We start from the raw sequence: 56001 nt of genomic DNA on the forward strand, positions 1-56001 counted from the left end.
CGACGCCGGCCGCCACACCGGCAAGAAACGCCGTCGCGTTGCCGTCGGGTCCGGCGATATTCATGCGCATCGAACTCGTCAAGGCGATCACCAGCGCCGTCACGACGCAACTGATGAAGGCGGTGGGTACGCCAAGCTCGGCGTAACGGGCGAGATCCGCGCTGAAGATCAGGGTGCCCAGGCTCATTGCGTAGCAGAGCATGACCAAGGTCGACACCATGCCGGCCGACAGGTCTCCGACCAGGCCCGTGATGCGTGGCGCGGAGCGGGCAACAGGCGAGGAACCTGTGGTAGCTGGCTTCACGGTGCCTCCCGGTGAGGGCGGATGGAATCTCGCCCGGTAGCCGTTTGCTTCACGCTGGACGTACACTGTATTTTAGGCGGGAAGGACTTGAACACGGAGTACGTTGCGCCAGTCGCAGCGCGGCACCAGGCGGTGCGCCGATTCGTATGATTGTTCGTGCCACGCGGCCCGGTTCGGGCATACGGTTCGACGACCCGCACCGCAATGAGTTGCGACGCAGCATGCGTGTTCGCACACGCACCGGATTGGGCGGCGGTGATGGATATCGATCAGTGGCTGCATGCATTGGGGCTTGAGCAATACGCACCCGCATTTGCCGGGAACGACATCGATCTCGCGATGCTGGCACAGCTCGACGACGCGGACCTGAAAGAGCTCGGCGTCCTCTCGCTCGGCCACCGCAAGCGCCTGCTGGCGGCGATTGCCGAGCAGCGCGGCGCTGCATTGTGCACAGCGCCGCCCGCCGTGAATGCACCCGCCAGCGAGCGCCGGCAAGTCACCATCCTCTTCGCCGATCTGTGTGGTTTCACTGCGCTGTCGCAGACGCTCGATCCTGAAGAATTGCGCGAGTTGACAGGTCGTTACACCGCGCTGGTCGATGGGATCGTCCTCGGTTACGGCGGCACGATCGACAAGCACATCGGCGATGCCGTGATGGCTATCTTCGGTGCACCGCGCGCACACGATACTGATCCGCTGCGCGCGGCGCGTGCCGCGCTGGAGATTCATGAGGCACTTAACGGACTGGGAGAGCAGGGCGCGCCTCCGTTGAGGGCGCATGTGGGCATCGCCAGCGGCGAGGTGGTCGCGGGGCCGCTCGAGCGCGCGGATGTTCAGGACTACACGGTGCTCGGCGACTCCGTGAACCTCGCCGCCCGGCTGGTTGCCGCCGCCGGCCCCGGCGAAACGCTGCTCTCCGATAGCGTGCATCGCGCGCTGGGCGATGGCGTGATGAGCGACGCCGTCGGCGCAATGCGCTTCAAGGGCATCGATTCGCCGGTGCAGGTGTGGCGTCTGCGGGGTCTCGCCTTTGAACCCGTCATGGCGAGCCGCAGCGTGTTTGTCGGCCGCAAGGCTGAACTCGAGCAGTTCAAGGGCGTCGCCCGCACATGTCTCGAGCAGCGAGCCGGCCACGTTGTTTATGTCCGCGGTGAGGCGGGCATCGGCAAGACGCGGCTCGTCGACGAAATGCGCCGTTTCGTCGAAACGCTGGGCTTTGGCGGCCACCGCGGCCTCGTGCTGGATTTCGGCGTGGGCAAAGGCCAAGACCCCATTCGCACCATCGTCGGCAGTCTGCTGGGCCTGCCGCCCGCAGCCGGCTCCGACGAGCGGCGCGCGGCAGCCGAGCGGTTTGCCGCGGCCAGTGCCGTCGGCCCCGATCAGTTGATGTTCCTCCACGACCTCCTCGATCTTGCGCAAACCGGCGAGTGGCGCACGCTGTACAACGCGATGGACAACACCGCCCGGACGCGCGGCAAGCGCACGGTTGCCGCGGCGATCGTGCAGGATGCCTGCCGGCACGGGCCGACCATGATTGTCGTGGAAGACCTTCACTGGGCGGATCCGCAGGTGCTCGGTTACCTGGCCACCTTCGCCGTAGCGATCGCGAACGGCCCGGGCCTGCTGGTGATGACTTCGCGCGTGGACGGCGACCCGCTCGACGCGGCATGGCGGGCAGGTTGCCGCGGCACGCCCTTCGCCACGATCGACCTTGGCCCATTGCGCCGCGACGAGGCTCTGAATCTTGCCGGCAGCTTTATCGATGCGACCGAACGTATTGCGCGTGCCTGCATCGAGCGAGCCGGCGGCAATCCGCTGTTCCTCGAACAGCTCCTGCATAACGCCGAAGAAGGGAGTGAGGAGGCGGTCCCCGCGACGATCCAGAGCCTCGTGCTGGCGCGCATGGACCGGTTGACCGCGCGCGACCGCGAGGCCTTCCAGGCTGCCGCGGTCATCGGGCAGCGCTTTGGCCTCCCCTTGCTGCGGCGGCTGATCGATGCACCGGAGTATGTCTGTCACGGGCTTGTCGCCAACGCACTCGTCTTACCGGAGGGCGAGGATTTTCTGTTTGCTCACGCGCTCATCCAGGAGAGCGCGTACTCGACACTGCTGCGGGCACGCCGGCGCGAGTTGCATCGCCTCGCCGCCGACTGGTTTGCGGCGACGGACCCCGTACTGCGCGCCCAGCATCTCGACCGCGCCGAGGACGAGCGTGCACCGCGGGCCTACCTCGACGCTGCGATCGCACAACGCGCGGCCTACTTTGCCGACGCGGCATTGCGGCTCGTCGAGCGAGGTCTGCAAATCGCGCAAACAGACAGGGATCGCCACGCGCTGATCTGTTTCAGGGGCGAACTCCAGCGAGATCTCGGCGACATCGCCGCATCGATCGCGACGTACCGTGCGGCGGTGGCTGCCGCTCCAGACGAAGCGAGTCTCTGCCAGTCCCAGCTTGGGCTCGCCGAAGGTCTGCGGGTGAGCGAAGGCCTCGCCGAAGCCCTCGCACTGCTCGATGCGGCCCAGCAAGTAGCGCAACGCCTGGATCAGGTACCTGAACTCGCGCGCCTGCATCACCTGCGCGGCAACATCTTCTTTCCGCTCGGCAGGATCGACGATTGTCGTACCGAACATGAGCGCGGGCTCGCCTATGCCCAGCGCCTCGGCGCGCCGGAAGCGGAGGCGCGCGCGCTTGGCGGCCTTGCGGATGCGGCCTACGCGCAAGGGCGCATGCGCACTGCTTTCGAGCACTTCAGCCGGTGCGTTACGCTAAGCCGCGAACACGGCTTCGGCCGCATCGAGGTCGCGAATCGTTCGATGGCGGGCTTTAGCAGGATCTATCTTAACGAGGCACGTCCGGCGCACGAGGACGTCAGCGGCGCTGCACGCACTGCTGCGCTGGTCGGGCAGCCACGTGCACAGATGCTGTGCGAAACGCTGGGTGTCTTTGCAAGCTACGAATTGGGCGACATGCAGGCTACGCTCGCCCATCTCGAGCGCGAGACGCTGATCATCCGTCAACTGGGCGCTCGCCGCTTCGAGGCACAAAATATGGAAATGCGGGCACGCGTGCTGCTCGCGACCGACCATCGGCGTGAGGCCACGGCGTTGTTGCGTGAAGCGCTGGCGCTGTGCCGCGAGGTGGGCACGCAGTTCAGCGCGCCCAAGGCGGTGGGCGCACTGAGCCGTGCCGTCGAGGACGACGGCGAACGCACGCGTCTGCTCGCCGAAGGTGCCGACATGTTGGAGCGCGGCGCGGTGGGTCACAATCATCTGTGGTTCTATCGTGACGCCATCGAAGCGATGCTGTCCGCCGGCGATGCGGCTGGCGCACTGCGCTATGTCGCTGCCCTCGAAAGCTATACACGCGCCGAGCCGCTGCCGTGGGCGGACCTGTTTGTGGCGCGCGGCCGTGTCCTCGTTCGTGCGCAGCAAAACTACGCTGGTGAAGAAACACAGCGCGAACTCGAGCGTGTGCGTGCAGCGCTCGTGGAAGCCGGCTTCAACAGCTATCTGCCTGCTGTGGACGCTGCGCTCGCCGCGTAGCGGCGCGCGCAACTAATCAGAGCTTGCCGGACCACGCTCAAAAGGTTGCCGAGAAGGGCTGCTGAACCTTGCCTGGGTTAGTTGCCGTTTGCTCCATCGGCAATAGCGTGGTCTCCTACAAGGATTTAACAGCGCAAAGAAACAGGGCGTTCCGCAGCCGCTGTCGCGAGAGCCACGCATTGCTGTGCAAGGACATCGGTTGGATCGACAAGACTCACGCGTGCGCCAGTCGTGCCCACGAAACTCGTCTGTGGCAATAAAAGCGGCAACTCGGTACATCCGAGGACGATGACCTCGACGCCCTCCGCTATGAGCCCGTCAATGGCAGCGGCAATGTCGTCGAGGCATTGCCCGGTAGTGAATCCGGCTTTTACCCCTTCCTTGCCGTAGATCGCATCCATCACGCGGGCCTGCAATTCCGCGTTCGGAACGATTTGCCGCAAACCCTGCGATTCGAGGGCCTTTTCATAGACGCCGCTTGCGATCGTGCCGGAGGTGGCCAGCACGCCAACGGAGCGCAGAAGCGGAAACGTTTCGCGCAGATGGCGGACCGTCACCGTCAGCATGTTGACGATCGGTATTCCCAGATACGGTTGAATGCGTTCGACAAATGCGTGAGCGGTGTTACACGGAATCGCGATGAGGTCCGCGTCGCCCGACTCGAGCTTCTTGCAGGTCGCGTAAAGCGAAATAGTCGGGTCGGGCCCGTCACCGATCAGGTTTTCTGTGCGGTCTGGAATCTGCGGATTCTGTTCGATCAGAAGCCTGATATGGTCCTGATCCCGATTCGCCGGCGTATTGCGTACGATCTTCTGCATGAAGTCCACCGTCGCTGCAGGCCCAACTCCACCGACCACGCCCACTTTGAAAATGGATTCGGGCAAACCGTATTCACCCGCGATCACATACTGCGCATACGCAAGATTCGAATCGATCAGCGGTACTCGAAATGAGCCCATTTCCTCCGCCACGAGCGCAATCTCCGTCAGACCCGGCACGATGATTTGTGCGCCTTGCGCGATGAGGTCCTCGCACGCCTCGCGCAGAAGCGCGACGGGCCGGCCAGACAGATTTCCGCTCTTGATGCCGTTCGCGCCGTAGACGGCTTCGGTGATGAGGTCGACACTGTCGCGCGGGCGGGGATGAATGACTTCAAATTCCGGCTCCGCGAAATACTTCTCGAATAACCCCTTTCGATGGGTGTAGTCCGAGGTCAGCACGCCGATTCGCCGTGCAGCCGGAAATTTTCTTCGGACGTGGCTGCGGACGGCTTCCACCATATCGACGATCTGCAAAGGCGAGTTAGCCTTCAATTCGTCGATAAACGTGTGGCTGAGAAAGCAGGGGAGTACGACAGTCGTCACACCCCTCTTCTCGAAACCGCTAATCATGTCGAAAATGTACAGTTTCCGTTGAGTCGTCGCCTCGCTTCCTATGGCCGCGCTTCGGAAGGGATGCTGCTCGAAAATGACATCGACGTGTTCGGCATCGCTCGAGGCGGGCGTCGATTTGACGAGCTTGAAAAAGACATCCGCGCTCGCCAGTGGACCCAGGCCGCCCACCACACCGAATTTTTTCCCGCTCAGCACGTTTGCGCTGATCATTTTGCTTCGCCTTGCAGTTGGCCCAGAACAACGTTGTTCTCTGCGTCGTTCTGCCGGGCAACCCGCTTGGCCTCCCACTTCGCAATCACGGCCGTCGCGATGCTGTTACCGATCACGTTCGTGGCGGTTCGCCCCATATCGAGAATCTGATCGATGGCGAGGATCAACACCACGCCGGACGGCGGCAGATGAAACATCGGGGCAACGGCCGCAACCACCACCACGGAACCTCTTGCGACACCGGCCATTCCCTTGCTGCTCAACATAAGCACCAGCAACATCATGATTTGAGCGCTGAGCGGCATGTCGATGCCGAAGGCTTGCGCGATAAAGATCGCGGCAAACGCCTGGTACATCATCGATCCGTCGAGGTTGAACGCGTAGCCGAGTGGCAAGGTGAAGCCGACGACCTTCTTGTCGATACCGAACTGTTCAAGCTTCTCGGTCAGACGCGGATAAGCAGCTTCACTGCTTGCAGTAGAGAAGGCGAGCATCGCGGGTTCCCGGACCGCTTTCAACAACTTCCAGATCGATTTGCCCAGAAAAACATGACCAACGAGGATGAGCACAGCCCACAGCAGGACGAGACCGAGATAGAAGCTTCCGACGAGCTTGCCGTAGGTGGTCAACACGTCCAGGCCGTGCACCGTAATCGCGGAGGCAAGCGCGCCGAAGACACCAATCGGAGCGAGCCGCATCACATAGTCGGTCAGCTTCAGCATCGCGGGGACGAGTGCATCGATGCCGGCGATCAACGGCGTGACGCGCGGGTCCGTTTTGATGGCACTCAGCACCACACCAAACAGCACGGAAAAGACGAGGATTTGAAGAATGTCATTCCGAGCCATCGCATCGATGATGCTGGAAGGGAACGCGTGCGTGACGAAGTCCTTGAAGTTCAGCCCCGCGGTGTTGAGGCCGGTGGCGACATCGGAACTGGTCTGCGTCATATGCAAGCCGGCGCCGGGCTGCAGCGCGTTCGCCAGGACGAGGCCAAGCGCGAGCGAGAAGAGCGACGCGCACACGAACCATCCCACCGACCTGAAGCCAATTCTGCGCACGTCGCTCGTCCCTTCCATTCCGGCGAGTCCGGACACCAACGTAGCGAAGACGAGCGGCGCGATAATCATCTTCACGAGGCGCAAGAAGATGTCGGTAATGATTGAGAAGTAGCCGGAGATTGTCTTGGCTTCCGCAGCATCGGCTACGGTCCGATGGCACACGTAACCGACAATCACGCCGAGCACCATGCCGACCACAATATAGAACGTTAGGCGGTTTTTCATTTCCATCAGTCCGAGAAGGCGCACAACGGTCTGACGCGACCACCGTACGCTGGCAGGAGGCAAAAACGCCGCTAGAGGAGCGACGTTTCTGTGTATGGACGGATGATAGAGATGATCAAAAAAGACTCAATGCGGGTCCTGCATGGGGATATGCGAGACTCGCATAACGCGGGATTACCCTTAATCGACAGCCTGCGATTCGGCGCGAAGGTGGCGCCAGAGCGTGTCCAGAAACTCACTGCGATTCGAGGCATCCCGGTAGACGCGAAGTTCAACCTCGAGATGCCACGTATCCCGGCCGGCAGGGACGAGTTCGCCCGCCTCGAGCTCGGCGCCGATCGAGCTTTTTGGCAGCCAGGCAACGCCTTCGCCTTCCAGGACCAGTTTCTTGAGGACCTCGGCCATGTCGGATTCGTAGTGAGGCCGCAAAGCTGGGGTTGCGTCGACCCGGCCGAGGAGGAGTGCGAGGCAGCGGCCGAAATAGCTGGTTTCCGTGTACGTAATCAACGGCAAGGGACGCGCGGCCGTGCCCGGCAACCGGAATATCGGCGCGCCACGCGGATTCGGCCTGCAGACTGGCATCAGTACATCGACACCTACGGTGAGATGCTCGTACCTGATCGGGTCGAGGTGGAGAGGCAGTTCCGGGTGATGATAGGCAAACATCAATTCACAGTTGCCGTTCACGAGCATCAGGATGGAGTCGTGGACATTGGTGGGTATTACCCGGGCACGTACCTCGCCGAAACGGGCAGTGAGCGCTTTTAACCAGGCAGGCAGGAAACTTAGCGCGATCGTGTGGCCTGCTGCAATCTGCAAGCCTTTGCCCGCCATACGTTGGTCGATGCGAATGATGGCTCGCGTATCGAATAGCTTCCCAAGAATATCTACCGCTGCCTCGCGAAACAGTTGTCCGGCAGGCGTCAGCGTGGGAGGGAAGCTGCTTCGGTCGATGAGGTCCGCGCCCACCCACTGCTCAAGCGACTGAATGCGTCTGCTGAAGCCCGACTGGGTGACATTCCGAAATTCCGCCGCCCGCGAGAAGCTCTGATACTGGGAGAGCGCAATGAAGTCCTCAATCCACTTGATTTCCATGTCGGGTCCGATGTGTGCGGCGAGTGCGAGTGCTGTCAGTGTGCTTGATCATCGATCTTGCCTCACAGCATGCGCGAGCGGTTCGTTTCTATCTTGCCTGCGATCAGGCTTACCGTTGCGCGCCGAATGGAAAAACTCTTCGCTTGATCCCGAAACCGGCTGGCCACATCCGCAGTGCGTTCAATGACCGCCTCCGCGGCACGGGCCGGTACACCCGTCAGGTTGGCAAGCTGCAATAGATGCTTACGCGCCGGCTCACGGCTCTCGCCGCACACGTCCATTTGATGCTCGCCACCCGGCCCTTCGTTGAAGGTCAAGTCGTAAGCCGGTGAGAATTGCCACTGCCCCTGCGCAGACAGGCGGAACGAAAAGTTTTTTGTGTGGTCGTCCCGATTGTTGAACACCACATTAAACACACAGCGTTCAAAGGCCCGCAACACTTCACGCTCGTCCCGCGTAATGAAGCGAGTCAATTTCAGAAGCGAACCATAGTCAATCGATGGATATCGGAAGTTGGCGTTCAGCGCGCCGGCAGCGGTGTGCATTGGCACGCGCTGAGCGCCAGACCGGTCGAAACGCTCGATGCCGAATGCTGAAAGACGGGGGCCGAGGTCAAAGTACCTTGTTGCCGGCACCGGAATTTCACACGCTTGCGCAAGCACGGCATACAGCGCCTCGACTGCGCACACTTCCTTGTGGTCGTACTGGGCAGGAAATTTGACCAGCCAGGGCGTGCCGGCACTCTGCTCCGAATTCGACATGCGGCCACTGTGCGGGTCGAAGTTGACCAGCACTTTAGGGCGGGCGCCGTGAGGTGAACCGCCCATCAGGACGAGTTCACGCAGCAACTCGGTACTGCCGTCCGTCATCACTTCGCGGACCTCCCGGGCAAGCTCGATCAGTTGCACATCTGAAGGTTGAAGATCGTCTCCCTGAGTCGGCTCAAAAACAAGAGCACCCATTGCCTTCTCGCCAATGAACGCAAGACGGTCGAGCGGGGACATCCGCGCAGGCTCCCAACCCCGCTGCCGAAAGAGACGGTCCATTAGTAGCATGCCCCAGCCGTCGGGCAGGGCATCAGAAACGAGCCCTGGCAAGCGGAACTGGTAGTCCGGGAAACTATCGTAGGCCTGCTGACGCAATGCCAGATGCAAGGGCGAAAGCTCGAGACCGCGTTGCAGCGCTTCGGAAGAGTACTCGAATATCAGGTTTGTTCCGTCGTCCCCGAGCTTGCCCAGTTCGAAGCGCTCGCTCCAGCCGGCGTAGACGACGCTCAGTTTTTTCATCGTCACCTCCGGGAAGCTCGTTCGCGCGTGGCGCTCGCCTGCTCCATCGCGCGAATGGAGTTCGGTTTGTATTCGAATAGAGGCGACAGCGAGCCGGTCAGCCCAAGCGCCATAGCTACCCGGAGAAGACTCTCAAGCGTTGCCTTCCCGGTACGCTCGAGGTTACGTACCACGCGTTCCGACACCCCTGCACGGGAGGCCAGTTCACTCTGCTGCAGATTCTGGGCGAGGCGCTGCGCGCGTAGCCGGTGACCCAGCTCAAGCGCAATTTCATCTGCGGTAGCGAGATCAAAGAGCAACATTTCGCCGGTTATCCTTTAAATTCACCGATAAACGGTGATATTTTACCGGTTGATGTTCAGTGCGGCAAGGCAAGTCGCAGTTAACAGGCAAATTTTTGCCGTTTACGTTGAATTTTCGCGGTTAACCGACCAAAAAGTGATGATTATTAGAAATCGACGTTGAAGTCACTCACGATCACGCAGTTGCACCACCTCCCTGCATGGCCGACGATCGCAGCCGCTCCGCATCCTTCCCCGGCGGTCTTCCGAACAGCCGGCTGTACTCACGGCTGAATTGGGAGGCGCTGTCATAACCAACGCTCATCCCCACGCTGGCAATGTCCTTCGACGTGGTCAGCAGTTGTGTGCGGGCTTCCTGAAGCCTGATCTGCTTCTGATACTGCAGCGGGCTCATGGCGGTGACGGCGCGAAAGTGCCGATGGAATGAGGACACGCTCATCGCCGCCAGCTCCGCGAGCTCTTCGGTGTGAAGCATCTCCGCATAATGCATGCGGATCCAGCGAATCGCGCGCCCGACGTGCGACAGACGGCTGTCGGCAAGGCCGACCTGCCGCAGCAGCGCACCCTGGCTTCCTGTGAGTATCCGCCACAAGATTTCGCGCTCGATCATCGGCGCGAGAACGGGCACGTCTTCCGGATGCTCAAGCAACCGCAGCAGCCGCACAAATGGATCAAGCAGTTCGGGCGTCGCTTCGCCGACAGCCGCGCCGAACGGGTTCATCGCCACAGGTGCGTCCGATGCGGTGTCGAGCAACAATGAAGCGATAGTCGCGGGTTTCAACTTCAGGCCCACTGCCAGAAACGGCTTTTTCACGCTCGCTTCGATCACGTGTCCGGACATTGGGAGATCGACGGTCACGACCAGACATTGTCCCGCGTGATATTCGAGGAACTGGTCGCCGAGGGTCGCGCGCTTTGCGCCCTGGGCGACCAGAGCGAAGACTGGCTCGTAGATGCGATGAACCGAGTGCGTTTGGGCGGTCGACACCGACACGATGACCCCGGGCAGGCTTGTTGCCGTCACGTCGTCGACAGCATGGCGGCCAATCAGGGTGCGAAGTTCAGCGAGCGTATCCATAACTCAAACGTATCCTAGTGAGCGATGAAAGCGCAAGCGGATCTGCCCGAATCGATCCAATCTGAGAGGATTGTGCAAGAGCTTGCGCGTTTCGGTCTACCGTGCCGCACCCGTGCGATGGTCTCATTGGAGCTAGCCAGTCGGCTCATTTTCCAGGAGAAACTTTATGTCGCTCGATTCATACGTCACACTCGGATCCTCTGGGCTGCGCGTGAGTCCCTTTTGTCTTGGGACGATGACCTTCGGTGAAGACTGGGGTTGGGGCACGAGCTCCGCCGAATCCGAAGCCATACTTTCGGAGTACCTGGAGCGCGGTGGGAATTTCATCGATACGGCCAACATCTATACGCTAGGCCATTCGGAAAAAATCATCGGAGACTTCTTTGCGGCGCGCAAGGACCGTCGTCATCGCAGCGTCATTGCGACGAAGTTTGTCGGCAACCTGCACGTTGGCGATCCGAACGGCGGAGGCGCCGGACGCAAAGCGATGGTCGAACAATGCGAAGCGTCGTTGCGCCGCCTGCAGACGGATTACATCGACCTCTACTGGATTCACAACTGGGACAGGACCACACCGATCGACGAGACGATGCGCGCACTCGACGATCTGGTCGCCTCCGGAAAGATTCGCTACATCGGAATCTCCGACACACCGGCCTGGAAGGTCGCGCAAGCGCAGACCATGGCGCAGTTTCGCGGCTGGAACCGGATCATTGCGATGCAAGTCGAGTATTCGCTGCTGGAGAGGACAGCCGAAGGCGAACTGATACCGATGGCCGAAGAACTCGGCATAGGTGTCATGCCATGGAGTCCGTTGAAGAACGGCTGGTTGTCGGGCAAATACACGCGCGAAAACACTCAAGCTGTGAAGTCGGAACGCTCGGCGCTTGTCGGTGTGCCGGGTGACAAGGAGTTTCCGGTGATCGACATGCTTGTGACGGTCGCAGCCGAACTTCAGGTGAGCCCCGCCGCGGTCGCGCTCGCATGGGTTCACCAACGGCGCGGCGTGACCTCGACGATCGTCGGCGCACGACGTATCGATCAACTGCGGACCAACTTGACTGCGCTGGACCTCGAGCTCAGCGCTGCGCAGATCGCGATGCTCGACGAAGTGTCGAAGCCCGCGCTCAACTTCCCCGCAGATATCAATGCTCATCTTTCGCCGAGTTTTATCTTCGCCGGCGCCACGGTCGACGGACAGCCGACGCAAGCGTTGCCCCTGGTCACCGCAAGCAGCGTTCGGTACTGATGCGAACGGAAGACCGAGGATCGTAACCGGAAGACGGAGAGGGCCCGCACTGAGGCGATCGTGACGCTGCGCAACAATCGGATCAAGTCGGGCCAAAGCGGGGAATGATCCGCTAGTTGCGCAGCGTTCTCAAACCGGCACGAACCTCTTCGGCAAATAATTGCGGCTGTTCCCATGCCGCAAAGTGTCCGCCTTTATCGAGCCTGTTGTAATAGATGAGGTTGTGATACGCCCGCTCCGTCCAGCTTCGCGGGGCCTGATAGTTCTCGCGGGGAAAGACGCTCACGGCTGCCGGCACGGATACATCGGCGGCGGCGAGGAAGTTGAAGTGGGACTCCCAATAGAAGCGCGCCGCGGAAATCCCCGTGTTCGTCAGCCAGTAGAGCGTGATGTCGTCGAGGAGATCGTTCCGTGTCAGATCGCCTGCGGATTCTCCATTGACGGGTCGCCCGAACACGGCCGAAGTCAGCGCCGCCGCCGGCTGAACATACCCGTCGCCGTGATCGAGCAGCCAGCTTGCCAGTCCAACCGGCGAGTCCGCCAGTCCGTAGAGCGTTTGCGGGCGTGTTCCCATCTCCAATGCGTAGGCACGCCGTTTCTTGGCCGCGCTGCTTAGCTGCTCGTAAGCGTGCTTTTCATCGTCCGAGAGACCGGATGGCGGCGGATCGCCGGCGGCGAGCGCCTTTGCAATCTCGGGCGGAACGGTCGCAGGGAAGTTGACGTGGATGCCCAGCAATTCCGGCGGCGCCTGCTTACCCATCACATTCGCGACGACGCCACCCAGATCGCCGCCTTGCGCCGCGAATTTCTCGTATCCAAGGCGCTTCATGAGTACGACCCAGGCACGGGCGGTGCGCTCAGGACCCCAGCTGGTCGTGGTGGGTTTTCCGGAAAATCCGTAGCCCGGCAAAGACGGAATGACCAGATGAAAAGCATCCGACGCGCTTGCGCCGTATGCCGTGGGATTGGTCAGCGGATCGATAACCTTCAACATCTCGATGACCGAGCCGGGCCACCCGTGCGTGACGATGAGCGGCATCGCATTTTCATGTTTCGAGCGAACGTGGATGAAATGAATGTCCAGTTCGTCGATCTCGGTCACGAAATTCGGCAGCGAATTCAGCTTCGCCTCGCACTTGCGCCAATCGTAATCGGTCGCCCAATGGCGCGCGAATTCCTGAATCATCGCGAGCGGCACGCCTTGCGAGTCATCCGTAACGGTTTCGCGGTCAGGCCACCTTGTGGCTTTGATGCGCCTGCGCAAGTCGATCAGTTGCGATTCCGGCACATGCACGCGAAGTGGACGAATAGCGGTCTTGTCGCCGCCGGCCGGCTTGGCAATTTCAGTAATCGCTTGATTCGTTTCTGCAAAAGCGAGCTGACTCAGCGAGCCCGCGGCAACGGCCGCCGCTGCCACACTAACAAAACGACGGCGAGACGGCGATTGGGGAAGGATGGTGTCTGACATGGCATTTCCGATGGGCGACAAAGCGAGGTTCCCGATCAATGGCAGCGTGGTCCTACGAGCGATTGAACGCGATACGCCCACGCCGAGCGTGCTCAGTGTGGGCGTTGTGGATCGTACGAAGGATCTTGAACCAAGAGGATTACTTACCGTATTGGAAGCATAGTCCAATCGATGGAGCTCAGATAATCAGCTGCCGCGATACAAGCTGCTGAGCTGCGCGAGCTGACCATCCTGCTGGGCTTGCACCAGTTCGTGGCGGACCTCTGCGCGGGTCTTCTGCGTTGCGCCAGTTTGGCTCGGGTTCCATTGCTGCACTTGCGGGGCGGCCGATTGAGCACCGGTTGTTGCAGGAGCTTCGGACGCGTGAGCGAAGCCAGCGGTAGCGAATGCAGCGAATGCCAAAGCGATCATTGAGGTTTTCATATCATTCTCCGTGAACCAATCAATTAAAAGGAAGGCGCCGCGATGTCAGGAGCAAGGGCAGCAATTCGATCAGTCATCTGCGATTTGCTTGTGTCTTGCATCCGGCGTTGATGCATTAGAACGTCCCGACGTATCTGACTTGTGTCGAGAAACCGGGGCAATTGCAATGTTCTGTATCACCTGGAGGCCCAGATACATTGCGATACGAATCACGGGTTTTCCGCCAGCAGGGCCAGATGCGAATGCGTCGACGCGCTAGGCGTTATCCGGCTCCGCGAACATGGTCATGTGGCGCAGGATCCATTCGAGCATCTCCTGCGGGGCGGCCGCGAGCGGCCTGCCGGATTTGACGAGCAGCCGCGCCTTGATACCGCGGAACAGGGGATGGTCGATCGGCACGACGGTCAATTCGCCCGCCGCAATCTCCCGATACGCGGCGAATTCGCCAACGAGCGTCACGAAGTCTTCTGACGCGACGAAGCGCTTGAGCGCGCTTAGCGAATTCGTGGTGAGCGTCGCACGAATCTCGATGTTCTCGGCGAACGCCAACATCTTTGCCGCGTGGCCGATTCCGAAGGTGGCCGGCATCAACGCAAGCGGGTAGGCGAGCACGTCTTCGATGCTTGCCGGGCCGCCTCTCACGGCCAGCGGATGCTCCGGGCGAACCAGCAGAACGACAGGTTGCGCTGAACTTGCGCGATATTCGATGCGCGAATGCGGCGGCGGATTATAGGCAAGACCGATATGCGCGCGGCTTTCGGCCACTTCATTCAGCACATCGTCGACCGCCAGGATCTCCACGCCGATGTCCAGCTTGGGATAGCGCGCACAAAACGGGGTGAGCACTTCGTCGACCAGCGCATCGACATAGCCTTCGCTGATGGCCAGTTGAACATGGCCTTGCTGGAGGCCCTGCAAAGCATGAAGCTGGTCTTCCAGTTTCTCCTGCTGTGACCGGTACCCTCTCCAGAACTCGAGCAGATGCGCCGCCGACTCAGTGGGCTTGACGCCGCGGGCCTGGCGCTCGAACAGCATCACGCCGAGTTCGTCTTCCAGCAGCTTGATCTGCCGCGTAATAACGGAGGGGGACGTGTTGAGGCTATCCGCGGCGCCACGGATCGTGCCGTGCGCCAGCACTTCATGGAAATACCGGAGGCGTTGCTGGTTGATTTCTCGCATGTCGGCTGTCCTTTCATGGCTGTCGTTGCCCTGTGAGCAACGATACGTGAACTTAGTTGCTGTTGCTGGTTCGGCTGGGCGTCGCCACTATTCATCCGGAAGGCGAGCCGAACAGAACGGTGAACAGGGAGACAGGCATGGCAGCAATTCAAACCACCATCGACGGGGACGATGTTTCCGCGCTCTATGACAGGCTGAACTGGCGGCTATTGCCGTTTCTTCTGATCTGTTATCTGTTCGCTTATCTGGATCGAGTCAACGTCGGTTTTGCCAAGCTGCAGATGCAAAGCGATCTTGGCTTTTCCGATGCCGCTTACGGTGTGGGCGCCGGGATCTTCTTTCTGGGCTACGTGCTGTTCGAGTTGCCGAGCAACCTCATGCTGCCGAGAGTCGGCGCACGGAAAACCTTTTGCCGCATCCTGGTGTTGTGGGGCATCACATCGGCTTGCATGCTGTTCGTGCGCAACGTGCATATGTTCTACGGAATGCGCTTTCTGCTCGGTATCTTCGAAGCGGGTTTCGCGCCGGGCATGATCTTTTACCTGTCGCGTTGGTACGGTCCCTCGCGTATGGCTCGGGCCATCGCGATCGTTTTTCTCGCTGGGCCAATCGGCGGTATTGTCGGCGGCCCCGTCTCGGCCTGGCTGATGACTACCTTCGCCGGTACAGCGGGTCTCGCCGGCTGGCAGTGGATGTTTCTCGCCGAAGGCTTGCCGTGCATTGTGCTGGGCGGGCTGACGCTGTTTGTTCTGTCGGATCGGCCCGCGCAGGCCAACTGGCTGAGCGATGACGAGAAGCGCCTGCTCGAGGCCGAACTCGTGGCGACACCGGCTGGGGATCACTCGTTCAAGGCTGTGTTGCGCAACCCCAAGGTCTACCTGCTGGCGTGCGCGTACTTCTGCATCATTGCGTCGATCTATGCCATGAGCTTCTGGCTGCCGACCATCGTGAAGTCGCAAGGCGTCAACGATACGATCCGGCTCGGCTGGTACTCGGCGATTCCGTACGTTGGAGCCGCTTTCGGCATGTATTTCATCGGGCGCAGATCGGACACACGTGGCGAACGGCGCTATCACAGCTCGGTGCCGGCGCTGCTCGCCGCGGTCTTGCTGTCCCTGTCGGTTTTGATGGACGGTAACCTCGTCGCGACGCTCGTCCTGTTGACGCTTACCACGACGATGTTGTGGATGGCGTACACGGTGTTTTGGGCCATCCCCTCTGAATACATCAAGGGCGATGCGGCAGCGGGCGGTATTGCCTTGATCAATACGATCGGTTTGTCCGGTGGATTCTGGGGGCCTGCCATCATCGGCTGGGCGAAGACGGCAACCGGCAACCTGCATCTTGGACTCCTGATAATTGCCGGCCTGGCGCTATGCGGCTCTGCGCTGCTCGTCGCGAACAGATTACCGTCAGAATAGCGATCTGGGCACGCCCAGATCCGGATAAGGACGCTCTTCCATAGACACCCGCAGGCGTCGTCGAGGAGCAGCAGTCAACCCAATGCGCCGCGTTCCTGCGGGACACGGCGAAGCAGAGGACTTCAAATGCTTTTACACCTGTCGACATGGGCCGAAGTGGGGCAATACCTGGAGCGAAGCCGTTCGATCGTCGTTCCTATCGGTTCGAACGAGCAGCACGGCCCCACCGGTCTTCTGGGCACCGACTGGTTGTGCCCGGAAATCATTGCGCATGAAGCCGAGAAGAGCGCGGACATCCTGATTGCGCCGACCTTCAATATCGGCATGGCGCAACATCACCTGGGCTTTCCGGGAACCATCTCGTTGCGGCCATCAACTTTCATTGCGGCCATTGGCGACTGGACGCGCTCGCTTGCAGTTCACGGCTTCGAGAAAATCCTGTTTCTGAACGGTCACGGCGGCAACATCGCGTCGATTGAAGCTGCTTTCTCCGAGATTTATGCCGAAGCGAGTTTCGCGCGGCGCCGCTTGGGGTTCGCACTGAAGCTATGCAACTGGTGGGATCTCGAAGGCGTCGGCGAGTTGGCGCGCGAGCAGTTTCCCGAAGGGCATGGCGTGCACGCGACGCCCTCCGAGATTGCCATCACTCAGTGGGCGCTTCCCGAGACGATCAAAACAGCTCGCTACGCCCCGCAGATCGCACCGTCCGGGCCGATTCGCGAGGCACTCGATTTCCGCGCGCGCTATCCCGATGGACGGATGGGCTCGGATCCAGCTCAGGCATCTCAGGAGAAGGGCGGCGCGCTGGTTAAGCTGGCCGCCCAGAGCCTGATTCGCGCGGTGGATGCGTTCAGCAGCGAGGTCGTGCCGGGCGGACGTGACTGATTGATCAGCCCAGGCACATTGCGATGCGAATCACGGGTTTTCCGCGAGCAAGGCCTTGATCTTCGCTTCAGTCTGTTCGTAGTCGCCTTCGCCGAAATGCGTGTAGGCAATGTGCCCTTTCTTGTCGACTAGATAGAACGCGGGCCAATACTGGTTGTCGTAGGCGCGCCATGTTGCGTAGTTATTGTCCTGCGCGACCGGGAACGTAATGCCGAAGCGCTTGATCGCCGATTTGACGTTGTCCGTGCTGCGCTCGAATGGATACTCGGGTGTGTGGACGCCGACCACCGCCAGGCCCTGGTCCTTGTATTTCTGATTCCAGGTCTTGACGTAGGGCAGCACATGAATGCAGTTGATGCAGGTGTAGGTCCAGAAGTCGACCAGCACAACCTTGCCCCGCAACTGTTGCAAGGTCAGGGGATCGCTATTGACCCATTTATCGATGCCGGTAAATTCCGGCGCGGCAGCGTTGTTGTCGAGCTGGTTTGCAACAGGACCGGCAGCAGCGCTGGCCGTGGGACTTGCAACGAGCGTTGCGATTGCGGCGGCGCCGGCTGCCACGGTGGCGGCGAATAGGGCGACGGTAGCGGTGGTTTTGAGTCGGGAGAGCATGTCAGCGTCCTTTTCAGAGTGGAGAGCAGAGCGGCGATCCGGGCATGGGCCCGTACGCCGCCTCAGGCATTCCAGTGGTTGGCATGGGTGCATTTGAACGCCCGTTCGTATCTGGCTTGTGTCGCCGGAGCGGTGTGGGTGCAATGTTTTGTGTCAGGGGAACGCCCAGATACATTGGGATACAAAGCGTCGCGCGTACCAGGCTATAAAGCAGCCATTCCTACCGTGGAGAAGCCACATGAGTACCGAACTGCTGCAAGGATCCTGTCATTGCGGGACCGTGAAATTTGAAGTCCGTACCGATGTCCAGCCTGCTGGGCGTTGCAATTGCAGCCTGTGCCGGCGCAAGGGCGCGCTGATGACACCGCCGTTTGCCGCGGGTGAACTGAAAATCCTGAAGGGTGAGGAAGCGCTGACGCTTTATCAGTTCAATACGCGCACGGCGAAGCACTATTTCTGCAAGCACTGCGGTATTTATCCATTCCATCAGACGCGTAGAGATCCGCAGCTGTGGCGGGTCAACATCGGTTGCCTGGAGGGTGTCGACCCGTATACGCTGGAGGCGAGCGTAGCCAATGGCGCCAGCCTGTCCGTCGTGGAGGATGCATGAGACGGCTCATGACAATTCTCGCCTTCCTCGCGGGCGGATTGGCGGCGGAACTGGCGCACCCCGTGCACTGTTCGCTGATCAACGTGAACCGGGTGCGCGTCAATCGTCGAAAGGATTGATCCGTTGATGGAAACCACCGACCACGTCCTGATCGTCGACGACGATCGCGGCATCCGCGAATTACTCGCCACGTATCTCGAGAAGAACGGCATGCGCGTTTCGTTGGCCGCCAACGGCCGGCAGATGCGCACAGTCCTCGAGCAGGGCGCGCCTGATCTGATCGTGCTCGATCTGATGATGCCCGGCGAAGACGGTCTCGTGCTGTGCCGGGAATTGCGTGCCGGCAAGTTTCGCGCGGTGCCGGTCTTGATGCTGACCGCCCGCAGCGAGGAGACGGATCGCATCGTCGGGTTGGAAATGGGCGCGGACGATTACCTCTCCAAACCGTTTGCGGTGCGTGAACTGCTGGCGCGTATCCGCTCCGTGCTGCGCCGCGCGCGGATGCTGCCGCCCGGCATGCAGGTGACGGAAACTGCACCGATGATCGCTTTCGGCGACTGGCGTCTCGACACCACCGCGCGTCATTTGCTCGACGCCGAAGGCACCATGGTGGCCTTGAGCGGTGCGGAGTATCGCTTGCTGCGCGTGTTCCTCGATCATCCCCAGCGCGTGCTCACACGGGATCAGTTGCTCAATCTGACTCAAGGTCGCCAGGCCGACGCGTTCGACCGCTCGATCGATCTGCTGGTTAGCCGTTTGCGGCAGCGCTTGCAGGACACTGCGCGTGAGCCCCGTTACATCAAGACGCTGCGTAGCGAGGGTTATGTGTTTTCGGCGGCGGTGACGATGATCGAAGGCACGTCATGAAGCTGAATACATTGCTGCGTTGGCCGCGCACGCTGTTCGCGCGGCTCGCCCTGATTCTCTTTGTCAGCCTCGCGCTGGTGCAAACGCTGTCGGTCTGGCTCACCATGACGGAGCGGGACCAGACCATGACGAACGTGATGATGGGTTACATCGAACGCGAGGTCACCAGCTCCGTCGCGCTGCTCGATCATTTGCCTGCTAACGAACGCGCCGAATGGCTGCCGAGGCTGGCGCGGCGCACCTATACGTTCAATCTGGGACCCGGCGTCGCCGGCGCGCCTCCGGATGCGAAGCTCTCAGCGAGAGTGGCTCAATCCATCGCCGACGGTATCGGCAAGCGCTATCCGCTCACGGCCAACGCCGTCCCCGGCGATCCGGACCGCCTGCAGGTCCATCTGCAGTTGAGTGACGGCACGCCGTTGACGATCGACTATCGCCCCATGCCGGGCGCGCCGCTGTCGCCGTGGTTGTCGTGGTTGCTGGTGCTGCAACTGGTGGTGCTGGCCGCGTGTTGCTGGCTGGCGGTACGGTTGGCAACGCGCCCGTTGAGCCACTTGGCGCGAGCGGCCGATGCGTTGGGCCCCGATCTGAAGGTGGAGCGCCTGCCCGAAGACGGACCGGACGAAGTGGCGCGCGCGGCGCGGGCGTTCAACGCCATGCAGGACCGCATCAGGCTGTACATGACCGAGCGCCTGCAGATCCTCGCGGCGATTTCGCACGACCTGCAAACGCCGATTACCCGCATGCGTTTGCGTGTCGATGTGATGGACGAGAGCCCAGAGGGCGCCAAGCTGCAGCAGGACCTGCAGGAAATGGAAACCATGGTCAAGGAAGGCGTCACGTACGCGCGCACCATGCACGGCGCCAGCGAGGCGCCCCTGCGTATCGATCCGAACGCGCTGTTCGACAGCCTCGTGTTCGACTACGTGGATGCTGGCCAGGACGTTTCGCTGCACGGTCGAATCGACACTGCACTGGTGACGCGTCCTCAGGCGTTGCGCCGGATCGTGGGCAATCTCGTCGATAACGCGCTGAAGTTCGGTGGTGCTGCCGAGATCAGGGTTACCTCTCAGGACGGGCGCGTGAGGGTCTCCGTGCTCGATCGTGGGCCGGGCATTCCGGACGAGTCGCTCGAAGCAGTGTTCGAGCCGTTCTATCGGCTGGAAGGATCGCGCAACCGCGGAACCGGCGGTACCGGCTTGGGCCTCGCGATTGCGCGGCAACTCGCTTTGGCGATGGACGCGACATTGTCGTTGCAGAACCGGCCCGATGGCGGCCTTGAAGCCACGCTTGTGTTGAAAGGCGTCGGCTAGATTCCGATCGCTCGCCGATCGCGTTGTATGCCGTACTTTTTCGTCGATGAGCTTTAACTTCTGCCCCCCGTCTCTGTATCTCAACGTATCTGCACCGTCGGTAAATACATAGCGTTTCACTGGCGCTTTTCGCAGACACACGCCAGATACGTCCACGGGCTTTAATGATTCCAGGCCAGATCGTCTGGCTTCGCAGGCTGGACACGCCCTGCGCTTCTGTAGCTAACCTTTGAGGAGAATCCGCGATGCCGGATCAGATCAATACTCGACGTCGTCGTCTGCTTGGGACGACAGTTGCTGGTATCAGCTTGATGGAGTTGGGTTTGAGCGGGCTCGCCAAGGCGCAGTCGACGAGTACAAACAGTGCAACGCGTGTCGTTTCGTTCGACAACATTCGCCAGGTCAACGCCGGAACCCTCAACGTGGGTTATGCAGAAGCGGGTCCGCAGAATGGACCGGTGGTGATCCTGCTGCACGGCTGGCCCTACGATATCTACAGCTTCGCCGAAGTCACACCGTTGCTGGCAGCCGCTGGCTATCGCGTCATCGTGCCGTATCTGCGGGGCTATGGGTCGACACGGTTTTTATCCGCGGATACGCTGCGCAACGGTCAGCAAGCGGTGGTTGCCGTCGACATCATCGCGTTGATGGATGCATTGAAGATCGACAAAGCCATCTTTGGCGCTTTCGATTGGGGCGCGCGTACGGCGAATATTATCGCTGCGCTGTGGCCGCAGCGATGCCAGGCGATGGTGTCGGTCAGCGGTTATCTGATCGGCAGTCAGGAAGCCAACCGGGCGCCGCTGCCGCCGAAGGCTGAGCTGGCCTGGTGGTATCAATTCTATTTCGCCACGGAGCGTGGCCGTGCAGGTTACGAAGCGAACCGCCAAGACTTCAACAAGCTGATCTGGCGTCTCGCGTCGCCGAAATGGAATTTCGACGATGCGACGTACGACCGCTCGGCTGAGTCCTTCAAGAATCCCGATCACGTCGCGGTGGTGATTCACAACTATCGCTGGCGTCTGGGTCTGGTCAAGGGCGAGCCGCAATACGACGAACTCGAAGCGCGGCTCGCGAAAGGGCCGACCATTTCGGTTCCGACCATCACGATGGAGGGCGACGCCAACGGCGCACCGCATCCCGAGCCGGCAGCCTACGCGACGAAATTCACCGGCAAGTATCAGCACCGGACGATCGACGGCGGCATCGGACATAACTTGCCACAGGAAGCGCCGAAGGCATTTGCCGATGCTATCGTCGACGTCACCCGGCTTTAAGCGGAGCGGAGGAGTGGGGTCATGGCGCGCAACGTAATGCACCGCGCGGCGCATCGGTCGATTATTAGCGTTTCCTGAAGCGCGCCTTGGCATCGCCATACGATGCCTGCGTCTTGCCGACGACCTGCTCGACGCGCCCCCTCCACGCGACCCTCCGGTTTCCGATAGTCTTGCCGAGGCCGGTACGCAGCTTGCCCGTGATCTCTCTTATCCATCCCTGCATCTGGTCTTTGTTCATCACCTCGCTCCTTGAGCGCTGCTTCCATCGCGACAGCATGACCTCAATGGAGGAAGGAGTCGGTACGGCACCGGACAGACGCCCGTCGGGAGTCAGCGCACAAATGATCTGTTCGATCGAATTCGCCGCACTGACGATAATCCCTTCGCGAGTCCATCGAACTCCTTTGGAGACCGATCATGAGACTCGTTGCCACCCCATTCCAACGGCGACCCGCGCCGGCGTTCGCGATAGCGGTTTTTCTCGCGATAACGGCATTCGCCAATCCGGCGAGCGCTGCCACTCCCACCCAGACTCAACCACGTGCAAGCGTGATGACCGTTGCGGCCCACAGCCAGATCGATACGCGTATCAGTGGACTCCACACGAGGCTTCAGATCACCGCGGCGCAGGAAGAACTTTGGCAAAAAGTCGCACAGGTCATGCGTGACAATGCGGGAACGATGGACTCGCTCAGACAGGCACGAACCAGTCAGGCCAACAACATGACCGCTGTCGACGATCTCAAGTCCTATGGCCAGATTGCCGATGCCCATGCGGACGGCATCAGAAAGCTCACTCCGGCGTTTCAGGCACTCTACGACAGCATGTCGGACGTTCAGAAGAAGAACGCTGATCTGATTTTCCAGACTGACCACCACCACGCCGCAAAGAAAGGGTGATCTCAAGACACCCGCAACGGGAAGCGGACTGGCACCTCAGTAAGGTCCCGGATCGCAGACAGGAGTACATCATGAAGATCCAAAGAGTGAGAGCCGCTTGCAGGGGCTCGGTGAAGACCGGAATCTCGATTGCAGTTGGTCTGGCGTTGGCCATTGGCGGCATGTCCATGGCGCCTGCCTATGGCGAAGGCAACGGCAACGGTAATCACGAGGGCCAGGAGCAGCATGGCGCGAATAACAACTATCAGCATAACCAAGGGCATCAGTCGGACCATGGCAACCGGCACGCCTATCAACATCCCGGCAATGACCACCGTCGCGGCGACTATTACGACAACCAGGACTATGTGTATGCGCCGCCACCCGTGGTCTATGCTCCGGAGTCGGCACCTGGCATAAGCTTGTTTATACCGCTGCAGTTCCGATAGAACGCAGGGCCCGCGCCTGGTGATTGCCGTTGCCTGAGCGCTCAATCGGGCCGGGTTCTGCCTGCCGCGTGCAGCCGCATCGAGACAAGCTGCTAGCGCGGCACGGTTCCCGGTTCTTCCAGCCATCGTGAGACTGCCGACAGCACCTGTGTCTCGATGCCAAGAAAGCCATGTGGCGATTTCGCCCCGCATTCACTCGCGCCGTTCCCGCCGCGCTCGCTGCTTGACACCGCCAGGAACTGGAACCGGTTGTCCTTCGCGAGCGTGTGGGCCGCGCTAAACGGTGAAACTCGACATCCGTCATTTTCGTTCGACACTACCAGCACTGGAGTCGTGCTGACGTCCCAGTGCATGCCCGAAAGCCCGGCCTCGCCACGCATACCGATCGTGACGGGCGAAGTCAGTACATACGCGTCGGCCAGCCGTGGTTCCCGTTGGAGCACATTGCCAACCGAAATCGTGCCCCGGCTGGTACCCACGAGGGCGATTTTTGCGGCTGGAAAGCGTTGCCTCAGCGCCGCGACGATGACGTGCAAGTCTTGAGCGTGAGTTTCGCTCAAACGGAATGCGTCATTCATGCCGGATGATTGATCCGATGGCGCGTCGACGATAGCGATCGCATCGCCCGCAGAAGTCCAGTAGCCTGCGGTCCGGAGGAGGAAATTTGCCCTCATTGTCGTTGGGCCAGTTTCGCCGAGGGCGATTGCACCGTCATCTCCGGCAAACAATACGATGACCCATGGCGGCGCGCTGGCTGGCTGTTCGATGAAGATGGCCTGGGTTTGTTGTCCTCGCACAGGGACTTGCAGCAGCTCGCCGGAGTACGCTGGGATTGCGGTTAGAACTGCGCAGGCGAAGGCGCAGATTGGGGCCGCGAATCTACGCAACAGTTTCCAAAGCCTGTCAGTGGAGCAGGTTAAGGGCGTTGCTCGCGTTGATTTCTGACCGCGCATTCTGAATGAAGACCGCATTGTTGTTCGATTCACAGGTTACGTGAGTTGGATGCGGGATCGGCAAGATCGTCTGGATTGACCAACGATGTAAGTACGTGATCGGCCCAGGAACCGTTGATCTTCAAGTACGACCGAGCCAGGCCTTCCTTCTCGAAACCAAGGCTAGCCAGTAGGTGAGCGCTGCGGGTGTTCTCCGGGCGATAGTTGGCCATGATGCGATGCAAGCCGATATCTCTGAACACATGCTGGATAGCCACCGTTAGACTCTCTCGCATCAGGCCTTTCCCTTCGACCACTTTCGCAAGAGAGAATCCAAGGTGACATGCTTGGAACGATCCCCTAACGATATTGGTGAAGTTGCACTCTCCGATCAACTGACCGCCTTCGCGTTCGAACAGCACGAGATGAAGAGCGTTTCCTGTAGCGGTTTGATGAGCCATTGCGCGTAGCCTTTCAGCGATGGCATCCAGGTTAAAGAAACTTTCCTGTCGCGCAGGTTCCCAAGGCTGAAGATGCATTCGATTGGCTGCGTAGTACGCCTGCAGCGCGCTTGCGTCGTTCTCGCTGACGGCTCGCAGTATCACGCGTTCGGTGGTTAGTCCTTCGTCTGGATGATTGGCCGCGTTTGCCATTAGTCTGTCGCCCTTGGTATGCAATATTGCGCGTGATTGTACCGAGGCAAAAAACTTCTCTCTGGATCTCCGACTTCGACGAGTCGCGGGCCACACGCGCAAAGAGATTAACCCCGCGCCAAGTTGAACCTTTCAGAAACCCTCCGCCGCCGCCCAGTAATTTACTTGCTACACTCGATCAAGGAGCAAACCTGATTGGTGCTCGGTTTGCCCCTGATGGCGGCTGCCGAGTAGCGACTCGAGTGCGTTGACATTTTCTGTTCATACACCTGGCACCACAATTGCAAGCCTGAGCGCCGACCCGTCGTCGTAGGGCATGAAATAGCGCGGAGGTGTCGCTGTGATTGAGTCTTCCGATTTCCGGAGCAAAAAGTTGGTGCTCAATCATGGAGGCGGCCAATAGATCGACGTGAACGGTATCCGGAGGCAAGCCATGCATGAAGAACAGTTACGTGACGCACTGAATGCCCACTGGCGCGCGTCGGCCGCCGGCGATCTCAACGCAGAACACGATATTTACGATGACGACGCCATCTGTGAGTATCCCCAGTCAGGTGAACGAATCCTCGGGCGAGCTAATTTGCAGGCGCTGCGAGGGCATCATCCAGGCAAACCAACAGGCTTCGAGGTCAGGCGAATTCAAGGAGAAGGTAATCTCTGGGTTACGGAATACTCCATCAACTATCAGGGGCGAGCGGCTTACACGGTAAGCATTATGGAGTTCCGCAGCGGCAAGGTTGTTCACGAGACCCAGTATTTTTCGGAACCCTTTGAGGCACCGGGTTGGCGGAGTCAATGGGTTCAGCAGAGCGCATGACGTCGTGTTGCGGCGGGATCAGTCGAATAGTGCCCGTCAGCGACATTAGCCGTTTCGTACTGTCGACCTAAACTACGACGACAAACTTCCCCACGGCCTCATTACGCTCCATCAATTCATGAGCAACCGGTACTTCGGACAGGCCAAAGATGCGCGCGGGTCGACATTGATAAAAACCGCCTGCGGCCAGCTCTACAATTTTCTGCATTGGCACATCTGACAGCAGGAAATCCGGAGTCCCAAACACGAAACTCCCGAAGAAACTCAGATGAACACCGCTTGCCATCTGGCCGAGCGGATCGAACTCGGCGAGCGGCGTGAGCCCACCCAGAAATCCGGCCAGGCACACACGGCCGCCACGACGTGCCGCGCGCAGCGAATCGAGGACGGTGCTGTTTCCGATCAGATCAAGCACCACGTCGGCCTTACCGCCCGGCCATCCCGGCGCTGCACATAACTCACCAGCGCTCGTCACCACATGTGCGGCTCCCCGCGCGCGCAACATGACTTCGCAATCCGGCCGACGTGTGGTCGCAATCACCTCCGCACCGAGTTGGACGCCGATATCGATCGCAGCCAGCCCAAGGCTCGACGTCCCCCCTCGCACGACGAGTCGCTGCCCGGACTTTACTTCGAGGTTTCTGTGAAGACACGTCCAGGCGACTGCGTAAGCTTCCGGCAGCGTGGCGAGTTCTGCCCAGTCGAGGGTCGTTTCAACGGCCACAACATTGGTGGCGGGTACAACGACGTATTCTGCATAGCTGCCGTCGATCGTTCGCCCCATTCCGCCCATCAGCGCAACGACCGTCTGGCCCTCATGCAGTATCCCGGCTGCATCCGATACCACAGACCCAACACATTCGATGCCGCTTACTTCCGCCGCCTCTCCCCATAATCCTCGCCGCATATAGAGTTCGGCGCGGTTCAGACCAAACGCCCGAACGCGAATCAGGACACAGCCGGGTTTGAGGACGGGACGTGGCCTCTCAACGATTTGAAGCACATCAGGACCACCAAACCTGTTTCTCACGATTGCTTTCATGTCGATCTCCTCATTGGGAGACTGAATGGTAGGATCGATCTTCGTCGAGAGAAATTACTCTCTTTCGACAAAGACTGAAGGCCATCTCTACAATGAACGAGCCCACACTTTTACAGTTGCAGTGCTTTGAAGCACTGGTTGCCGAAGGTAGCTTTGCCGCGGCCGCTGCACGGTTAAACCGAACGCATCCAACGGTCCATGCAGCGGTGAGGGCGCTTGAAGCTCAAGTGGGAATGGTTCTGCTGGACCGGGGCGGATACCGTGTCACGCTGACTGCAGAAGGCACGGCGTATCACGAGCGCGTGATGCTGTTTCTTCGTCAATATGAAAATTTGCAGCGCGAAGCGGCTCAGCTTGCTGCTGGCCAAGAGGCAGAGTTGCGCGTCGTAGTGGGCGACCTGTGTCCATTGCCCGAAACCCTCCGCACGCTCAAACGGTTCTTCGAGACGAGTAACGGCACGCGGCTTACGCTTCTGTTCGAGGCGATTAGCGGCCCTTGGGAACGGCTGCGGAGCGGCGAGTGTGATCTGATATTTCATCACCTCGACAAGCCGTCGCCAGCGATCGAATCGGTTGAGTTGTTCGAGGTCAAGCTGGTTCCGGTCGCGGCCCCTGGGTATATCAAGCCACTGTCCGTCGAATCGCTCACGCCAACCGATTTGAGGCCCTATGTTCAGTGCATCATCCGCGATACGAGCAAGCAGTCGTCGGACGCCAACTACTATCTGATCGACGGTGCGCCAACCTGCACCGTGCCCGACCAGTTGATGAAGCGCGAGTTGATTGTGCAGGGGCTTGCGTGGGGGCACATGCCTTATCACTTGGTTGCGAGCGACCTTGAGAAAAAGCGGCTCGTGTCACTGGAGGGGCGGCACTTGCAAGGCGCGACGCTCAAACACTACGCGGCGCGGCTTCGCGATGCCGCGCACGGTCCCGTTGCGCAGCGTCTTTGGGGGCAGTTGTTGGAGCAGGGTGCACGTTGAATAGCGATCGCCGACCCACCCACCAACCTACACCACTACCCCTTATTGAACAGACTCACAACACGAGACATAGATTTCGCTGCCAGAACGAGCAGCGCGCCGGAGACGCTGTAGTCGACGTTGAACATCAGGTCGATCAGATAGAACATGGCTAACGCGATGAGCGGGTGGTACATCGCACGGTTTATCAGGCGTTTCATCGGCGTCTCACGCGGTTTCGTTTGCCCGAACCGGTAAGTCACTGTGCGTGAACCGATCTGCGCAAGTTTCGTGGTGTGCCAGGCTTCCGGAATCCATGGAAGGTTTGGCTGCGAAGTACGGATGACACTGATCTGTCCCGTCCCGTCCTGCGATCAACTTTGCCGCTCGCAACCTGTTGCCGTCCTGCCCGTGCGTCGATGTTTTTTGCTCTATCGTCCAAGTCTTGCCGATGGTTCTCCTGACCATTGCAGAACGTCCAGATGGATTGTCCGTGCCTCCTGCGAAAAGGCGAGTTTGTTGCACGCGTTTAAGTTACGCAGCGATGCATCGAGCGCACCGAAAATCGGTAAGCCATTTGTCATCTTCCGTGGCGGTGGGTATAACATGGACCCCTCGGTCAATTTGAAGAATGACCGGCCTCCCCGGTTTTTTACCCGGGAAATCGCATATCACGCGAGCTCTTCATGGATGCAGTTTCTGACGTCCTGCGCGCTGTGCGCCTAAGCGGCGCGGTGTATCTGACTGGGACCTTCACGGCACCGTGGTGCGTGATAGGCCGCACGGATGCTGCGCTCTGCGCGGCCTATCTGCCGCAATCCGAGCGTGTCGTCTCATATCATCTGATCATAGAAGGTGGCTGCTGGGCTCAACTGGCAGACGACCCCGCTTCCGCTATTCATCTCAATGCCGGCGAACTGCTGGTGGTGCCGCAAGGCGAAACGCATTTGATAGGTAGTGCTGTGGATCTTGCGCCCACGCCAACCGAGGTGCTATTGGCCGGCCAGATGGCGGTAGAACCAGGTGAGGTGATGACGGTGTCTTACGGAGGCGGAGGACCTACGACTCGCATCGTCTGCGGTTTTCTGGCCTGCGACGATACGCTGAGTAACCCACTGCTGTCATCGTTGCCGCGACTCTTCAAGGTTGATATGCGTCACGATCCGCGGGCAGCATGGCTTGAGTCCTCTCTCAAGTTTGCAGCCAGCGAAGCTGCGAGTTCGCGGGCGGGCGGTACGATTGTCCTCGCCAGACTGTCCGAACTACTGTTTGTCGAGGCGGTGCGTAGCTGTATTGAAGCGCTTCCTGCCCATGAGACCGGATGGCTGGCCGGCGTGCGCGATCGTTACGTGGGACGTGCGCTTTCGTTGCTCCACGCTCAAGCAGTCCACCCCTGGACTGTCGACGAGCTTGCGCGCAAGGTAGGGCTATCGCGCTCCGCGTTGGCGCAACGCTTCACCGATCTCCTTGGACAACCGCCCATGCAGTACCTGGCGCGATGGCGGATGCAGATCGCGGCACAGGAACTTCTCGTCGGCAGAAAGTCCCTCGCCGCTGTAGCGGAGCAGATTGGTTATGAGTCTGAGGCGGCATTCAGTCGGGCCTTCAGGCGGGAATTTGGAATGCCGCCGGCAGGCTGGCGCAAGAGCAAAGGAAAGATGAACGGCGCTGCCGAATCTGCGCAGGCCGCGCCCGCTGCCACTGGCATCACGCCACCACTAGATCAGTGACGTCGACTGCCATACCCGAAGCAACATTCACTCGCACGCGTCAAAGCTGACCCGGCGTTTCGGCCATATCTCCCGGTGGCCCGGCCATAGAACCTCGCGTCTCCCAATCGTACATTCGAGCGTACCGGATGCCAGATCAACCATCTGGTTCTGACCGGTAGATGAGCATTCACAGCTCGACCGCATGTCGGTTCATATTGGGAGAAATGCTATGAACGCAGTATCGCGACTCTCCAACCGCGATCGTTACGCCCGTTGCATTCGCGCTTCAAAGATGGTCAGTTGGGATATCGAACGTGACGTGATTGGAGGCCGCACCTTTGACACGGCGCAGAAATATCTTCCCGATGGGCTCTCACTGGCTCCGAATTTCTTCACGCTCTCCGAGCACGAAAAGCGTTTCGTCAGCCAGATTCAAGGGCGCACGTATGCCAACGTGTTCGGGGTGGTAGAGCGCTTCATCAACGCCAAGGTGCTGGAAGTCAGCCGTGATCATTGGCTCGGCGACCAGATAGCGCTTGAGGCGCTGGTCCGATTCAGCGAAGAAGAGCTCAAGCATCAGGCGTTATTTCGTCGCATCGACGAGATGATCAGTGAGACCCTTCCCGCGGGCTATCGCTTCGACGTCGACCCGAATGTCGTTGCCTCTGCAGTTCTCGGGAAAAGCACGTGGGCCGTATTGGCGCTGACGCTGCATATCGAACTGTTCAGCCAACTCCACTACCGCCAGAGTATCGCGCCAGACGATCAGCTATCGGAGCTATTCAAGAGCGTGTTTCTCTACCACTGGAAAGAGGAGAGCCAGCACGCCATCCTGGACGAGCTCGAATGGGTCCGTCACGACGCCACCATGACGGATAGTGATCGCAACAAGGCTGTTGACGAATTCATCGAACTGGTCGCCGCAATCGACGGCATTCTGCAGGCACAAGCAGCATCCGACGCGCGTTATTTCAAGGCGAACTGCGGCCGCGCAGTCGACGAGACGGAAGCCCAGTCGATCGAAGCGAATTTCCTCGAGGCTTACCGATGGCAATACATCCACTCGGGTGTACGTCATCCCCATTTCGGCGAGGTGCTTTATAGCCTCATTTCCGAAGACCAGCGCAAGCGCATCCATGCTGCGCTCGCCACACTGCAATGAGATTTACCGAAGCTGGACAATCCACGTATGTTGAAGGAGATGTAACATGAATGCGAACGCACAGGTCAACGAACCCAACATTGTTAACGGTCTTAACGTCGACGACCTTTTCGCCCTGATTGAGGGCGTCAAGGGCGATGCTTCGAAAGCCACCACCAACTGGCGCGTAGCGACGAGCTGGCAGGGCCAGACTCGAACTCGCGCCGAGGTAGAGGGGTTCTCGATCGGCGGCCAGAATGTGTCGCGCCGGTTCACGATCGATATCGATGAACCCTGCGAACTCGGTGGCTCGAATCAGTTTGCCAATCCTCAGGAGCATCTGATCGCCGCGCTAAATGCTTGTATAGCGGTGGGTTACGTGGCGCAATGCGCCGTCCGCGGGATTACGCTCGAGTCCCTGCAGATTGAGACCGAGGGTGAAATCGACCTCAGGGGTTTTCTTGGGATCGACCCGAAAGTGGCAAACGGCTATGAGAGCCTGCGTTACACCGTTCGTATCAAGGGCAGCGGGACCAGCCAGCAATTTGCTGAAGTCCATGATGCGGTAATGGCCACATCCCCCAACGTCTACAATCTGGCGAACGCTGTCGTTCTGAAATCGACCCTCGTGGTCGGTTGAACTTCGCAATGCGAGCGCGGCGACTCGAATCGTTTTCGTCGCGTCCAATTAGCGCCCCGCCGCGCTCTGAAAAAACCGCAAAGTCGTGTCTTGCGCATGTCGATTTCTCCCGCGATCATTCGTCGTATTCACAGGAGGCGCTTTTGCCTCCGAACACTATCGTCTTCAAAGGAGAAACCCAAATGCGTGTAATGGTCATGGTTAAGGCAACGCCCGAATCCGAAGCCGGGCAGATGCCAAGCATGGAGCTCATCGCGGCGATGGGCAAATATAACGAGGAACTGGTGAAGGCTGGGATCATGCAAGGCGGCGACGGGCTGAAGCCGAGTTCGGCAGGCGTACGTGTGAGGTTTTCAGGGAAGGATCGAACCGTCGTTGACGGCCCGTTTGCAGAGACCAAGGAATTGATCGCCGGATACTGGCTCTGGCAAGTTCAATCGATGGACGAAGCGATTGAATGGGTCAAGCGCTGCCCGAATCCGATGGTGAGTGATTCGGAGATCGAGATTCGGCCTTTCTTTGAGCCTGCGGATTTTGGTGAGGCCTTTACGCCTGAGCTTCAGGAGCAGGAAAAGCGTCTACGGCAGCAGATCGATGGGCAGACGCGCTGACAATTTTTATCGCATCAGTCTGCGGGGCGTGCGCAGGCAGCCCCGCCCGCCTGTATGAGGTTTGAGTCAGGCGTCCTGGCGCCGTACAGGTGATGAGGTCCAACGCGGTTTCATGGCATTATCGTGTGCACCTTCACACCACCGCGGGAACGCACACCATGGCGACTTACATTGTTTTCACAAAGGAAAGCACGCAGGATCAGGGGGAGCTCGACATCTACCAAAGCACGGTTGGCGCGACCTTTAAAGGTCATCCCGTCAAAATTCTCGCTGCTTACGGACCTCAGCAGGTCCTCGAGGGCGACGCGCCAGAGGGCGTCGTGATCGTGGAGTTTCCGACGACGGCGGCCGCGCGCGCGTGGTACGACAGCCCGGCATATCAGGAGGTCGCGCAGCACCGGTTCAAAGGTGCGCGCTATCGCGCCGTTCTCGTCGAAGGCGTGTGACGAAAGGCGATGCATAACCATTTTGCATATTGTTAAGCCTTTCAGCCAGGGGTAGTCGTGAACAGCGTTTCAATTGAGGCCGTCGCGCCGAGCGATGCGGACGTGTTTGTGGCACGTCAACCAGTCATGGATCGGGCTGGTCGCGTTGTCGCATACGAGCTTCTTTTCAGAGACGGTCCCACCGGGGGAGCGCGGATCGGCGACGAACTGCGTTGCACCACGGCGGTGATTGAACGCGCAGTGGGCTCGATCGGTCTCGAACGGCTTGCGGGGAGCAAAGCGTGCTTCCTGAACTGCCCACGTGATTTTCTGTTTTCGGACTACCCGTATGTGCTGCCGGCGTCACGTTTCGTTCTGGAAATTCTGGAGTCTGTCGAGCTGACAGCGGACCTCTCGCGACGGTGCAGCGAGTTGCGAGGCGCGGGCTTCCAGATAGCACTGGACGACGTCAGGAGCATGACTGACGAGGTCCGATGGTTTCTTCCTTCCGTCGACATCGTCAAGATCGACTGGCCGTTTGTTGAACGCGAGGAGTTACCGGAGCTGGTCAGTCAGTTCAAACGAGCCGGAAAGGTCGTGCTCGCCGAGAAAATCGAAACTGCGGAGGACGCGGAGCATGCCCGGCAACTGGGTTGCGATCTGCTGCAGGGCTACTATTTCGCCAAACCGCAAATTCTGTCAGGCAAGCGCGCGATGCCGCCAGTCAAGGCGATTCTTCACGTGTTCGACCTGGTCGGAAGCGATGCGCCGTTGGGCAGTATTGCGCGAGCGCTAAAAGAAACGCCAATGCTGGTTGCCCAACTCTTACGGCTTGCCAACAGCAGCGAGCAGCCTAACGGCAAAACGGAACGCATTTCGTCGCTCAAACAGGCGCTCTCGATCGCCGGAAGCCGCAGACTTTTGCATTGGTGCGGACTTCTGCTTTACGTTGGCCGGGACGGACTTCCCATCGAGGATGATCCGCTTGTACTGCTTGCGCAGCGACGCGCACATTTCATGGAAGAAGCGATCGACGCGATGCCGGACGGCTCGCGCTCGCTGGCGTCTGCTGGCTATCTGACGGGCATGCTGTCGCTACTGCATGTCGCGTACCACATGGAACTGCGCAGCTTCGTCGACGAGCTACCCGTTTCCGATTCCATCCGGCTGGCGATCCTTAACGGCGGTGGCGTACTCGGCGAATTGCTGTCGGTCGCCACGCTGCTTGAACGGGGCGATGTGGATGCGGCGACGTGGAGACTGCAACAGCTGGAATTTCCCCCCGCAGGGGTTCGGAAGATCGTTGAGTGCTACTGACGCGATTTGTAGTATCGCGGGTGGTATGACGGCCAGTCTCAGTCGTTCGACGGCGTATCAATGTGGACATTCGATCGCATACAATACGTATACCGTGCATCCGAATTGAGTGAGACGACGTGACAGCATCTTCCCTGACAACCCCGGAAAAACTCGGGGAACTGGCCTATCAGACTTTGCGGCGAATGATCCTCGACAAGGCATTACGCAGCGGCGGCGCTGTCGTTGAAGGGCGGCTGGCCGAGGAACTCAACATTTCCCGCACGCCCATGCGCGAAGCGTTGCTGCGGCTTGAGGGCGAGGGGCTGCTGACGCGCGCCGGGGCCCGTTCTTATTCGGTGCGCTTTGTCAGCGCGCAGGAATATTTGCAGGCGATGAAGGTGCGCGAGCTGCTCGAAGCGGAGGCCGTCGGCCTTGCCATCGGCAAGATCGACAAGAAGCAGATCCAGCAACTGATAAAGAAGATCAAGGCTCTGCGCAGTGGGCAGCAGGAGCAGGAACACTGGCAGATCGACGACCAGGTTCACACGATGATGGCGCATGCAAGCGGCAACGACGTGCTCGCGCGGACGATCGAAGTGGTGCGCACGAACAGCCGGTTGTTTGAACTCACGACACCTTTCAATCGAATCGAGGAGGATCGCGCCGAACACCTTGCGATCCTCGAAGCGTATGCTGCCGACGACGCGGAAGCTGCACGCGCTGCCGTTCGCACGCACTTACAGAATCTGCGCAGTTTCGTGCTTAACCGTCTGAGTGGAGGCAGCGGTCCCTGAGCCGGATTGACCTGCTAGTGGCTCGCGGCCCCAGCGACTCCATCAGTGACGCAGGATCTTGCCGACGAATTCACGCGTGCGCGCTTCCTGCGGGGCATCGAAAATCTGCTGCGGCGAGCCTGTTTCGATCACATGGCCACCGGCCATGAACACGACTTTCGACGACACCTCGCGCACGAAGCTCATCTCGTGCGACACGATGAACATGGTGATGCCCTCCAGCGCCAGAGCGCGAATCGTATCGAGCACCTCGGTGACGAGTTCGGGGTCGAGCGCGGCGGTGACTTCATCAAGAAAGAGCACGTTTGGCTTCAACGCCAGCGCGCGAGCGATCGCCACACGTTGCTGCTGACCGCCCGACAACTCGTCCGGATACGCTTTCAGTCTGTGTTCCAGGCCCACGCGCGTGAGCAACCGGATGGCATCGTCTTCCACCTGCTTGCGCGGCCAGCCCTTGATCCGGGTAGGCGTGATCATCACGTTGTCCAGCACAGTCATGTTCTGGAACAGGTTGTATTGCTGGAAAACAATCGCGATTTCCGAGCGCAACGACCGCACGGCCGCCTTGTCCCCGTAGTTCACGAGATCACCGTTCAGCCGTACGCTGCCGTGCTCCGGCGGCAACAGCCCCAGTAGAACGCGCAGCAACGTGCTCTTGCCCGATCCGGACGGCCCGATCAGGCTGACGATTTCACCTTTCTCGACTGACAGGTTGATACGTTCAAGGACCGTGTGCGGCCCATACGACGCCTTCAGATCAACGATTTCGAGTTGCGGCAAGTTTCTTCTCCAGGCGCTTACCCAAGCGCGACAACGGGTACGACATCACAAAATAAAGCACCAACACCGTTCCATACACGAGCCACGAGGAAAACCCCTTGTTGGTGAGCACCTTGCCGGCGGACGTCAGTTCCATCACGCCGATCTGCGAGGCGAGCGCCGTGTCCTTGATGAACATGACGAAGAACCCGAACGTGGGCGGCACGATCACGCGCCACGCTTGCGGCACGATGACGAAGCGCAGCGATTCGAAGTACGAGAAATTCAGCGTTTGCGCGGCTTCCCACTGATTTTTATGGACCGATTCGAGTCCGCTTCGAATGATCTCGCCAAGGTACGCGGACGCGATCAGGCAGACGCTCAGCGACGCGACGGCGAACGTCGAGAGATTCGCTTTCGACGTTTGGCTCGCGAAGAACACGAGCATCAGCGTGACCAGAAACGGGATGCGGCGAAACAGGAAGCAATAGACAAAGGCGAGGGCGCGCAAAGGCGCCATCGTGCGGGAATGCGTGACGCGGACAATCGCTATGACAAAGCCCGCGAGAAAGCCCGTAAAGCAGCCGGCAGCCGATAGCACGAAGGTTGCGGCGAACCCTTCCACTAGCAACAGCAGGTTGTAGAAAGAAAACAGTTGCGCGATTTCGGCGTGTGAGGAAGCGAACATCAGAACACCTTGATTTTGGCGCGGCAGACATGACGCCCGATCATCGCCAGCGCGAACGTCGCGATCAATGTGACGGCGACATACAGAACGGCGGCCACGCTGAACGCTTCGACCGAAAGGTAGGTTTGTGAACTGAGGTTGTACGTGCGCCCCGTCAGTTCCTCGACGCCGAAGATCGACGCCATCGACGTGCCGAGCGTCATGACGATGAACTGGTTCGACAGCGGCGGGAACATTACCTTCAGTACGTGTGGAAAGATCACATGCCACACGATCTGCGGCGTGGAGAAGCCGAGTACTTCTGCGGCCTCGATTTCCATTAGCCGGACCGAATTGAACCCTGCGCGCTGGATCTCGCACAGATACGCGCCCGCATTGAACGTCGCCCCGATCAGCACCGCTGTAAACGGCGACAGGGTCACGCCGATCTCAGGCAGTGCGAAGAACAGGAAAAAGATCTGCACGAGTTGCGGCGTATTGGTCGCGAATGCGACATAGGCCATCACCACCTTGCGCAGAAACGCCGGCCCGTAGCGCAACACCGAAGCACAGACGAGGCCGATGATCATGCCGAACCCAAACGCGAGCACGGCGATCTGCAGGCTGAGCCATGCGCCGGCAAGCAGATAAGGCCACTGCTGAAGGATGGGCTCGAAATGTAAGGTCATCGAATAGTGGCTCCCGTCGGATGCGCAGTGCTCGTCCGTTACGGCGACGAGCGCTGTCGCCAGTTTCCCTTACTGCGCGGCTGCAACAGGTGTAGGTGAGGCGGTCGGATCGTGCAGCATGGCGCTGCCGAACCACTTCTTCCAGCTTGCGGCGACAAAGCCGTTCTTCTGCAACGCGCCGATTTCCTTGTTCAGACGCTGCGTCAGTGCCACATTACCCTTTTGCACGCCGATGCAGTCGTAGTCCACTTCGATCGGCGCATCCACCACACGCCATTTCGTCGGATAGTTCTTCGTGTAGCTCAGCATGAAGTCGAGCACGTCGATCAATGCGTCGGCGCGGCCCTGAGCGATCGCGCGAACCGCATCCGGATAGTTGTCGAGAATCAGAAGCTGCGCCTTGGGCAGTTTGTCATGAATCAGCTGAATAGGCGTCGTGCCGCGTACCTGAACGAGGCGTACCGCCGGATCGTTCAGCTGGGTCCAGTCTGAATACGACGTGGCCTGTGTCGTCAGGATACCTAGCACTTCGGTGTTGACCGGGTCGGTGAAGTCGATCACCTTCAGGCGGTCCGCGTTGCGCGTCATGCCGCCCATCACCGCGTCGATCTTGTCGGTCATCAGAAACGGCACGCGATCGTTCGAGCCCACCGGAACGATCTCAAGCTTCACGCCGAGCGAGTCGGCAATCTTCTTAGCAATACTGACATCGAAGCCGTCGATGTTGTTTTTCGCATCGTAAATGCCGAGCGGCGGCAGGTTCGGGTTGATGCCGAACACGATCTTCTTCGACGCGATGATTTCGTCGAGCGTGCGGGCGCTGGCGCCCAACGAGCCGAGCAACGCGCAGGCGGCAACACCCACGGCGAGCATGCGGGTGAGGAGGGTAAAGGATTTCATGCTGCAACTCCGTAATAGGTTCGGGGGCGAATGCTGACCTTTCTGGCGCGTGGTTCGGGCATCTCCAGGACCGCCTTTATTTTGGCCATTTTGCGTATACGAAACGTATACGATAAGATAAAAACATCGACGAAATTAGTTGTCAAGGGAGCCATGCCCCATGCTGGATGAGAGGACCATGCGCATCGAGAAGGCAGGCGGCGCGGCTACAGTGAGGTTTCTCTTCGACGGCCGGCCGGTGCGGGCGCGCCAGGGCGAAAGCGTGGCGGCGGCGTTGTTCGCCTCGGGTACGAAGACCTTGCGGGCGAGTCCGCGCAATGGCGCACCACGCGGCATGTTCTGTTTGATGGGGTCTTGTCAGGAGTGTCTGGTCGTAGTCGATGGTCGCCGCGCGCTTGCATGCCGGACAACGGTCATTGAAGGAATGCGCGTCGACAAAGTACCGGAGATCGGCCTTGATATCTGAGTTCGATGTCCTTGTGCTCGGCGGCGGCCCGGCCGGCGTGAACGCGGCGCTGGCTGCGTCGGCAGCAGGTCTCAAGGTCGCGCTGTTCGATGAGAACCCGGCGGCCGGTGGGCAGGTCTACCGCGCACCGGTCAGCGCCGCTGTTCCATCGAGTGCGGACCAGCAAGCGGGCGACGCGCTACGGCGCGAACTCGCCGGAAGTAAGGTCACCACCTACTTCGATCACGTGGTCTGGGCGGTCACCGCCGACTATCGCGTCGATGCCGTGGGTCCGGCCGGCCCCGTGCATTGCATTGGGCGTGCGCTGATCGTCGCAGCGGGAACCACGGAACGTGTCGTTCCCTTCGACGGGTGGACCACGCCCGGCGTCATCGGGCTGGCCGCCGCAACGATCCTCCTCAAATCGCAAGCCATCCTGCCGGGCCGCTCGACATTAGTCGCAGGCTGCGGGCCGCTGCTTGCGGCCGTCGCCGCGAAGACGATAGAAAGCGGCGGCAAGGTCGAAGCAATTGCGGATATCGCGGGCGTCGGCGACTGGGCCCGCGCACTCCCCGCCATGGTGTCGCGCCCTGATTTGATGCGCGAGGGTTTCCGCTGGTGGCGCGAAATTCGCCACGCGGGTGTGCCGATTCATGCGCGGCACACGATAGTTAAAGTCGAGCCGGCCGGCGATCAGCTGCGCGCCACTCTGGCGCCGTGTGATGCAGCAGGGCGGCCCGTCTCCGGAGAGCTCCGCAGCGTGGTCGCGGACTGCATCGCGGTCGGTCATGGGCTGACCCCGTCAACCGAAATCACGCGTCTCCTGCGGGCGGAGCATCGGTACTCGCGGCAGGCGGGCGGATGGATCGCCGTCACCGACGAGAACTGCCGCACCTCGCGCCCGCGGCTCTACGTGGCGGGCGACGGCGCAGGCATCGCCGGCGCGGCCGCAGCGAGCCAACATGGCACGCTCGCGGGACTCGCCTGCGCCATCGAGCTTGGCGGTGCGGACATCGCCGGGCCCCGGTCGCGACTGTCGTCCGCGCGTCGGGCGCACCTCAAGGCGGCGCGCTTCGGTCGCTCGATGGCGCAATTGATGGCGCTACGACCCGGCCATACCGACGGCATTGGGCCGCAAACCATCGTGTGTCGATGCGAGGACGTGACGCGCGCCGAGATCGACGCCGCCTGCGACGCCGGCGCGCACGACGTGAACCAGCTCAAGGCCTGGACGCGCTGCGGCATGGGACCGTGCCAGGGTCGCACGTGCGGAGATGTAGCGGCGGAACTGCTTGCGGCACGCGCATGCGGCGGCTCGCGCGAACGCGCGGGCTGTTTTTCGGCCCGCACGCCGTTGCGGCCCGTGACGGTTGAAGCGCTGACGGGCGAGTTCAGCTACGACGACATTCCGATCCCGAAGGCTGCGCCGCTATGAGCCAGCCGACGACAACCGCATTCGACGTCGCCGTGCTTGGCGGCGGTGTGATGGGCTGCACCACCGCACTATTTCTGGCGCGAGCCGGCATGCGAGTGGCGGTGATCGAGCGCGATGCGCTGTGCCGTGGCGCGTCGGGCGTCAACGCCGGCACGCTGACGCTGCATATGACGCGTGCCGCGCTCGTTCCCTACGCGATCCGCGCGTGGAAAATGTGGATGAACACCGACACGTGGCTAAGCCACGGCGTGCTTGCGACGTCGGCGCCCGGCCTTTCGCTCGCCTTCACCGAATCCGAGAAAGTGCTGCTGCAGCAACGCGCGGCGGCGAGGCGCGAGTACGGCGCGCAGATCGATCTGCTCGACCGGGATGCCGCGCTCGCCGTCGAGCCAGGCCTGAATCCCGCAATGCTGCAAGCTGCGTACTGCGCAACCGATGGCTTCGCGAGCGCCTATCTTACTGGCCGTGCTTTCCATGCGGCATTGCGCGAAGCGGGTGTACACATTTTCGAGCAGACACCTGTCACGCGCATCGAGCGCGTCGCGGGAATGTATCAGGTGTACGGCCCGAACGACGCCATCCGTATCGACGCGACGCGTCTGGTGATGGCGGGCGGCGTGTGGCTGGAGCCCCTGCTCGCGATGCTCGGCATCCGCATCCCCGTCAAGACGCTCGTCAATCAGTTGATCGTCACTGAACGCATGCCGCCCGTGATGAAGTCGGTGCTGAGCATCGCGAACGGGCTGCTGTCGATGAAACAGTTCGCCAACGGCAGTGTCCTGATAGGCGGTGGCTGGCAAGGCATCGGCGATCGCGAGCGGGGCGGCGTGGAGACCGTGCCGGACAACCTGATCGGTAATCTCCGGCTTGCGCAGCATGTGATTCCCGCGCTTGGCAAAGCGCGCGTGGCCCGCATCTGGCTCGGCCTCGAAGCCGAAACGGCCGACGCCATGCCGATGATCGGTGCGCTCCCCGGTTTCCCTGATGCGTGGGTGATCGGTTGCGTGCATTCCGGTTACACCAGCGGTCCCTACATGGGCAAGCTGCTTGCCCAGGCCATGCTCGGCGAAGAACCCGAGCTGCCCTTGTTCGATCCGGCGCGGCTTGTCGTTCATGACGATGCGCCCGCCCAACTTCATCGGGAAAAGACAGAATGATCCCTACGCATGCCGACCCATTCAACGGCGTTTATGCCGCTACGCTGTGCCCCCTCGACGCGGATGGACGACACCTGGACGAAGCGGCGCTCGAGCGGCATATCGAAGCGGTGGCGAGCGTCGACGGCATTGTCGGGCTATTGGTGAACGGCCATGCCGGCGAGAACTTCACGCTCTCGGCGGCCGATAAGCGACGTGTCGTGGAAATTGCGCATGCCGTCTGCGGCGATCGCTCGATCATCGTAGCCGGCGTGAATGCCGAAGACAGTTACGAAGCGCAGGCCCACGCAAACGACGCAAGACAGGCCGGCGCCGACGCCATGCTACTGTTTCCGCCGTTCTCCTGGGCGCTGTCGACCGATCTCGACACCGTTCTGACGCATCACCGCATTGCCAACGCCGAGGCCCGCCTGCCCATGATGCTTTACCAGGCCGGCGTTGCCACGGGCGGCATGGCCTACACGCCGCAGATGCTTGCCGCGCTCGTCGGCTTGCCCGAGGTCGTTGCGATCAAGGAAGGCAGTTGGGAGACGGCCGCGTACGAAGCAAACCGCCGGCTCGTTAAATCGATCGCACCGCATGTGGCCGTGATGGCATCCGGCGACGAACACCTGTTCACCTGTTTTGCGATCGGTACCGAAGGCAGCCTCGTCAGCCTTGCGGCTGTTGTGCCCGAACTGGTCGTGGCACTGTATCGCGCTATCGAACACGGTGATCTCGGCCGCGCGCAGCAGCTTCACGAGCGCATCTATCCGCTTGCGAAGGCTATCTACGGAACCGCGCCGGGCTCGTACGCCAATGCGCGCCTGAAAGCCTGCCTGCACTTGCTGGGCCATTTTCCGCATCCGTCGATGCGCCCGCCGATCCCACTGCTTTCCCATGCAGAGCTGATGCGTCTCGAAGACGCGCTCGCCATCGCAACCGATACTCAACGGAGTGGTTTATGAGTTCGACCCCAACCCTCATCAAAGGCGGCCGCATCATTACGGCCGTTGACGACTACGTCGCCGACATCCTCGTGGAAGGCGAGCGCATCGTCAGTATCGGACTGAATCTCGACGGAGGACCGGATGCACGGGTGATCGACGCGGCAGGACTGCTGGTGTTTCCTGGTGGCGTCGATTGCCACACGCATATGGAGAACACCTTCGGGGCCTCGGTGACCTGCGACAACTTTGCGTCGGGCACACGCTCGGCCGCCTTCGGCGGAACGACGACGATTATCGATTTCGCGTTGCAAACCGCCGGCACGAGTCCGCTCGATGCGATCTCGCGGGCGCAATCGAAAGCCGCATCGGCCGCGAGCATCGATTACGGGTTTCATGTGATCGTGACGCAGGTGGACGAGCGCGTGCTCGGCGACATGCAATACGCGATTCGTCACGAAGGTGTCTCGAGCTTCAAGATGTTCATGGCCTATCCCGGCACGGTCATGTCGGACGACGCCGCGATTTTTCAGGCAATGCGAATGGTCGGCCAGCACGGCGGCATGATCGCGTTGCATGCCGAGAACGGCACGGTCATCGACCTGCTGATTCGCGAGGCGCTCGCTCAAGGCCATACCGCGCCGCGTTATCACGCGCTGACGCGGCCCGCGATCATGGAGGGCGAAGCGACGCATCGCGGCATCAAGCTCGCCGAACTCGCCGAAGCGCCGGTTTACTTCGTGCACCTTTCGGCGAAAGAGGCACTGAAGCATGTGATCGAAGCGCGCGACCTGGGCATTCCGGTGTTTGCGGAGACCTGTCCACACTATCTGTTCTTCGACGAGTCGGCATACGCAGACGACAGCTTCGAGCTCGCGCGTTACGTGATGAGTCCGCCACTGCGCTCGAAGGAAGCGCAGAACGCGCTCTGGACCGCGCTCAAGACCGACGATCTGCAACTGATCTCGACCGATCACTGTCCGTATTGCATGAAGGAGGGGCATCGCGGCAACGTCAACCAGAAGCCGCTTGGACGCGACGATTTTTCGAAGATCCCGAATGGCGTGCCCGGTGTTGAAACGCGCATGACGGTGGTCTACGATGGTGGCGTACGCGGCGGCCGCATTTCACTGAATCGCTTCGTCGAATTGATGTCGACTGCGCCAGCCAAGCTCTTCGGGCTGTTCCCGAAGAAGGGAACGTTAGCGATCGGCAGCGACGCCGACATCGTCCTGTTCGATCCGAACGAGTCGCATACGATCAGCGCGGATACGCAGCATGGCGATTGCGACTTTACGTTGTTCGAAGGCCACGCGGTCACGGGCCGGGTGAAGAAAGTGCTGTTACGGGGGGAGTTACTGATCGACAACGGAGACTGGGTCGGACGGACCGGTCAGGGACAGTTTGTCCCGCGCGGCGAACTGGGCGGTCACTGGTAGAGCGTCATGCCAATCTATGAATATGCCTGCGACGCATGCGGGACGTTCGATTCCATCCGCCCGGTCGCGAGGCGAGATGAGCGAACGCCGTGCCCCGAGTGCGGCCTGCTGTCGCCGCGCATCGCCAGCGGTGCGACGGTGTTGCTGGCGCAACGCGGCGAGACCATGCCGGCGGAAGAAGGAGCTTATGGCTTCAGGCATCAAGGTGGCTGCGGTTGCTGTCGCTAGAAAGCTGACCCGACTGCGCAAACGACCGCTGCACCTTGATAGCTGCTGTTCAAGCCGCGCATTCCGCGTAGTACCGATTCGGTGCCGGAAAAACGCCGGTCATCACCTCGATCAGGAATGGACCGTTAAGCTGTGACGCATCGCTCAGCGCATCTGCCAGATCATCGAGGTCCTCAACCCTGCGCGACGCGACACCAAGCGAAGCGGCAAAAGCAGCCCATTCATGACTCGGCAGCTCGCTGAACTGCGCCGGAATGGAGCCATTGCTGATTGCGTCGATATGGACCGCGCCATGCGCAGCATTGTTCAACACGACATAAAGCACCTTTACGCCGTATCGGGCTGCGGTCTGGATCTCCATGCCGTGCATCAACATGCATCCGTCTCCGGTCACGACGACACAGGGGCGCTCCGGGGCCGCAAGCTTGACGCCGATCCCGGCGGCGACTGCCCAACCCATCGGCGCGAGGGAGCTGGATGAGAAATAGTTGCCAATGCCCGACGAGAGCCAGTAGTGAGCCATGAATATCCGGTGGGCGCCGGAATCCACGACAACGTTTGCATCCTTGGGCAGGAGTTGACACAGTTGCTTGACGACGTCTCCTGTATAGAGCGCTTGATCGCCATCTGAACCCCGCACGCCGGGTTGCTCGAACTTATAGTCGTACAAAGGAGTTTCGTTGACCTCGGCGACCCATGCTTTTCTTCTTTCCAACACCGTGTGAAAGTCGGCGCTCCGGCTCGTGTCCATCTGGGACAGCAAGCGGAATGTGGCGCCAATCCCGGAGAAAACTCTGCCGCGCGCGACATGCCCCGTCGCGGGTGCGTCGAAGCTGTCGTCGAAGATGATCAGTTCCTTCCAGGCGGAGAGCTTCTCCGTCCAGTTCATGCTGTCGCGCTGATTCAGGTCGCTGCCGAATACGACGAGGACGTCAAGCTCGTCCGAGTTGATGACGCGGACGGCCCGCGAGTGGCCCGAGAATCCGTACACGCCGAGCGAAAGGATATGGTCCTCAGGAAACGCTCCCTTTCCCGAGAGCGTGGTCGCAACCGGAATGCAAAATTTTTCGGCTACGTCGAGCAGGACCTTCGCGGTTTCCGGGTCATTGCCGCGGCTACCGATCAGGAACGCGACTCTCTTCGATTTGAGCAGATACCGGTTGCACAAGGCCTCCAACGCAGCGCGGTTCGCGGGGACCTCGCAGGCGTTGAACTCGTCATGATCGTATGGTTGCCGTGATGCATTGTGGCCGGGCAGCACTTCCTGCCGCTGAACGTCGACAGGGATGCTTACGAAGGACTGCGCTCGACGCATCCAGTTCAACCCATCTGTCGCGCGGCGCATCTCGGCCTGAAGATTGTCTTTGTTCTTCAGTTCAACAACATTTTCGACCAGGCTCCTTACCACGCCGCTTTCAAAAATGCCGCTCTGCGTAGCATCCTGGAACGCACCTTTGCCTTCCGCACGCGACGAAACCCCTCCGGCGATATAGAGCATGGGAATCCGGTCTGCGTGAGCGGCCGCCATACCGGGCACGAAATTCATGGTGCCCGGTCCGGAAATCCCCACGCACACGCCGAATTTTCGGCTGGCCCGCGCATAACCATCGGCCATGAAAGCACTGCTGGTCTCATGCGCGCAAACAATGCCGCGGATCGATGGCGATTTGTCGATTGCATCCAGCAGTGGGTAGATCATCTTCCCCGGCACGAGGAAGACGTGGTCGATTTTCGCGACTTCCAACGACTTCACGACCGTTGTCGATACATTGAGAGGAGCGTGTGATTCCATATTTTTTGAGTACGATCCGAGTAGAAACCAATAATCGGATCTCGCTATCTCTCATCCGGACGTCGCGCGTGGCCCTCGAAAGAGCAACGTGACGAAGCCGGCGGCACAACGCCGGTATGTGGAGACAGCGAGACGGCCCTGAACGCGTTGCACACCGGCTGCAATCGCGTCCCGTGCTGCTGCATCGAGCCCGCCTGAAACGGGCCCGTGTCTCCATCCGTGAGTACTCTTTCTCGATTACGACGTCGCTCGCATGCACTGCCTCAATGGAGGCGAGCGCTGCGAGGTGTTATCGACCATGCGGCGCGCGAGAATCGCGAACCTCGGTCCGTTCGACTACAGGTAGACGTTCAGCTTGAACGCGTTGCCCCGTTCAGAATGTCTGCCAGTCGGCAGCTTCATTTGCACTGGTCGCGGCTGCGGCCGCGGTGCTTGCACTGCTTGTTAAACGTGGCGTCGCCGCGGGCTTTGCCAACTTTGCCGGGGATGCCACCTGCGGCTTGCGATGCGGTTCCTTCCGAGCTGCGTTCACAGGTGACATAGATACGCGCCTGACGTCGATCTTGAAGAACGCCACCGCTGCACGCAGACCCTGGGCCTGCTGCGCCATCGACTGGGCCGCCGCCGAAGCTTCTTCCACCAGCGCGGCGTTCTGCTGGGTGACCTGGTCCATCTGGTTGACTGCCTGATTGACCTGCTCGATGCCGGTGCTCTGTTCTTGCGACGCCGACGAGATTTCGCCCACGATATCGGTGACACGCTTCACCGACGCGACGATCTCATTGATCGTGCCGCCCGCCTGCTCGACAAGATTCGAGCCCACCTCTACCCGATTGACCGAATCGGCGATCAAATCCTTGATTTCCTTTGCGGCGCTGGCACTACGCTGCGCAAGCGCGCGCACTTCGCCGGCAACGACGGCGAAGCCGCGACCCTGTTCGCCGGCACGAGCCGCCTCGACCGCCGCGTTGAGCGCGAGGATGTTGGTCTGGAAGGCAATACCCTCGATCACACTGATGATCTCGGACATTTTGGTCGAACTGGCGGAGATATCGCGCATCGTTTCGACCACCTGCCCGACGACGTCGCCGCCTTGCTGTGCGATGCCGGAGGCCGTACCGGCGAGCGTTGCTGCCTGCTTCGCGTTATCCGTGTTGTGACGGACCGCAGCGGTCAGTTCTTCGATGCTCGAGGCGGTTTCTTCGAGCGATGCTGCCTGCTCCTCTGTGCGGCTCGACAGATCCAGATTCCCTTGTGCGATCTGCGCACTTGCCGTCGCCACGCCTTCGGCGTTCTCGCGGACTTCCGCCACGACCTGCGCGAGCGCATCGCGCATTGCTTTCAGCGATGCCATGAGGCTGGTCGTATCGCCGGGACGGAGGTCGATGCTTACGCTGAGATCGCCCGCCGCCACGCTTCTGGCGAGGTTGGCGGCTGTCGCCGGTTCAGTGCCCAGTTGTCGTGTCAGATTGCGGGCCATCCAGACGCCGATGCCCCAACCGATCAACATGGACAAGACCACCAGAACAATCATCAGATTGCGGCCGTCCTCGTAGACCTTGTCGTTAGATCCGGCCGTCGCTTGGGCGTCGCTCTGTTTCACATTAACCAGCGTGCCCATCAGGACCAGGGTCTTGAACCCCTTCTCATGGTATTCGCCCAACAGATAGGCAGTCAGGGCAGCTTGATCCTGTAGTCCAGCGGCGTTAATCCGGCCTTTCATTTCATCGAAGGCCTGTATGTAGTCGTGCCAGCCCTGATCGAGATCGGCGAAGGTCGCCTTCCCTTTATCGGTGTAGACGAGGGGCTCGGCTTGATTGAGGTGCTCGCGCGCCGAGGCCAGGGCTTTTTCGGCTTGGCCTAGCGAGGCAGTCCGCTGCTCGGCAGTGGAAGCCAGAATGGCGTTGCGTAGATAGGTACCGACTCTCAGCACATCGGCGTTCGCTTGCTGGATCTGGTTAAGCCCCACGAGATCCATTCGATAGGTCGTGTCCGCGTTGTCGCTGATCTGTCCCATGCTGCGGACACCGATCACACTGACGATGGCACTGATGACTGATACGAGGATAAAGGCGCTGATTAGTTTGGCGCCGAGCTTCATATTGCCGATATTCATAGCTTGCTTCGTCAACGTGAAAAAATTGGAACAAAGAAATAGATCCAACGACGCTCGCGCGTCGCCGGATAGTCGGCAATGCCGTCCGGGGATGCGGCAAGTGCTCCATGTATTCAGTTAACGGCAGGCACAATCTATTCTTCATACCAATTATCGTTTACGCGCAAATTTATCGTATTTTTATGCTTCCAAGTTATTACTTTGTAAGGTTTGGAGCGAAGACGAATGCCGAAGGTCCAGCGACTGAGCGCTGCAGATGAGATGACGTTTCGACAACTGGCAGTCCGTTCATCGCGTCTTGATAGACTTGCGCGTACGGAAAGAGATGCGGGGGAAATGCGTGAGTCTTGACGAATACTATAGGCGGCTGAAGTTGCCGGACACTGCGTCGCCGGCAGACGTCAAGCGCGCGTACCGACGGCTAAGAGCGAAGTACCACCCCGATCGCAACAAGGGGCGCGAATCGACAGTCGAGCCGGTGTTCAAGCGCATTCAGGAGGCGTTTGAGATTTTGACAGGCGAGCGTCAACCGCCCGTACTCAGTCAGGCGGCGGCATCGACTGAGCGCCGTGACAAGCCAGCCCACTCACGCGAACACCGCAGCTCGCCTCCGATGCGCGGCGCGAACTGCCTGGTCGAACTTTTCGTTCCGCTCGAAGCCGCGATTCATGGCGGCGAGGTCGAAGCGAGCTATGCGGTGAGGGGACCGTGTCACCCATGTCAAGAACGCGGTGCCCAGTGCGCGAGCTGCAACGGCAGCGGTCTGTCGGTCTCGGGCATGCGCTGCGTCGCCTGTGGAGGAACTGGTCGGCCGCCGGCGAGTGACCGGTGTCAAGCGTGTCTCGGCACAGGTATCAGAACCTGGCGGAAGTTCGAGACTGTGAAGGTTCCAGCGGGTGTGTGGGATGGCCAGCGTCTTGTCGTCGAAGGTGGTGGTCATCCCGGGACGAATGGCGGTCCGTCTGGTGACGCGATCTTCTCGGTCGCGATTGTGTGCAGCGCGGCCTTTCGTCGTGACGGCCTGAATCTCGCGAGCGAGATTCAGGTTGATTTCGTGACCGCCACGCTCGGCGGTAACTTCGACGCGCAGATCTTGGGGCGTGCGCATCAGATGACGATTCCGCCGAACGCGCAACAGGGCAGCACGATTCGTCTACGCGGACATGGACTCACGGACCGCAACGGCTTTCGCGGCGACCTGACGCTGCAATTGGTGCTCGCGATGCCGGCTGCGGCTTCACATCTCACTGACGATGAACGACAACGGCTGCGTGAGATGTTTGCGGATGCGGGGCGTCGAGCAATGCAGGTAATCACAGCGACCGCACCAAACGGTGCGCCGTCGTAGCAGGACAATCGGCACCGCTTCGCCACACCCGATACGAACAACTGCATGCTGCCAAAGCTCGCGATCCGTCGCACAACACATTCGGAGAATCCAATGTCCGTTGGTCTTTGCAGTGCGCGATAGCTTACAAAAATAGTCGAGGGAAAGATGGGTCCGTCTCTAAACCGGATATTGCTGTACGCGAAGGACGTGAAAAAAACCTGTGAATTCTACGAACGATACTTTGGTTTCGCCTATAAGTTCGATGACGACGATCGTATTGCCGAACTCGTATCGCCGCACGGAGGCGTCATCATCATGGTCCATCAAGCCGCGAAGGGAGTAAGGTCAGGGCAAGCTACGGTGAAGTTGGTGTTCGACATCGATGACGTCGAAGGCTTCAAGAACGAATGCGCGAGAGGCGGTCTTGAATTTGGCGCAACCCATCAAGCGAATGGCTACAGTTTTGCCAATGCGAAAGACCCGGACGGGAACTCCATATCTATTTCGAGCCGGAGCTTCGCAGCCAAGTAGTGTCTTTGAGTAAACCCATCATGAAACATAGTTCAAAAGGCGGCCTCGTCTATTCCACCGACGGCGGACAGATGTGTCCCGAATGCAGAAAGGCGCTCGCGGAATGTATCTGCAAGACAGTTGCCAGGAAATTGCCGGTAGGCGATGGCGTGGTGCGAGTGTCGCGCGAGACCAAGGGCCGAGGTGGGAAAAGTGTGACGATCGTTAAGGGGTTGGCGCTCGATCCTCTTGCGTTGGCCGTGTTAGGCAAGCAATTGCGCACAGCCTGTGGTTCTGGTGGAACGGTCAAGGATGGCGTGATTGAAGTGCAGGGTGACCATTGCGAGCGGGTCATCGAAGCGCTCAAGAAGTACGGCCACAGCGCGAAGCGCGCTGGGGGTTAATCGTTTCAGTGAGTGTCGGCACAATGAGTTCAATGGACTACGTGCGGCCACAAGCACTCACGATCGCTCAGGACGCAAATCGTCCGAACAGTTAGAGTCGATGCGGCCGTCGCCGATCTTCGACACGATGCCCGCGTCGGCTTTGAACATCGATCATTCGGTTCACGTCATCCTCCGCGCAGGCAACGCTGCCTGCATCCGCATGGCGGCGTTGTCCCAGTTGATAAGGCTAAAAATCTGATTGACGTATTCGTTGCGCCTGTTCTGATACTTCAGGTAGTAAGCGTGCTCAAAAACGTCGAGGATGAGGATGGGCTGGATGCCCCAGGCGGTCAGCTTCTGATGGTTCTCGCACTGAAGGATCATGAGCTTGCCCGTCGCAGGGTGGTAGCCAACAACTCCCCAGCCGGATGCTTCCACAGCAATCGTCGCGCCAAGCAGTTGCGCCTTGAACTTCGCATAGGAACCGAAATTCCTGTCGATCGCTTTTGCCAGTTCGCCCTTCGGTTCACCGCCTTTGCCGGAGATGCTGGTCCAGTAAATGGTGTGCAGGATGTGGCTCGATAGCTGGAACGCGAGTTCTTTCTCGTAGAACTTCACCAGCGCAAAGTCGTTTGAGTCCCGGGCTTTCGCGAGGCCATCTTCAGCCTTGTTCGCGGCAGCCACCGCGGGCTTGTGGTGAAAGTTATAGTGCAGTTCGACGGTGCGCGCATCGATAACGGGTTCAAGCGCGTCGTAGGCAAACGGCAGCGGTCCAGCGGCATATTTGCCGTCCGCGTCTGTGAGCTTGTCGGTGTAAACGGGCTCTTCTGCTGCACGTGCCGTTTGAGCCTGAGCCAGCATGATGCCAGCACCGATAGCAGCGGTGTCTTGCAGGAAGGTACGACGTGTGGCCATGAATACGATCCTCGTAGAATGCACGCACACGCGTACCTTCAGATGGCGTGCGAATGGATAAGTGGATAGACAGCCAGACCAAACAGGGCAGCCGCAACGACAATCACCGGCTCCTGCAGCTTCTTGAATCGCCAGAGCAACACGACGGTCACAAGAGCAAGCACGACAGTCGGCCAGTCGACGACGGAGCGCCTCGCGATAACGATGACTGAGCCCGTGATCGCGCCCACGGCCGCCGCAGTAATGCCATTAACGAACGCCTTGACGGCGGGGAGCTTGCCGTATTTCTTGAAGTACGGTGCCGGCAGCACGGTGAACAGGTAGCAGGGAAGAAACGTCCCGAGCGCGGCGACGCAGGCGCCCGAAAATCCCGCAACGAGATAGCCGATGAAGCCGACCGTAATGACGACCGGCCCCGGAGTGATCATCGCGACGGCCACCGCATCGACAAACTGTTTGTCATTGAGCCAGTGATGTTCGGTCACGACACCGCCGTAGAGGAAGGGCACGATTGCGAGTCCCGAGCCGAACACGAACGCACCGGCCTTGGCGAAGAACAGACCGATCTGGCCGAGCAGCGGCAAGTCAAGGCCACTGAGGACACCGCTCACACCCGGCGCCTGCGTCACGGCAAGTGCATTCAGTCCGCCCTTGCCGAGCCATTTCGGGGGCGCGCGCCAGAACCAGTTGAGCAGACCGCCCCCGATAAACAGCCATGCGATCTCGGATTCAGTGACTACGGTAACGACCGCGAGCGCCAGGAATATCGCCCACAGCAGCCTGTCTTTGCCGACGGTCTTTCTGGTCAGTTTGTACGCGCTCATCGCGATGATTCCGACCACCGCGGCGCCTACGCCATAGAAGACTGCCTGCATCCAGGAGAGGCCGCCAAACTGCGCGTAGGCCCAGCCGAGCGCCACAACCATCAGGAACGACGGCAGGACAAAAGCGATACCGGCCGCCGTTGCACCGACGACGCGGTAATGGACGTAGCCGAGATAAATGCCGAGTTGTGCGGCGAGAGGACCTGGCATCATTTGAGCCAGCGCCAGTCCTTCCTTGTAGTCCTGCTCGCTGATCCAACGCCGGCGCTCGACGAGGTCACGGTGCATGTAGCCGACCAGCGCCACCGGACCGCCGAATCCAAAGGTGCCGAGCCGCAGCATGTAAAGGATCATCTGGCCGAGCGTGTAGCCGGGCGAGATCGCCGTCGCGGTGTTCATGAACGGCCTTCTGCGCTGTTATTTTTTTTGTTCGTTGCGAAGTGCGCGTAAATCGAATCGAGCACCCGACCCATCTCGTCGAGCAGTTGATCGTCGTCCAACGCGCGTTGCCGCGCGCCGGCCATCACTGCCTCGAAGCCGATTGCTTCTGGTACCGGTGCGCCGCCGACGTCGAGCGTGTGCACCATTTCACCGAGCCGCAGAAGCGCTGCGTCTTCGTCGAGGCCGAAACTCACAACCAGCACCTCAAACGTCACGCGCTCGCCCACGTGCGTAAAGGCGGCGCCGTCGAAGTCGAAGCCGAGGGCGTCCGCGGGGCAGTCTTCCGGCGACGCGAGCCAAAGAAAGCGTGCCTGCGGATCGATGAAGCGACGGATCAACCATGCGCTCGCGACGCGGTCGACCCATAGCCGTTGCCGGGTCGCCCACGTCCGGGCGAGATAGTCGTCGCGCCGCAGGGGCCGGATAGCTCGTTCAGCCGCATGCGGTTCGCCCGGTGACACGACCGTATCCGCGAGCGCCAGAAAATCTTCCCAGGCAACTTCGGCCTCGGTCGATGCGGCGCCCGGAAAGTAGTCGACCGTCCGGATCGTCTCGTAGTCCTTGCGCAAGCGACGCAGCAAACGGGTGACGTCAGCCGGCGGCAGGCCGCCCAGCGTTTTGCGCGCCGCGCCCAGTGCCGCGACAAAGGTTGCGTAGTCGTCGTTCCGATCGAACAGTGTGCGGAAGTCCTCTTCTTGCGACGCGTCCAGGCTTTGCGCCCGTAGCAGATGGGCGGTGCCGCCGGCTTCGTCAATGCTGCCGGCAAGTTCGCGCAGCATGTCCTCGCGCTCCGCGGTTTGGGGTAACAGGTAGATGCCGTCACGCAGGACAGCGCACCCCTTTGCCTTCAGCGCCCGCCACGCCCGCATGCGCGCGGTGGCGTTCACGGTGGGGAACGTCAGAACGAGGACAGACCAGGTGGTGAGAGTATTCATGTAAAGTAAACTACACGTATGTAGCGTACTTTACAAATTGTTTTGTTTTGACTTCGGTGGAGCCGCATTGATGCCGCGGCGTAGAGTGATTCCGCTCCGCCGCGGGCTGATCAACAAAAGTGACTAGACATACCGCGCTTCGTTGAGATCGGCGATGAGCGTCGGACCTGTTGGATGCCAGTCCAGCCGAGCTTGGGTCTGAACACTGGAGGCCGGCATATCCAGGCCGACGAACATTGCCATCCATCCAAAATGCGACGCCGCTTCGTCCGGGCTGATCGAAACGACGGGCAAGTTCAGACCCCGGCCAAGCGCCTCTGCGATTTCGCGGCTACTGATCCCTTCTTCGCCGACCGCGTGATATCGAGCTCCCTGTTGGCGCTTTTCTACGGCGAGCCGATAGAGACGCGTCACATCGGAGAGATGGCCGGCCGGCCAGCGGTTACGACCCTCGCCGACGAAGGCGCTAACGCCTTTCTCACGAGCGATAGCAACGAGCGGCGAGATGAGACCCTGCTTGAACGGGTTGTGAACCTGAGGCAAGCGCACCACCGACACGTTGACTCCCGCCTCCAGGAGAGCATTCCCAGCAACCTCGGATGCGATCCGCGGATTGGGATGGCTGACATTAAAGACATCTTCAGTCGCCAGTTGACCGTGCTCACCACTACCCATGCCGGTTCCCGAGGTGATGATGAGAGGACGGTCGGAGCCGGCGAGCACGGAACCGAGTGCCGCAATCGCGCGCTTGTCTTTTTCGCAGTTCTCCACGAATCTTGAGAAATCGTGATCGAACGCTGTGTGAATGACGGCATCTGCTTTTGCGGCGCCGCTGCGCAGGCTCTTCGGATCCTCCAGGGTTCCGCGATGCACTTCCGCACCTGCATCGATAAGCGCTTGCGCTCCCGCGTCCGAACGCGTCATACCGATCACATGATGACCCGCGTTGATGAGTTCGGGAACGATGGCCGCACCGATGAAGCCCGTCGCGCCCGTCAGAAAGATACGCATAGTGAAACCTCCGTGATTGTCACTGCGACTATCTGACCATTTCCCGTTCTGTTGAAGTGGTGACGTCATCCTATGAAAAGAACTAACAGGATGATCCCGATGCCGGCCGGTCAATCCAACGCTGATGCAATACGTCGCCGCCCTCAACCTCAGCGCCCGGCCTTAAGCTGTGTCCACAGCCTGTTTTCAAGGCGCAGGATATCGGCCGGCAAAGGCAATGACAGCGTGAGCGATTTCATCTTTTCACCGCGAGGATAAACCGCTTCGTTCTCGAGAATCGCCGGCTTCACATAGGCGCGGGCCGAAGCATTAGCGTTCGGATAGAAAACCTGATTGGTGATCGCCGCGCTCACCTTCGGCTGAAGGATGTAATTGATCCATTGCATTGCAGCTTCCGGGTGTGGCGCATCTTTGGGAACGCCCATCAGATCGAACCACAACACTCCATCGCCCTTAGGAATGACGTAGCGAATCTCGTACGAGCGATGGGCCTCTTCTGCACGCCGCTTCGCGATTCCGACGTCGCCCGACCACGCTAGCGCGATGCAGACATCGTTGTTGGCGAGATCGTTGATGTAGCCGGAAGAATTGAACTGGGTGATGTACGGGCGAATCGTTTTGAGCAGCTTGAACACGTCCTGATAATCGGCGGGGTTCTTACTGTTGGGGTCCTTATGCAGGTAGATCAACCCAACCGAGAATGCGTCCTCCGCGGAGTCGAGCACGGAAACGCCGCAGCTTTTCAGCTTCGAGACGTATTGCGGATCGAACAGCAGGTCCCAACTATCGTACGGTGCGTCCTTGCCTAATATCTGCGTCACTTTCGTGACGTTGTAACCGATGCCATCTGTTCCCCATGACCATGGCACGGTGTATTGATTGCCTGGATCGGCTGACGCAAGCACCTTCATGAGCACGGGATCCAGATTGGCCAGGTTTGGAATCTTGCTCTTGTCGAGCTTCCGATAGACACCTGCTTCAATCTGCTTGCCGGCATAACTGGATGACGGCACGACAACGTCATAGCCCGATGAACCGCTTAGCAACTTTGCCTGCAAGGTGTCGTCGCCGTCATACACGTCGTATCGCGTGTGAATGCCGGTTTCCTTTTCGAAGCCAGAGACGGTGTCGTCGGCGATATTGTCCGACCAGTTGTAGACATTCAGCTCTTCGGCTTGAGCATGATTTGCGGTCGCAACCAGTGTCCCCGCAACTGCGAGGAGTCCCGTGACGACAGTGATGAGATGGCGGGGTGTCATAGCGGCATTTCCGTGTTAATGAAGGAACTCGTGCGAAGGGGAAGAAGCGTCAGTCAGCAATCGGGCGGTCGCGGCGCCAACCAACTTGTTCCAGTGCTTTCAGCAGACGGGCGGCGCCGAGCGCGTGGACATGAACGCCTTGGCCGTCCATATCTTCGGCAGCAACGAGGGCGTTGAGAATGGCTTCTTCGACCGCTTCCGCAGCCGCGACGAATAGCGGAGAAATGAAATCGTGAATGACGCAGCGCACGCTGATGACAGGCTCGATCGCCTTGCCGTAATCCGCCGGCGGTATGCCGCGGTTACCCACCGAGAAGGCAATGAAGATGTCGCCACTGGAGTATTCGGTGCCACCGCCCACGCGGGCTAATCCAATGCTCGCGCGCCGTGCAATCTGCTCGCACTGATGCGGAAGAAGCGGCGCGTCGGTCGCAAGCGTCACCACGATCGATCCCATTCCGGGGACACCCGCACGACGTCGGTCGAATGGCGACGGCAGACCTCGCAGCACTTCGCCCACCGGATAACCGGCCACGCGCAGCGCGTCGCGACGGCCGTAGTTCGCCTGGACTAGCGCGCCGACGGTCCAACCACCGTCCGCTGCCGCGAGCCTGCGTGAGGCTGTTCCAATGCCGCCTTTGAACTCATGACAAATCATGCCGGTACCACCGCCAACCGAGCCCTCGGCCACCGGTCCACTGCGAGCGTCGGCCTGCGCTTCGTGAACGTGCGCGGCGGTGACATGCTGCCCCCAGATGTCGTTCAGCACTCCATCAAACGTTTCCAGCACCACCGGCATGCACCAGTACTGGCTATTGTCGACCCACGCGCGTTCGGCGGCGACCAGAGCATCGCGAACCACGCCGACGCTGTGCGTGTTGGTGTAGGCGATAGGCGTAGTGAGCAATCCTGATTCGCGTATCCATTCCAGGCCGGTGGCATCGCCGTTTCCGTTGAGCACGTGACAGCCAGCAAAACATGGGTCGAGCCGTGCCATGCCGGCGCGCGGTTCGATGATCGTCACGCCGGTTCGAATCGAAGCTTCTGCGCGGTTTTCGACCAGGGTACGATGACCGACTCTTACGCCTTGCACGTCGGTGATGCTGTTAAACGGACCGGGCGTGCCGTGGCCAACTCGAACACCGATGTCTCTGATACCCATACTTTTCTCCTGTATTGCTCGCTGCGAGCAAGCCTGCCGACGCGCATGCGACGGGGTACAGAGATGGTAGGGTGGGGAACGACGCGTGAAAATCAGGCCGAAGGGCTAGAACGATGGGACGACCTACCCTTTAAGGGGTAGTGGGGGAAACTGACATGCAGCTTGATGTATCGGACGTTGCCTTTCATCAGCGGCTTGGACGTCTGGTCGAGAAGCTCGACGACAAACAGTTCTGGCATGCGCTGATCGACCTGTTGCGCAAAGTGGTCCACTTTGACAACTGGGTGGTGGTGATCTTCTGGCCCAACGGGAAACCCCAGTTGATTGCGGAGATCCAGTCGCGCACGCCGAACGACGAACTGTTCAAGGGGTATTTGAACAGCGTCTATTTGCTGGACCCTTTCTATCAATTCAGCCTGGGCGAGATCAGTCCGGGTGTGTATTGTCTGGACGAAGTCGCGCCCGATCACTTCCGGGAAACCGAATATTTTCGCCGCTATTTTTCGGTCAACGTGCT

57 protein-coding genes (2 of these 57 cut by a window edge) are annotated in these 56001 nt (G+C 60.1%); 29 read left to right on the forward strand and 28 right to left on the reverse strand.

The genetic code is table 11. The features are described 5' to 3' along the window. Positions 1 to 304 carry the 5' end (the start) of a SulP family inorganic anion transporter gene (locus KHO30_RS04580; protein ID WP_280531428.1) on the reverse strand. The gene continues 1928 nt to the left of window position 1, outside the view, so only the first 304 of its 2232 coding nucleotides appear in the window; its start codon is at positions 302 to 304; the stop codon falls past the left edge of the window. A gap of 204 nt (positions 305 to 508) precedes the next feature. Between KHO30_RS04580 and KHO30_RS04585 the strand changes: the two genes are divergently transcribed. Next, positions 509 to 3847: an adenylate/guanylate cyclase domain-containing protein gene (locus KHO30_RS04585; protein ID WP_244863940.1), complete on the forward strand. Its 3339-nt coding sequence runs from the start codon at positions 509 to 511 to the stop codon at positions 3845 to 3847. A 125-nt stretch (positions 3848 to 3972) separates the two neighbouring features. Here the strand turns inward: KHO30_RS04585 and cuyB are convergent, their stop codons facing one another. From cuyB to KHO30_RS04615, 6 genes are all read right to left on the reverse strand, one after another. After that, positions 3973 to 5451 (reverse strand): cysteate racemase, encoded by a 1479-nt coding sequence (gene cuyB, locus KHO30_RS04590; RefSeq protein ID WP_211700169.1) that lies wholly within the window; start codon positions 5449 to 5451, stop codon positions 3973 to 3975. Beyond that, the gene (locus tag KHO30_RS04595) at positions 5448 to 6737 is read right to left on the reverse strand and encodes a dicarboxylate/amino acid:cation symporter (RefSeq protein ID WP_211700170.1); all 1290 of its coding nucleotides are present in this window, start codon (positions 6735 to 6737) and stop codon (positions 5448 to 5450) included. Before KHO30_RS04595 ends, cuyB begins: the two co-directional genes overlap by 4 nt. A gap of 180 nt (positions 6738 to 6917) precedes the next feature. Then, positions 6918 to 7832, reverse strand: a complete 915-nt coding sequence (locus tag KHO30_RS04600; protein WP_200619695.1) for a LysR substrate-binding domain-containing protein — start codon at positions 7830 to 7832, stop codon at positions 6918 to 6920. A 62-nt stretch (positions 7833 to 7894) separates the two neighbouring features. Beyond that, on the reverse strand, positions 7895 to 9118 hold the full coding sequence (locus KHO30_RS04605; RefSeq protein ID WP_093641624.1) for a type II toxin-antitoxin system HipA family toxin: 1224 nt from the start codon (positions 9116 to 9118) through the stop codon (positions 7895 to 7897). Positions 9119 to 9120: 2 nt separating this feature from the next. Beyond that, on the reverse strand, positions 9121 to 9420 hold the full coding sequence (locus tag KHO30_RS04610) for a helix-turn-helix domain-containing protein (protein WP_234486737.1): 300 nt from the start codon (positions 9418 to 9420) through the stop codon (positions 9121 to 9123). A gap of 175 nt (positions 9421 to 9595) precedes the next feature. Next, on the reverse strand, positions 9596 to 10498 hold the full coding sequence (locus tag KHO30_RS04615) for an AraC family transcriptional regulator (RefSeq protein ID WP_211700171.1): 903 nt from the start codon (positions 10496 to 10498) through the stop codon (positions 9596 to 9598). Positions 10499 to 10664: 166 nt separating this feature from the next. On the opposite strand from KHO30_RS04615, the gene KHO30_RS04620 reads away from it, so the two are divergent. Further along, positions 10665 to 11747 carry an aldo/keto reductase gene (locus KHO30_RS04620; protein ID WP_244863941.1) on the forward strand — a complete coding sequence of 361 codons (1083 nt, stop codon included), beginning with the start codon at positions 10665 to 10667 and terminating at the stop codon, positions 11745 to 11747. A gap of 112 nt (positions 11748 to 11859) precedes the next feature. Here KHO30_RS04620 and KHO30_RS04625 read toward each other — a convergent pair whose 3' ends face one another. The 3 genes from KHO30_RS04625 to KHO30_RS04635 all read right to left on the reverse strand — a co-directional run bounded on the left by KHO30_RS04625 (position 11860) and on the right by KHO30_RS04635 (position 14817). After that, positions 11860 to 13215, reverse strand: a complete 1356-nt coding sequence (locus KHO30_RS04625; RefSeq protein ID WP_211700172.1) for an epoxide hydrolase family protein — start codon at positions 13213 to 13215, stop codon at positions 11860 to 11862. 186 nt (positions 13216 to 13401) lie between these two features. Then, positions 13402 to 13638: a DUF4148 domain-containing protein gene (locus tag KHO30_RS04630; RefSeq protein WP_211700173.1), complete on the reverse strand. Its 237-nt coding sequence runs from the start codon at positions 13636 to 13638 to the stop codon at positions 13402 to 13404. A 255-nt stretch (positions 13639 to 13893) separates the two neighbouring features. Further along, positions 13894 to 14817 carry a LysR family transcriptional regulator gene (locus tag KHO30_RS04635; protein ID WP_211700174.1) on the reverse strand — a complete coding sequence of 308 codons (924 nt, stop codon included), beginning with the start codon at positions 14815 to 14817 and terminating at the stop codon, positions 13894 to 13896. Positions 14818 to 14954: 137 nt separating this feature from the next. Between KHO30_RS04635 and KHO30_RS04640 the strand changes: the two genes are divergently transcribed. Together KHO30_RS04640 and KHO30_RS04645 are read left to right on the forward strand one after the other, a co-directional pair. After that, positions 14955 to 16238 (forward strand): MFS transporter, encoded by a 1284-nt coding sequence (locus KHO30_RS04640; RefSeq protein ID WP_211700175.1) that lies wholly within the window; start codon positions 14955 to 14957, stop codon positions 16236 to 16238. A gap of 126 nt (positions 16239 to 16364) precedes the next feature. Further along, positions 16365 to 17123: a creatininase family protein gene (locus KHO30_RS04645; protein ID WP_211700176.1), complete on the forward strand. Its 759-nt coding sequence runs from the start codon at positions 16365 to 16367 to the stop codon at positions 17121 to 17123. A gap of 30 nt (positions 17124 to 17153) precedes the next feature. On the opposite strand, the gene KHO30_RS04650 is transcribed toward KHO30_RS04645, so the two are convergent. Further along, positions 17154 to 17735 (reverse strand): thioredoxin family protein, encoded by a 582-nt coding sequence (locus tag KHO30_RS04650; protein WP_211700177.1) that lies wholly within the window; start codon positions 17733 to 17735, stop codon positions 17154 to 17156. 238 nt (positions 17736 to 17973) lie between these two features. On the opposite strand from KHO30_RS04650, the gene KHO30_RS04655 reads away from it, so the two are divergent. From KHO30_RS04655 to KHO30_RS04670, 4 genes are all read left to right on the forward strand, one after another. Then, entirely contained in the window at positions 17974 to 18345 is a 372-nt protein-coding gene (locus KHO30_RS04655; protein ID WP_054033507.1) for a GFA family protein, read from the forward strand. A gap of 126 nt (positions 18346 to 18471) precedes the next feature. After that, a complete protein-coding gene (locus tag KHO30_RS04660) occupies positions 18472 to 19212 on the forward strand; it encodes a response regulator (protein WP_093641654.1) in 741 nt (246 codons plus the stop codon). Next, on the forward strand, positions 19209 to 20525 hold the full coding sequence (locus KHO30_RS04665) for an ATP-binding protein (protein ID WP_211700178.1): 1317 nt from the start codon (positions 19209 to 19211) through the stop codon (positions 20523 to 20525). The genes KHO30_RS04660 and KHO30_RS04665 overlap by 4 nt, the downstream gene beginning before the upstream one ends. A gap of 245 nt (positions 20526 to 20770) precedes the next feature. After that, positions 20771 to 21802, forward strand: a complete 1032-nt coding sequence (locus tag KHO30_RS04670) for an alpha/beta fold hydrolase (RefSeq protein WP_211700179.1) — start codon at positions 20771 to 20773, stop codon at positions 21800 to 21802. 64 nt (positions 21803 to 21866) lie between these two features. Here KHO30_RS04670 and KHO30_RS04675 read toward each other — a convergent pair whose 3' ends face one another. Beyond that, positions 21867 to 22040 (reverse strand): CsbD family protein, encoded by a 174-nt coding sequence (locus KHO30_RS04675; protein WP_093641666.1) that lies wholly within the window; start codon positions 22038 to 22040, stop codon positions 21867 to 21869. A gap of 179 nt (positions 22041 to 22219) precedes the next feature. Here KHO30_RS04675 and KHO30_RS04680 point away from each other — a divergent pair, with 179 nt between their 5' ends. Then, on the forward strand, positions 22220 to 22702 hold the full coding sequence (locus tag KHO30_RS04680) for a Spy/CpxP family protein refolding chaperone (protein ID WP_244179478.1): 483 nt from the start codon (positions 22220 to 22222) through the stop codon (positions 22700 to 22702). 71 nt (positions 22703 to 22773) lie between these two features. Next, complete coding sequence (locus tag KHO30_RS04685; protein WP_211700180.1) at positions 22774 to 23130, forward strand: hypothetical protein; 357 nt, start codon at positions 22774 to 22776, stop codon at positions 23128 to 23130. Positions 23131 to 23222: 92 nt separating this feature from the next. On the opposite strand, the gene KHO30_RS04690 is transcribed toward KHO30_RS04685, so the two are convergent. Further along, complete coding sequence (locus KHO30_RS04690) at positions 23223 to 23927, reverse strand: alpha/beta hydrolase family protein (RefSeq protein ID WP_211700181.1); 705 nt, start codon at positions 23925 to 23927, stop codon at positions 23223 to 23225. Positions 23928 to 24112: 185 nt separating this feature from the next. Beyond that, positions 24113 to 24715: a ribosomal protein S5-alanine N-acetyltransferase gene (gene rimJ, locus KHO30_RS04695; protein ID WP_211700182.1), complete on the reverse strand. Its 603-nt coding sequence runs from the start codon at positions 24713 to 24715 to the stop codon at positions 24113 to 24115. A gap of 433 nt (positions 24716 to 25148) precedes the next feature. Here rimJ and KHO30_RS04700 point away from each other — a divergent pair, with 433 nt between their 5' ends. Next, entirely contained in the window at positions 25149 to 25532 is a 384-nt protein-coding gene (locus tag KHO30_RS04700; protein ID WP_211700183.1) for a nuclear transport factor 2 family protein, read from the forward strand. A 67-nt stretch (positions 25533 to 25599) separates the two neighbouring features. Here the strand turns inward: KHO30_RS04700 and KHO30_RS04705 are convergent, their stop codons facing one another. Further along, positions 25600 to 26574, reverse strand: a complete 975-nt coding sequence (locus KHO30_RS04705) for a zinc-binding dehydrogenase (protein WP_211700184.1) — start codon at positions 26572 to 26574, stop codon at positions 25600 to 25602. A 92-nt stretch (positions 26575 to 26666) separates the two neighbouring features. On the opposite strand from KHO30_RS04705, the gene KHO30_RS04710 reads away from it, so the two are divergent. After that, the gene (locus tag KHO30_RS04710) at positions 26667 to 27557 is read left to right on the forward strand and encodes a LysR family transcriptional regulator (protein ID WP_211700185.1); all 891 of its coding nucleotides are present in this window, start codon (positions 26667 to 26669) and stop codon (positions 27555 to 27557) included. Between the two features lie 35 nt (positions 27558 to 27592). Here KHO30_RS04710 and KHO30_RS04715 read toward each other — a convergent pair whose 3' ends face one another. Continuing rightward, the gene (locus tag KHO30_RS04715) at positions 27593 to 27757 is read right to left on the reverse strand and encodes a hypothetical protein (protein WP_200619709.1); all 165 of its coding nucleotides are present in this window, start codon (positions 27755 to 27757) and stop codon (positions 27593 to 27595) included. Positions 27758 to 28222: 465 nt separating this feature from the next. On the opposite strand from KHO30_RS04715, the gene KHO30_RS04720 reads away from it, so the two are divergent. The 7 genes from KHO30_RS04720 (at position 28223) to KHO30_RS04750 (ending at position 34158) form a co-directional block, all read left to right on the forward strand. Further along, a complete protein-coding gene (locus KHO30_RS04720; protein ID WP_211700186.1) occupies positions 28223 to 29266 on the forward strand; it encodes an AraC family transcriptional regulator in 1044 nt (347 codons plus the stop codon). A gap of 211 nt (positions 29267 to 29477) precedes the next feature. Then, on the forward strand, positions 29478 to 30410 hold the full coding sequence (locus KHO30_RS04725; protein ID WP_211700978.1) for a hypothetical protein: 933 nt from the start codon (positions 29478 to 29480) through the stop codon (positions 30408 to 30410). Between the two features lie 46 nt (positions 30411 to 30456). Beyond that, positions 30457 to 31029 carry an OsmC family protein gene (locus KHO30_RS04730; RefSeq protein ID WP_211700187.1) on the forward strand — a complete coding sequence of 191 codons (573 nt, stop codon included), beginning with the start codon at positions 30457 to 30459 and terminating at the stop codon, positions 31027 to 31029. Between the two features lie 182 nt (positions 31030 to 31211). Then, positions 31212 to 31640 (forward strand): YciI family protein, encoded by a 429-nt coding sequence (locus tag KHO30_RS04735; protein WP_093641710.1) that lies wholly within the window; start codon positions 31212 to 31214, stop codon positions 31638 to 31640. Positions 31641 to 31798: 158 nt separating this feature from the next. Further along, positions 31799 to 32086 carry a DUF1330 domain-containing protein gene (locus KHO30_RS04740; RefSeq protein WP_093641713.1) on the forward strand — a complete coding sequence of 96 codons (288 nt, stop codon included), beginning with the start codon at positions 31799 to 31801 and terminating at the stop codon, positions 32084 to 32086. Positions 32087 to 32143: 57 nt separating this feature from the next. After that, on the forward strand, positions 32144 to 33382 hold the full coding sequence (locus KHO30_RS04745) for an EAL and HDOD domain-containing protein (RefSeq protein ID WP_211700188.1): 1239 nt from the start codon (positions 32144 to 32146) through the stop codon (positions 33380 to 33382). Between the two features lie 119 nt (positions 33383 to 33501). After that, positions 33502 to 34158: a GntR family transcriptional regulator gene (locus KHO30_RS04750; protein WP_054033469.1), complete on the forward strand. Its 657-nt coding sequence runs from the start codon at positions 33502 to 33504 to the stop codon at positions 34156 to 34158. 42 nt (positions 34159 to 34200) lie between these two features. On the opposite strand, the gene KHO30_RS04755 is transcribed toward KHO30_RS04750, so the two are convergent. The 4 genes from KHO30_RS04755 to KHO30_RS04770 all read right to left on the reverse strand — a co-directional run bounded on the left by KHO30_RS04755 (position 34201) and on the right by KHO30_RS04770 (position 37173). Continuing rightward, positions 34201 to 34938, reverse strand: a complete 738-nt coding sequence (locus KHO30_RS04755) for an amino acid ABC transporter ATP-binding protein (protein ID WP_054033467.1) — start codon at positions 34936 to 34938, stop codon at positions 34201 to 34203. Beyond that, a complete protein-coding gene (locus KHO30_RS04760) occupies positions 34916 to 35605 on the reverse strand; it encodes an amino acid ABC transporter permease (protein WP_054033465.1) in 690 nt (229 codons plus the stop codon). The genes KHO30_RS04755 and KHO30_RS04760 overlap by 23 nt, the downstream gene beginning before the upstream one ends. Beyond that, on the reverse strand, positions 35605 to 36273 hold the full coding sequence (locus tag KHO30_RS04765; protein WP_211700189.1) for an amino acid ABC transporter permease: 669 nt from the start codon (positions 36271 to 36273) through the stop codon (positions 35605 to 35607). The genes KHO30_RS04760 and KHO30_RS04765 overlap by 1 nt, the downstream gene beginning before the upstream one ends. Positions 36274 to 36342: 69 nt before the next feature. Beyond that, the gene (locus KHO30_RS04770; protein ID WP_211700190.1) at positions 36343 to 37173 is read right to left on the reverse strand and encodes a transporter substrate-binding domain-containing protein; all 831 of its coding nucleotides are present in this window, start codon (positions 37171 to 37173) and stop codon (positions 36343 to 36345) included. Between the two features lie 178 nt (positions 37174 to 37351). On the opposite strand from KHO30_RS04770, the gene KHO30_RS04775 reads away from it, so the two are divergent. Genes KHO30_RS04775 through KHO30_RS04800 form a run of 6 tightly spaced genes read left to right on the forward strand, consistent with a single transcriptional unit; the run spans position 37352 to position 42803 of the window. Next, positions 37352 to 37639 (forward strand): (2Fe-2S)-binding protein, encoded by a 288-nt coding sequence (locus KHO30_RS04775; protein WP_093642092.1) that lies wholly within the window; start codon positions 37352 to 37354, stop codon positions 37637 to 37639. Next, a complete protein-coding gene (locus KHO30_RS04780) occupies positions 37629 to 39053 on the forward strand; it encodes an NAD(P)/FAD-dependent oxidoreductase (protein ID WP_244863943.1) in 1425 nt (474 codons plus the stop codon). The genes KHO30_RS04775 and KHO30_RS04780 overlap by 11 nt, the downstream gene beginning before the upstream one ends. Continuing rightward, on the forward strand, positions 39050 to 40210 hold the full coding sequence (locus tag KHO30_RS04785; protein WP_211700191.1) for an NAD(P)/FAD-dependent oxidoreductase: 1161 nt from the start codon (positions 39050 to 39052) through the stop codon (positions 40208 to 40210). The genes KHO30_RS04780 and KHO30_RS04785 overlap by 4 nt, the downstream gene beginning before the upstream one ends. Then, positions 40207 to 41157, forward strand: a complete 951-nt coding sequence (locus tag KHO30_RS04790; RefSeq protein ID WP_211700192.1) for a dihydrodipicolinate synthase family protein — start codon at positions 40207 to 40209, stop codon at positions 41155 to 41157. The genes KHO30_RS04785 and KHO30_RS04790 overlap by 4 nt, the downstream gene beginning before the upstream one ends. Continuing rightward, the gene (gene hydA, locus KHO30_RS04795; RefSeq protein WP_200619717.1) at positions 41154 to 42575 is read left to right on the forward strand and encodes a dihydropyrimidinase; all 1422 of its coding nucleotides are present in this window, start codon (positions 41154 to 41156) and stop codon (positions 42573 to 42575) included. The genes KHO30_RS04790 and hydA overlap by 4 nt, the downstream gene beginning before the upstream one ends. A 6-nt stretch (positions 42576 to 42581) precedes the next feature. Continuing rightward, the gene (locus tag KHO30_RS04800) at positions 42582 to 42803 is read left to right on the forward strand and encodes an FmdB family zinc ribbon protein (RefSeq protein WP_211700193.1); all 222 of its coding nucleotides are present in this window, start codon (positions 42582 to 42584) and stop codon (positions 42801 to 42803) included. Positions 42804 to 42852: 49 nt separating this feature from the next. On the opposite strand, the gene KHO30_RS04805 is transcribed toward KHO30_RS04800, so the two are convergent. Then, complete coding sequence (locus KHO30_RS04805) at positions 42853 to 44595, reverse strand: thiamine pyrophosphate-binding protein (protein WP_211700194.1); 1743 nt, start codon at positions 44593 to 44595, stop codon at positions 42853 to 42855. A gap of 373 nt (positions 44596 to 44968) precedes the next feature. Next, entirely contained in the window at positions 44969 to 46711 is a 1743-nt protein-coding gene (locus KHO30_RS04810) for a methyl-accepting chemotaxis protein (protein ID WP_093641753.1), read from the reverse strand. Positions 46712 to 47051: 340 nt separating this feature from the next. On the opposite strand from KHO30_RS04810, the gene KHO30_RS04815 reads away from it, so the two are divergent. From KHO30_RS04815 to KHO30_RS04825, 3 genes are all read left to right on the forward strand, one after another. Next, a complete protein-coding gene (locus tag KHO30_RS04815) occupies positions 47052 to 48059 on the forward strand; it encodes a DnaJ C-terminal domain-containing protein (protein ID WP_211700195.1) in 1008 nt (335 codons plus the stop codon). Between the two features lie 147 nt (positions 48060 to 48206). After that, complete coding sequence (locus KHO30_RS04820) at positions 48207 to 48572, forward strand: VOC family protein (protein WP_211700196.1); 366 nt, start codon at positions 48207 to 48209, stop codon at positions 48570 to 48572. Positions 48573 to 48592: 20 nt separating this feature from the next. Continuing rightward, entirely contained in the window at positions 48593 to 48955 is a 363-nt protein-coding gene (locus KHO30_RS04825; RefSeq protein WP_211700197.1) for a translation initiation factor Sui1, read from the forward strand. 162 nt (positions 48956 to 49117) lie between these two features. Here KHO30_RS04825 and KHO30_RS04830 read toward each other — a convergent pair whose 3' ends face one another. The 6 genes from KHO30_RS04830 to KHO30_RS04855 form a co-directional block, all read right to left on the reverse strand. Next, entirely contained in the window at positions 49118 to 49852 is a 735-nt protein-coding gene (locus KHO30_RS04830; RefSeq protein ID WP_244863945.1) for a superoxide dismutase, read from the reverse strand. A gap of 38 nt (positions 49853 to 49890) precedes the next feature. After that, complete coding sequence (locus tag KHO30_RS04835; protein WP_211700198.1) at positions 49891 to 51075, reverse strand: chromate transporter; 1185 nt, start codon at positions 51073 to 51075, stop codon at positions 49891 to 49893. Beyond that, the gene (locus KHO30_RS04840) at positions 51072 to 52052 is read right to left on the reverse strand and encodes a chromate resistance protein ChrB domain-containing protein (RefSeq protein ID WP_211700199.1); all 981 of its coding nucleotides are present in this window, start codon (positions 52050 to 52052) and stop codon (positions 51072 to 51074) included. Before KHO30_RS04840 ends, KHO30_RS04835 begins: the two co-directional genes overlap by 4 nt. Before the next feature lie 123 nt (positions 52053 to 52175). Next, the gene (locus KHO30_RS04845; RefSeq protein WP_211700200.1) at positions 52176 to 53063 is read right to left on the reverse strand and encodes an SDR family oxidoreductase; all 888 of its coding nucleotides are present in this window, start codon (positions 53061 to 53063) and stop codon (positions 52176 to 52178) included. Between the two features lie 149 nt (positions 53064 to 53212). Beyond that, positions 53213 to 54322, reverse strand: coding sequence for a polyamine ABC transporter substrate-binding protein (locus KHO30_RS04850; protein WP_211700201.1), 1110 nt, complete (start codon positions 54320 to 54322; stop codon positions 53213 to 53215). 49 nt (positions 54323 to 54371) lie between these two features. Continuing rightward, positions 54372 to 55484: a DmpA family aminopeptidase gene (locus KHO30_RS04855; RefSeq protein WP_211700202.1), complete on the reverse strand. Its 1113-nt coding sequence runs from the start codon at positions 55482 to 55484 to the stop codon at positions 54372 to 54374. A 155-nt stretch (positions 55485 to 55639) separates the two neighbouring features. Here KHO30_RS04855 and KHO30_RS04860 point away from each other — a divergent pair, with 155 nt between their 5' ends. Further along, positions 55640 to 56001: the start of a helix-turn-helix transcriptional regulator gene (locus tag KHO30_RS04860; RefSeq protein ID WP_211700203.1), read on the forward strand. 442 nt of this gene lie beyond the right edge of the window; the window shows 362 of its 804 coding nt (coding positions 1-362); its start codon is at positions 55640 to 55642; its stop codon lies off the right edge, out of view.

Origin of the sequence: Paraburkholderia aspalathi (assembly GCF_905220735.1) — a bacterium.
GTDB classification, from domain to species: Bacteria; Pseudomonadota; Gammaproteobacteria; order Burkholderiales; family Burkholderiaceae; genus Paraburkholderia; species Paraburkholderia aspalathi.

Coding starts and splice junctions, on each gene's coding strand:
- KHO30_RS04585 (WP_244863940.1), top strand. CDS start 509: ATGAGTTGCGACGCAGCATGCGTGTTCGCACACGCACCGGATTGGGCG.
- KHO30_RS04775 (WP_093642092.1), top strand. CDS start 37,352: ATGCGCATCGAGAAGGCAGGCGGCGCGGCTACAGTGAGGTTTCTCTTC.
- KHO30_RS04610 (WP_234486737.1), bottom strand. CDS start 9,420: ATGTTGCTCTTTGATCTCGCTACCGCAGATGAAATTGCGCTTGAGCTG.
- KHO30_RS04615 (WP_211700171.1), bottom strand. CDS start 10,498: ATGGATACGCTCGCTGAACTTCGCACCCTGATTGGCCGCCATGCTGTC.
- KHO30_RS04730 (WP_211700187.1), top strand. CDS start 30,457: ATGAATGCGAACGCACAGGTCAACGAACCCAACATTGTTAACGGTCTT.
- KHO30_RS04645 (WP_211700176.1), top strand. CDS start 16,365: ATGCTTTTACACCTGTCGACATGGGCCGAAGTGGGGCAATACCTGGAG.
- KHO30_RS04785 (WP_211700191.1), top strand. CDS start 39,050: ATGAGCCAGCCGACGACAACCGCATTCGACGTCGCCGTGCTTGGCGGC.
- KHO30_RS04625 (WP_211700172.1), bottom strand. CDS start 13,215: ATGTCAGACACCATCCTTCCCCAATCGCCGTCTCGCCGTCGTTTTGTT.
- KHO30_RS04620 (WP_244863941.1), top strand. CDS start 10,665: ATGTCGCTCGATTCATACGTCACACTCGGATCCTCTGGGCTGCGCGTG.
- KHO30_RS04805 (WP_211700194.1), bottom strand. CDS start 44,595: ATGGAATCACACGCTCCTCTCAATGTATCGACAACGGTCGTGAAGTCG.
- KHO30_RS04605 (WP_093641624.1), bottom strand. CDS start 9,118: ATGAAAAAACTGAGCGTCGTCTACGCCGGCTGGAGCGAGCGCTTCGAA.
- KHO30_RS04735 (WP_093641710.1), top strand. CDS start 31,212: ATGCGTGTAATGGTCATGGTTAAGGCAACGCCCGAATCCGAAGCCGGG.
- KHO30_RS04670 (WP_211700179.1), top strand. CDS start 20,771: ATGCCGGATCAGATCAATACTCGACGTCGTCGTCTGCTTGGGACGACA.
- KHO30_RS04820 (WP_211700196.1), top strand. CDS start 48,207: ATGGGTCCGTCTCTAAACCGGATATTGCTGTACGCGAAGGACGTGAAA.
- KHO30_RS04635 (WP_211700174.1), bottom strand. CDS start 14,817: ATGCGAGAAATCAACCAGCAACGCCTCCGGTATTTCCATGAAGTGCTG.
- KHO30_RS04650 (WP_211700177.1), bottom strand. CDS start 17,735: ATGCTCTCCCGACTCAAAACCACCGCTACCGTCGCCCTATTCGCCGCC.
- KHO30_RS04825 (WP_211700197.1), top strand. CDS start 48,593: ATGAAACATAGTTCAAAAGGCGGCCTCGTCTATTCCACCGACGGCGGA.
- cuyB (WP_211700169.1), bottom strand. CDS start 5,451: ATGATCAGCGCAAACGTGCTGAGCGGGAAAAAATTCGGTGTGGTGGGC.
- KHO30_RS04720 (WP_211700186.1), top strand. CDS start 28,223: ATGGATGCAGTTTCTGACGTCCTGCGCGCTGTGCGCCTAAGCGGCGCG.
- KHO30_RS04800 (WP_211700193.1), top strand. CDS start 42,582: ATGCCAATCTATGAATATGCCTGCGACGCATGCGGGACGTTCGATTCC.
- KHO30_RS04675 (WP_093641666.1), bottom strand. CDS start 22,040: ATGAACAAAGACCAGATGCAGGGATGGATAAGAGAGATCACGGGCAAG.
- KHO30_RS04705 (WP_211700184.1), bottom strand. CDS start 26,574: ATGAAAGCAATCGTGAGAAACAGGTTTGGTGGTCCTGATGTGCTTCAA.
- KHO30_RS04740 (WP_093641713.1), top strand. CDS start 31,799: ATGGCGACTTACATTGTTTTCACAAAGGAAAGCACGCAGGATCAGGGG.
- KHO30_RS04710 (WP_211700185.1), top strand. CDS start 26,667: ATGAACGAGCCCACACTTTTACAGTTGCAGTGCTTTGAAGCACTGGTT.
- KHO30_RS04595 (WP_211700170.1), bottom strand. CDS start 6,737: ATGAAAAACCGCCTAACGTTCTATATTGTGGTCGGCATGGTGCTCGGC.
- rimJ (WP_211700182.1), bottom strand. CDS start 24,715: ATGGCAAACGCGGCCAATCATCCAGACGAAGGACTAACCACCGAACGC.
- KHO30_RS04840 (WP_211700199.1), bottom strand. CDS start 52,052: ATGAATACTCTCACCACCTGGTCTGTCCTCGTTCTGACGTTCCCCACC.
- KHO30_RS04630 (WP_211700173.1), bottom strand. CDS start 13,638: ATGAAAACCTCAATGATCGCTTTGGCATTCGCTGCATTCGCTACCGCT.
- KHO30_RS04685 (WP_211700180.1), top strand. CDS start 22,774: ATGAAGATCCAAAGAGTGAGAGCCGCTTGCAGGGGCTCGGTGAAGACC.
- KHO30_RS04770 (WP_211700190.1), bottom strand. CDS start 37,173: ATGAAATCCTTTACCCTCCTCACCCGCATGCTCGCCGTGGGTGTTGCC.
- KHO30_RS04655 (WP_054033507.1), top strand. CDS start 17,974: ATGAGTACCGAACTGCTGCAAGGATCCTGTCATTGCGGGACCGTGAAA.
- KHO30_RS04680 (WP_244179478.1), top strand. CDS start 22,220: ATGAGACTCGTTGCCACCCCATTCCAACGGCGACCCGCGCCGGCGTTC.
- KHO30_RS04700 (WP_211700183.1), top strand. CDS start 25,149: ATGCATGAAGAACAGTTACGTGACGCACTGAATGCCCACTGGCGCGCG.
- KHO30_RS04660 (WP_093641654.1), top strand. CDS start 18,472: ATGGAAACCACCGACCACGTCCTGATCGTCGACGACGATCGCGGCATC.
- KHO30_RS04855 (WP_211700202.1), bottom strand. CDS start 55,484: ATGGGTATCAGAGACATCGGTGTTCGAGTTGGCCACGGCACGCCCGGT.
- KHO30_RS04835 (WP_211700198.1), bottom strand. CDS start 51,075: ATGAACACCGCGACGGCGATCTCGCCCGGCTACACGCTCGGCCAGATG.
- KHO30_RS04725 (WP_211700978.1), top strand. CDS start 29,478: ATGAACGCAGTATCGCGACTCTCCAACCGCGATCGTTACGCCCGTTGC.
- KHO30_RS04600 (WP_200619695.1), bottom strand. CDS start 7,832: ATGGAAATCAAGTGGATTGAGGACTTCATTGCGCTCTCCCAGTATCAG.
- KHO30_RS04715 (WP_200619709.1), bottom strand. CDS start 27,757: ATGAAACGCCTGATAAACCGTGCGATGTACCACCCGCTCATCGCGTTA.
- hydA (WP_200619717.1), top strand. CDS start 41,154: ATGAGTTCGACCCCAACCCTCATCAAAGGCGGCCGCATCATTACGGCC.
- KHO30_RS04665 (WP_211700178.1), top strand. CDS start 19,209: ATGAAGCTGAATACATTGCTGCGTTGGCCGCGCACGCTGTTCGCGCGG.
- KHO30_RS04760 (WP_054033465.1), bottom strand. CDS start 35,605: ATGTTCGCTTCCTCACACGCCGAAATCGCGCAACTGTTTTCTTTCTAC.
- KHO30_RS04845 (WP_211700200.1), bottom strand. CDS start 53,063: ATGCGTATCTTTCTGACGGGCGCGACGGGCTTCATCGGTGCGGCCATC.
- KHO30_RS04640 (WP_211700175.1), top strand. CDS start 14,955: ATGGCAGCAATTCAAACCACCATCGACGGGGACGATGTTTCCGCGCTC.
- KHO30_RS04810 (WP_093641753.1), bottom strand. CDS start 46,711: ATGAATATCGGCAATATGAAGCTCGGCGCCAAACTAATCAGCGCCTTT.
- KHO30_RS04790 (WP_211700192.1), top strand. CDS start 40,207: ATGATCCCTACGCATGCCGACCCATTCAACGGCGTTTATGCCGCTACG.
- KHO30_RS04765 (WP_211700189.1), bottom strand. CDS start 36,273: ATGACCTTACATTTCGAGCCCATCCTTCAGCAGTGGCCTTATCTGCTT.
- KHO30_RS04830 (WP_244863945.1), bottom strand. CDS start 49,852: ATGGCCACACGTCGTACCTTCCTGCAAGACACCGCTGCTATCGGTGCT.
- KHO30_RS04850 (WP_211700201.1), bottom strand. CDS start 54,322: ATGACACCCCGCCATCTCATCACTGTCGTCACGGGACTCCTCGCAGTT.